The following is a 56,224-nucleotide window of genomic DNA, read 5'->3' as shown; positions in this document are numbered from 1 at the left end:
CTGCGCTTTTGCCCGTAAAAACAGTGCCAGCCTATGCTGGCACTGCTGTTTAAAGGAAAACCGATGAAGAACACTGTTGTATTTATCGCAGCCGCATTAAGCCTGGCAGGTTGCACGGCGACAGCACCCGTTAGCCCAACTAAAACCACGGCCAGTGCCACAGCCATTGAAGCCCATATGCAGTTTCTGGCCGCAGATGCGCTGGCCGGGCGTGACACCGGTAGTAACGAGCATGAAATTGCCTCGTTATACATTGCCACCCAATTACAGGCGCTGGGGCTGAAACCGGCGGGCGACAATGGTAGCTATTTGCAGCGGGTGCCACTGCGAAAAGCCCGTTTGGCGCAAGACAGCGCCAAATTTACCCTGCATGTTGATGGCGTAAGCACTGAGCTGGCTTACCCCAAGGCCTTTTTTACCGGCCCCAGTTTGCAGTTTGCTAACACTGACGTGACGGCGCCATTAGTGTTCGCCGGCTATGGTTTGGTCTCAGAAGAGTTCGGCCTGGACGATTACGCCAATTTAGATGTGGCGGGCAAAATAGTGGTGCTGCTATCTGGCCGCCCCGACAGCTTGCCCAGCGAAGAAGCGGCGCATTTAACCAGCCTGAAAACCCGCCTGGCCGCCGAGCGCGGTGCAGTGGGTATTATTACGCTACACACGCCGAAGCAAGAAAAAGTGCGGCCTTATGCCAGCAGTTTGCTGTATTTAAACACCCCATCAATGGAGTGGCTGCAAAAAGATGGCACGCCAGCTGAAAGCTACCCGAATTTAAAGGCCGGCGCTTATGTGCACCCGGATGCAGCAGCCGCGTTTTTTGCCAAAGCTCCCATGTCGCTTGAAGCTATCTTTGCAGCTTTAGATGCGCCCAAGGGCCCGGCAGGCTTTGAGCTTGGCGTGTCGGCGACACTCAGCCGCAGCAGCCAGCACGAAGATATCAGCAGCCCCAACGTGGTGGCGGTACTGGAAGGCTCAGATCCGAAGCTTAAAGATGAGTATGTGGTGATAACCGCGCACTCAGACCATATTGGTTTTAGCAACGATTTACGCAGCGAAGATAAAATTAACAACGGCGCTATGGATAACGCGGCCGGCGTGGCCATTTTATTGGAAACGGCCCGTCAGTTTGCCCAGCTGTCGGAAAAACCGAAGCGGTCGATTTTATTTTTAGTGGTAACCGGTGAAGAAAAGGGGTTGCTGGGCGCCGACTATTTTGCCAATAACCCAACCCGGCCTATCGATAAACTGGTTGCCAATGTAAACCTGGATATGCCAGTGCTGCTATACCCCTTTGCCGATATGATTGCTTTTGGTGCTAATCACTCGTCGTTAGGTAAAGTGGTTGAGCAAGCTGCTGCCAAAGAGGGCATTGCCTTAAGCGCCGATCCTATGCCGGAGCAGGCCATTTTTACCCGCTCAGATCACTACACCCTGGTGAAAAAGGGCGTACCGGCGGTGTTTTTAATGACCGGCTTTAAATCGCAGGATCCCAAGCAGGACGGCGGCAAGGTATGGGCCAGCTTTTTTGCCAAGCATTACCATAAGCCGTCGGACGATATTCCAAGCCTGATCAAAGACTACGGTGCAATACGCTATGACTTCGGTGCTATTTTTGCCGATATTAATTTTAATATCGCGCTGGATGTGGCCAATACCGAGCAGCGGCCTTACTGGTTAAAAAGCAGCTTTTTCCATGATGTGTTTGGTCAGCCGTATAACCGTGAAGGGGTAAAGTAAGACGGCATAAAGCTCTGCGCTTCGGAGTCGAACCGGATTGCTCACGCTAACACGCCGTAAACCCTTCCCTGGGGGCTCGTCTCAGCCCGTCCAGGGCTTCAACGGTTAGCTTAGAGCAATCCGATTCTCTTCTTGTGGTGCGTCAGAGAATAGAGGTTTACTCCAGATAATTAACCGCCGGCCCATTTGGTTTTAAACCCTTCTGCCTTTAAAAACTGCTCTACCAGCTCGCGCTTATCACCCTGTATTTCAATAACGCCGTCTTTTACTGCGCCACCGCAGGCGCATTTTTTCTTAAGCCTCGCTGCTAACTGCACCAGTTCGTCATGGGGTTTGGCAATGCCGCTAATGGTTAGCACCGCTTTGCCACCGCGGCCCTTGGTTTCGCGCCTAATGCGTACAGCACCATCAGAAAAAGCTTCACCGGTAGGCTTTCTTGCTGTGTTGTCTGAGGTAATGCGGCCACTGTCGGTGCTATAAACCAGATTTGCATCGGTTTGCACTGCAGCTGTTTGCCCTTCAGGCTTCATTTGTGCCTGCCAGTCGGCCAGAGAAATTTTATTTGCTGCCATAAAAAGCTCGTTTTACTTTACAGGGCTGTCAGCTTAAACATCCAGCGCAGTTGCGGCAACATTTTCCCGTCATCGCAGGCTGACGGCTTGGATTTTTGTTGGCTTCTGGTAAAATGCGTCACAATTTTTAGAAATCTGGATGGCTATAATGTCTGATGTTTCTGTTGCTGCAGCCGACTATTTGCAGCGCTCTGGTTTGGCGGCGCAATTTACTGATGCGCAATTTACTGATGTGCAAGGTGCTGATGTTATAAGCAAAGTGCAGCAGCATGTGGAAGCGTTACAGGCCTTTATTCAGACGGCAGCAGCGCCACAGTTGCAATGGCAATATAAAGTACCCGAGCTGGGTGAGGGCGGTGCCTGCTCATTATTTGGCCAGCTGTCAGAGCAGCCTTATGATTTAACCGCCATTTTGGGCGGCCAAACGGCGGCTAACCAGCAGGCGCTTACAGCGTTGAGTAAAATAGCCGCCTTTTACCGGCAACAGTCAGGTTTAGACTGGTTTGGTATTTATCAGGCGCGCCCTAATGTAGCCGGCGAGCCGGTGCTGGTAAAGCTGGCCTATTATGGCGCGGCGTCAAGGGCCGAGTTTCCGCTTAACAGCGACTTTGCCAAAATCAGCAATAACAGCACTGTAGGCTTAAGCGGCACAGCTAAAGTGATTAACGATGTGGCGGCCTATTTAGGTACCGGTGGCGAGTACTACACCTGCGATCCTAAGGTGCAGGCGGAAGCCTGTTTGCCTCTGTTTGACCAATCAGGCAAAATAACCGGCATTGTCGATGCAGAAGATTTTAACAAAAATGTCTTTACCACAGATGCATTAGCACTGCTGGTAGCGGTATGTTTAACGGTGCCGGCCTATTTGCCCTAACCGCCTTTTTAATGCAACTTAACCTCAGGTAGAACAATATGTTTGCTCAGTTACAACCGGTGGCCACCGATCCGATTTTAGGCTTGATGGCAGCTTATAAAGAAGATCCAAACCCAAACAAAGTAGACCTTGGCGTTGGGGTGTATAAAGACGAGCAGGGCCACACGGCGGTACTGAAGTGCGTTAAAGAAGCAGAAGCACTGCGTTTAAAGCAGGAAGACAGCAAAACCTATATCGGCATGGCCGGTGATTTAGGCTTTAACGCCCATATTGAAAAACTGGCCTTTGGTGCCAGCCATAAAGTGCTGCTGGCAAACCGGGTGACTACCGCCCATACTCCAGGCGGTACCGGCGCGCTGCGTGTTGCCGCCGAGTTTATTAAAAAAGCCAACCCTAATGCCACCATTTGGGTTACCAACCCAACCTGGGCTAACCACATTTCACTGTTTCAGGCGGCCGGCCTGAAAGTTAAAGAGTACAGCTATTACGATTACAGCACTAAGGGCTTAAACGAAGAGGCGATGTTTGCCGAGCTGGCCACTGTACCTGCCGGTGATGTGGTGCTGGTACATGCCTGCTGTCATAACCCCAGTGGTATGGACTTAACCTTTGCCCAGTGGCAGCGCTTTACCGATCTTGCCAAAGCGCGTGGTTTTACGCCACTGGTTGATATGGCCTATCAGGGCTTTGGCGAAGGGCTGGATGAAGACGCGCGCGGCCTGCGTTATTTGGCCGAGCAGGTCGAAGAGATGATCCTGTGCAGCTCCTGCTCGAAAAACTTTGGCCTGTACCGTGAGCGTATCGGTGCTGTGTCTGTGGTTGCAGCCGATAGCAAAATAGCTGATGTCGCCAAAGTTAACCTGTTAAGCGTGGTACGCAGCATTTATTCAATGCCGCCGGCGCACGGTGCTATTATCGTGGCGAATATTTTAAACAGCCAGGAGCTGACGGCACTGTGGCATCAAGAGCTGGCTGAAATGCGCAACCGCATTAACAGCTACCGCCAGCTGATTATCGATAAACTGGCGGCTGAGGGGGTAACGCAAGATTTCAGCTTTATTACCCGTCAGCACGGTATGTTTAGCTTTTTGGGTATTAATAAAGCACAAATAGACCGGCTGCGCAGCGAGTTCAGCATTTACATGGTCGGCTCCAGCCGGGTCAGTATCGCCGGTTTAAACCACAGCAATATTGATTATTTCGCTAAAGCTGTGGCCACAGTGCTGAAAGATTAATATTGGTGTAACAGCTAAAAACCGCAGTTCGCTGCGGTTTTTTTATGCTAAGAGAAAACGTTGGATATGCTGTGCCACCACCGCAGCCTGTGTCATATGACAATGATGGCCGCCGGTTACGGTCTCAAGCGTCAGCTTAGGATAATAGGCAGCCCAGTGTTGTACCTTGCTGTAAAAAGCGCCGTCCCGGGCAACAATAGCCAATACCGGGCAACTTACTGCCGCTGCCAGTGCCTGACCTTGCTCTGGGGTTAACCGGTACACCGAGCTGTGCCTAAGGCGCATATCGGCACGCCAGTGAAGCCCGTCAGCCGTGGCGACTGTACCGCGCTCTGCCAGTAACAGCGCTTCTGTCAGGCTAAAGTCACTTTGCTTTTGTCTTGCCGTTGCAGCTTCGGTCAGATTAGCGTAACAGGGCTTACGCGCAGTAGCTTTAAGGCGCGAGTTGATACCATCGCGCAGCTGTTTAGCGGCGTTTGCTGCGCTATCGCAGACAAAGCCCAGACTGTCGATCAGTACCAGCTTTTGCACCAGCTCAGGAAAACTGGCCGCCAGCGCAGTGGCCACCATAGCACCCATCGAATGGCCAATAATGGTCAGTTGCTGCCAGCCCTGCTGCTGGCATAGCTGCACCAGATCTTCGACATGATCAAAGAAATAATAACGCGCATCAGCGCTGCGGTGGCTGCTATGGCCATGGCCAGCGAATTCCAATGCCAACAGTGGTGTGTCGTTAAAATGCTGCGCCAGCGGAATAAAGCTGGCGGCATTATCCAGCCAGCCGTGTAAGCACAGTATGGGTTGCATGCCTGGCTGACGGTTACTGAGCGCCGTCAGTGTTAAACAGCCAACGTTAAAGTGCTGGCTGTTGGGCAGGCTGCTTGGCATGGTGTCATTTCACCAGGGTTTGGGCGGCGTTAAGATAGCTATCGCCGCTTTGTTTGGCGGTGGCTGTGTCCATGCGCTCAGAGGCAATATGCACCTGTTCCAGCGTGTCTTTAAGTTTGCCGGTTTCGCTGTGGATCTTCTCCAGCGCCACTTCTAGTGTGTAAGTCAGCTGATGGATTTCAGCCATGGCTTGCGGTGTCAGCTCGGCGCTGAGCAGCACTTTTAATTTGGCATTGTACTCAGTGAAGTTGGCTACGGCTTGCTCCAGCGTGTCGGCCTGTTTGCCTTTAAAGTGATCCGGTCGGTCGTCGGCTGTAGCGGTAAAAGCTAGCACGCAAGCCGTGATGAATAATGCGCTGAACAACGGTTTCATGGTAATGCCTCTAATATGTAAATGAGAATATTTCGCATGTAATTTAACATAGCTGTACCTGCCTGACCAGTGCTGCTGGAAAATTTGTTGCCAGTTGGCTGATGATGCAAAGTTTACTGCTATATTGATTAGCATAGCTAAGTCAAAATTGCTTCTGCCGATGTTGGTTTTTTATTCAGCTAAATGCTGAAACTGGCGCTTAAGTTGGTGTTTAACTGCATAAATTACTACTTATATTGAATTTAAATTATATTGATCATCGTCTTTGCAACATGGCAAGCTTAGCCAGGCTGAATTTAAAATGAATTTAGACCGCCTAATTCATTAGATAAATTAATGCTTTGGTGGCAATTTATCTCGTTCGTGCCAGGTAGAAATAACCGGCATAATGCGCATAGTTTAAACAGTGGTGACAACCCGAGGTGAATTATGAGCGCAGTACAGACAACCGCAACCAAGCATAGCTTAGCCGCAACCCGTACAAACGGCGTCGCCCGCTCATTGATGCTGCGCAAGCTTAACCGGCTGTTGGCCGCGTTTGGCCGGGCTATGCATAGCAGCCACCTGGTGCGTACCAAGTAAGTTCTTACCGAGTAATTTCTTACCGAGTAAGTTCTTATCAAGTAAGTTCTTAGCCGTTTTTCGAAAGGCCACGCGATCCCAACCCGCGTGGCTTTTCTTTTTTGCTGTCTTGTTGTGCTGTATTGCCTGCAGTAGAGTAACGCGGATGACAGAGCAGGAGACGGATCATGCGCCCGCAAGAGCAGATTAATTATATTGAGTTGCCCGCCGCTGATTTGGCCGCAACAAAACAGTTTTACACTGGGGTATTTGGCTGGGTATTTGCCGATTATGGCCCTGATTACATCGCGTTTGCCAATTCAGGTTTAGATGGCGGTTTTTATCGCTCAACCCTGACATCAAAAGTGGCAGCAGGGGCAGCGTTAGTAGTGCTTTACAGCAAAGATTTAGCCGGCTGTGAAAAGCGTATAGTGCAGGCCGGTGGCAACATTGTAAAGCCGGTGTTTAGCTTTCCCGGTGGGCGCCGGTTTCACTTTACTGATCCGCATGGTAACGAGCTGGCGGTATGGTCTGAGCAATAGCCGCCGCAATGGCGTAGTGTGTCGGCAAGCTGGGCTCAGGCACGGCATTAGCCTGAGCAGCTTGTTGCTGTTTAACATCATTGCAGCCTCTTACTGTTTAGCTGTCTGTTCTTTCACTGCCTTTGCCTGAGGTGCGGCTTGCAGCAGTTGTTGCTGCGCCTGCTCGGTGCCGGAGCTGAAAAATAACTCGGCAGCGGTTTTTTCCAGTGCAGCCTGAGCTTGTTGCTTAATGTTAGCGCTAAGCTCTGCCAGCTGCGTACTGAGCGCTTCGGTCAGGTTTTCTGTCAGGCTATTGGCGTGCGCGGGTAAGGCGAAAGCCAGGGTTAACGTAGTGGCCAGAGTCAGTTTAGTCAGTGTGTTCATTTTGCCTATCCTTTTAAGTGGTTGTGGGTTACTACAGCCTGTGTATTTCAAGTGGCGTGCCAGCCTGATAATTTATTTTAAATTATTGATTTATATCTATATTATTCTTTGTTGTACAAAAGAGTTTGTTTTGGATAGTGAAAATGGCTAATTGCATATAGCGAAAAATACTAAAAAATAGCCAATTTAACATGGTGCGCTGGCCCGGGTATTGGCCGTAAAATGGGCTATGCTTTGCACATCAAGGTGTTGAGATAGCGAGTGTTATGCGTAATTTTTGTTGTTTGTTTTGGTTGTTATGCTGCTTGCCCATCCCGGCACAGCCACAGCTTAGAGTGGTAACAGAGTTATCGCCGCCGCATCAAACCTGGCAGGACGGCAAGGTAGCGGGCTTAAGCACCGAGCTGGTGCTGGCAATACTGGCCGAGGCCGGGTTAACTGCTGAAATAGAGATGTTTCCCTGGGCCAGATCGCTGCATCTGGCGCGCAGCCAACCTAATACCTTAATTTATAACCTGGCGCGCACGCCCGAGCGTGAAAATAGCTTCCACTGGATTGGCACTGTTGCTGCGTATCAGCTGGGGTTTGTGGCGTTAAGCCACCGGCAGGATATCCGTATCACACAACTGGATGATGCCAGGCCCTACAGTATAGCAGTGCAGCGTGACGATATATCGGCCGACTTTCTCAGGCAGCAGGGCTTTACGCCCGGGCAGCAACTGGTATTGGCGGCAGATGTTGGTGAGTCATGGCATTTGTTGTTAAACGGCAAGGTCGATTTAGTGATTGACGACCCGATCGCCTTAGTGGATATGGCGGCGGCAGTGGGCTTACCAGACAGCGCTGTACGGTTTGTTTATGCTATCCCGCAGTTATCGCAGCAAACCTGGCTGGCAGCCAATATTCAGACGCCTGACGCGCTGATCCAGCGTTTACAGCAGGCGCATGCCAAAGTGGCCACCACCGAGCAATATCATAACATTATGACCTCGCAGTACCGGCAACAGGCTAAAGCGGCAACCGACTGACTTAAATGCTCACCACCTCCATCCGTGGTGGGTTCAGACTGACAATAAAAAACGCCCGACAGTGCGGGTGTTTTGCGTTGTGGCCGTTTAAATACGTTTGTATTTAATACGGTGCGGTTGTAAGGCATCGGCACCGTAGGTGGCTTTTAACCAGGCTTCATAGTCGGAGTAGTTACCTTCAAAGAAATTAACCTTGCCTTCGTCGCGGTAATCCAGAATATGGGTGGCGATACGGTCGAGGAACCAACGGTCGTGCGAGATCACCATAGCGCAGCCCGGGAAGTCAAGCAGCGCGTTTTCCAGTGCCCGTAAGGTTTCTACGTCCAGATCGTTGGTTGGTTCGTCCAGCAGTAACATATTGCCGCCGGCTTTTAACAGCGCCGCTAAATGCACGCGGTTACGCTCACCGCCAGACAGCTCGCCGATAAACTTCTGCTGATCGTTACCCTTAAAGTTAAAGCGGCCAACATATGCCCGGCTTGGGATCTGGAAGTTACCGATTTGCAGCATGTCCTGGCCGTTGGAGATCTCCTGCCAGACGGTGTTTTTCGGGTTCATCTTGTCGCGGAACTGATCAACACTGGCTATTTGCACGGTTTCACCGACGCTGATCTCACCGGAGTCGGCCTTTTCAGTACCGCTAATCATTTTGAACAGGGTGGATTTACCGGCACCGTTCGGGCCGATAATACCGACAATGGCGCCTTTGGGAATGCTGAAGCTTAAATCGTCAATCAGTACCCGATCGCCAAAGGTTTTACGCAGGTGGTTAACTTCCAGTACTTTATCACCCAGGCGCGGCCCTGGCGGAATAAACAGCTCGTTGGTTTCGTTACGCTTTTGAAATTCCTGGCTTTGCAGCTCTTCAAAACGGGCCATACGTGCCTTGCTCTTGGCATGGCGGCCTTTAGGGTTAGTGCGTACCCACTCCAATTCTTGCTTAATTGAGCGCTGACGGGCATTTTCGGTTTTCTCTTCCTGCGCCAGCCGCGCTTCTTTTTGCTCCAGCCAGCTGGAGTAGTTGCCCTCCCACGGAATACCTTCGCCGCGGTCCAGCTCTAAAATCCAGCCCGCCACGTTGTCAAGGAAGTAACGGTCGTGGGTAATGGCTACTACCGTGCCCGGATAATCGTGCAGGAAACGCTCTAACCAGGCGACAGATTCGGCATCCAGGTGGTTAGTGGGTTCGTCCAGCAGTAACATGTCCGGCCGCTCTAATACCAGACGGCAAATGGCGACCCGGCGGCGCTCACCACCAGATAAATGTTCAATTTTGGCATCCCACGGCGGCAGGCGCAGTGAATCGGCGGCGCGCTCCAGCGTATTGTCCAGGTTGTGGCCATCTTTGGCCTGAATTAACGCCTCAAGCTCACCTTGTTCGCGGGCTAAGGCATCAAAGTCGGCATTTTCGTCGGCGTAAGCGGCGTACACTTCATCTAAACGGGCAAAAGCCTGCTTTACATCGGCTACCGCTTCTTCCACCACCTGTTTTACCGTTTTGTTCGGGTCGAGCTCTGGCTCTTGTGGCAGGTAACCAATTTTGGTACCGGCCAGGGCGCGGGCTTCCCCTTCAAACTCTTTATCGACACCGGCCATAATACGCAGCAAGGTAGATTTACCCGAGCCGTTTAACCCCAGCACACCAATTTTGGCACCAGGAAAGAAAGAGAGCGAAATGTCTTTTAAAATAGTGCGCTTAGGTGGAACCACCTTAGATACGCGATACATCGAGTAGATATACTGGGCCATAAAATCACGCTTATCGTTGCCATTGTAAGTGGGCGTAATTGTACGTTATTTTGCGCCGGCAGGGAAAGCAGGCAGCGGCGGCGCAAGATAAAACTCGCTTTTGGCCGGCGCTTTCTGGTCTAATAGCAGCTGGTAAATTAGCCTGGTAGGTATAAGTATGAGTCAGTTTGCGCAGGATCCGAGTTTTCAACGTTTTGTGGAAGAAGCCAAAACACACGGTGTGGTGTATGTACTGGCTGACGGTGAAGACTTATTGGTGGTCGAGTCGGTCGAGTTTGAAGACACTGACGTGATGCCATTCTGGTCAGATGAAGCTTCGGCCAAAGCCCATTGTTCAGATGAGTGGGCGGTTTACAAACCGGAAGCCATACCACTGGACGTGTTTTGCGAAGGTTGGTTAAAAGAGATGTACGACGATGGCGTATTAATAGGCACCAACTGGGACGAGAGTTTAAACGGCCCTGAGGTGGAGCCGCGTGAGCTGCTTGAAGCGCTGTCTCTGGTGCAGTAAGGTCCCGCCTGTACACAGCTGCCGTTTAGCGCCGCTGTGGTCGTGATATAAATGGCAAAAAAATGACTTTACCCGTAAACTATCGGCTTTAACGGCACGTATTGTTGGTTACACAGCCGGTTTGGATATAGTTATGTTATCACAAGAAGCAATATTGGTACGCAGTGCACTGGAGGCCCAGGGGCTTGAAACGCCTATGCTGGAAAATGGCCTGTCGCGCGATCAAAAATACAGCAAAATCAGTGCGCTGATGACCGAAGTGGTTAGCACCCTGGGGCTGGATTTACAGGATGACAGCCTAAGCGAAACACCGCACCGCATCGCCAAAATGTATGTCGACGAGATTTTTTGCGGGCTGGATTACAAAAACTTCCCCAAGATTGCCTTAATCGACAATAAGATGCAGGTAAAAGAAATGGTGAAGGTAAAAGACATTAGCTTTACCAGCACCTGTGAGCATCATTTTGTCACTATAGATGGCAGTGCTACTGTGGCTTATATTCCGGAAAAACGCATTATTGGCTTGTCGAAAATAAACCGTATTGTGCGGTTTTTTGCGCAGCGGCCTCAGGTGCAGGAGCGGTTAACCCAGCAAATTTTGGTGGCGCTGCAAACCCTGCTGCAAACCAAAAATGTGGCGGTAACCATGGATGCTGTGCACTACTGCGTAAAATCGCGCGGTGTAATGGATGTAAACTCCAAAACCCAAACCACGGCGCTGGGGGGCATTTTTAAAGATGACGGCCGTACCCGCGCTGAGTTTTTAGCCCGCTACTAAATACAAGTATTAGCAACGATAGAAAGGCGCCAGCGGGCGCCTTTTTGCTTGCTTATTGCCACAAGTTGGCTGTGCTGCGGCCAACATAGAGTTTTTGCCGCTATTGCAGTAGTATCAACGGGTATACCGCAAATACTGCAAGGGTAAAGATGATTCCGGTTGAGTTTATTTTGCTGGCGCTGGCGCCGGTGTTTTTAGGTTTTATTGCCTGGGAGTGGTGGCAAACTGCGCGTGCCGGTCACGCCTGGTACCGCTGGCAGGACACACTGGCTAATGCAGTGCTGGCTTTGTTACATCAGGGCAGCGATATGCTGGCGCTGTTGCTGTTAATGCCGTTTTTTCTCTGGTTGCATCAGTTTCGTCTGCTGGAGATTGAATTTAGCGTTACCACTGTGGCGCTGGCGTTTTTATTACAGGATTTTCTTTATTACTGGTTTCATCGCGCGTCGCATCATATCCGCTGGCTGTGGGCCTCGCATGTGGTGCACCACAGCTCGCGGCAAATGAATTTCAGCACTGCACTTAGACAAAGCCTGATGTATCCGTTATCGGGTATGTGGTTGTTCTGGACGCCAATGATCCTGCTGGGCTTTGCCCCGGCAGTGGTGTTTGCTGTCGTTGCTATTAACCTGGCGTTTCAGTTTTTTGTCCATACCCAATCGGTACGCCGGCTGGGGGCGCTGGAGTGGCTGTTTAACACGCCGTCACATCACCGGGTGCATCATGCCTGTAACCCGGCCTACATCGATAAAAACTTTGCCGGTGTGCTGATTATCTGGGACCGGTTGTTCGGCACTTATGTGCCCGAGCGCGATGATGAACCTTGCCGTTACGGCATTACCGAGGATTTTGCCTCCGATAATCCTCTCACTATTACCTTTTATGAGTGGCGCCGTATGCTACAAGACGCATTGACGGCCCGCTCATTACGCCAGCTGGCAGCGAGCCTGTTTGGCGCGCCAAAACGGGCCGGTAACGACTAAAGCAGGGTTAATTTTGCCGGCCGCCGCAGATTAGGCTGCAACCCGGGCTTTTATACACTACGCTTGAGGTAAGCTAATAACGCCTTGAGGTGTAATATGAAAACTTACATGCTGTTGGTCGTTGTAGTATCTGTTATTGTGCTTGGCTGCAAACCGGCTGAGCCGCCACCACCCGTTACTCCGGCGCAAGCTGCCGCCCCGGCAGAAGTCGCTGCGCCAGCTTGTAATCTGACCATGGGCATTGATGCCTGGGAGCCGTATCAATACATGAGTGTTGGCAATACCGTTACCGGACTGGATGTTGAATTAGTGCAGGCTGTCGCCACAGACATGAGTTGCCAGTTAGAGGTGGTGCAGGGCAGCTGGCTGGAGCTGCTAACCTTACTTAAAGAAGGCAATATTGATTTTGTGCTGGGCGCCTCGAAAACGGCTGACCGGGAAGAGTTTGCCTATTTTTCAGAGCCTTACCGGCAAGAGCGCTTTCAGCTTTATGTGCGCCGTGACGATAGCGCTTTAAGCTACGATAGCCTGCAAGCTTTTGTTGCGGCAGGGCATAAAGTCGGGGTGGTGAACGAGTACTTTTATGGCGATGAAGTGGCGGCACTCTATGAAGATGACAGCCTGCGCGACAAATTTGTTGGCGCCATTATTAGTGAGCTAAATATGGCCCGCTTGCTGGATGAGGAAATCGACGGTCTGCTGGAAGACAGCTTCGTCGGTGCATCCATTTTACGCCGTAAGGGCCTGGATAAATACATAGTGCCGCACACCATCAGCCTGGGTAATTCCGATGTATATGTCATGTTCAGTAAAGCCTCAGTTACCGAGCAGCAGGTACAGCAATTTAATACCGGCCTGGCGCGGTTAAAAGCCGACGGCAGTTACGAGCGGATAGTAGAGAAATACCGCCACTAACCCAGTTGAAACTGCCGTGCTAACAGAGCGGCAGTAAAGCTGGCTTTTAAATAAAAGCCCCGCGGCAAGGTTTTAATCGGCTCGCCCTGAGCACCAATCGCATCGGTTAAGGCTTTGCTGTTGGCGGCCTTGGGGCGCAGCTGCAAAATTTTGCCCTGGCTACCCCTGATGTTATCAATGCCACCTAAGGTAATTTGCTCCATCAACTCTTCCCAATCCTGCTGCAGCGCTTGCTGCTGCGCCGCATCGGGCTGCCACAAAAAAGGCGTTGCGATCATCCGCTCTGCTAAAGGAATAGTGCGCTCGGCCAGGATGGGCACCCACAAGACATGCCGCAATTTTTGACACACCCAGGACTGTTGCCAATGTAGGCCAGCCACTCCGGTTAACGCGGCTACACAGACATAGGTGCTTTCCAGTGGTTTGCCATGGCGGTCTATTGGCAGGGTTTTAAGCTCGACGCCCAGTTGCGGGAAATCTGGCAGTGCTTTAGCGCCGGCACTGGCACCCAAAGCCTGCTCTAATAACTGGCCAACCCAGCCTTTATCCTTTTGCAAATTCGCCGGCACCGGCAGCTGCAATTGCGCTGCCAGCTGGCCTAAGGTTAACCCGGCCAATGCCTGGGCACGCTGTTGTAATTCGGTAACCGAAGTGGGTACTAACACCATAATCAGTATCTTCTGGCTGGGTTGGATTACGCTAGCATTTTTTTTCCCAATTGGCTGCTTAAAAACGAAGCAAACTAACTTACGCACAGTAAAAAAAGCAGATTGCAATCAGCGTATTACGATTAAGGCATTGATGTTAAATGTTTTTATTTTTAATGCTTGCCTTGCTGCGCTGCTGCCTTAACAGTTATACAGTGTTTAACCTGTGCTTATAAACAGTTTTACTCACAGAGTCTGTGAAAAAGTGCACATTAATTGTCGATGTTTAATGTTGATTGTGGATAAGTCTGTACAAGGTGTGCTGAAAATACCGTTTGCCGAAGCTTCTACTTTATGAAAGAATCTTTGTCATTAGTGTTTTAAGATCCGCCAGAGGTTTGTGTGATCGATGCCGAAGGGTTTCGCGCCAATGTCGGCATAGTGATTTGTAACCACCAGGGACAGGTGTTTTGGGCAAAACGATATGGTCAGCATTCCTGGCAATATCCACAGGGTGGCATTGACGATGGTGAAACACCAGAGCAAGCCATGTACCGCGAGTTACACGAAGAGGTTGGCCTGACCGCTGCAGACGTGGAAATTATTGCCACGACTAAGCACTGGTTAAGGTATAAGTTACCTAAACGTTTGATCCGCAAAGACAGCAACCCGGTGTGTATTGGCCAGAAGCAAAAGTGGTTTTTGTTGCGGCTGACCTGTGCTGATGAAGATGTAAACTTATTAAAAACCACTCACCCGGAGTTTGATAGCTGGCGCTGGGTCAGCTACTGGTATCCGGTACGGCAGGTGGTTGCGTTTAAGCGCGAAGTTTACCGGAAAGTCATGAAAGAGTTTGCCCCAGTCGCTTTGCCGTTTATCCGCCGTGAAGGGAAAAAGAAAGTTTAGAACAACAGCTTAGGCAATTAGCTAAACTGATAATGAGGCTCTTATGTTAGGCCAGTTAAGGCGAATTGTTCAGGACGTAGCACAAGAGCCAGTGCTGCATAATGCGTTAGCTGGCTTAGTGAGTAGTGTAAAACAGGCACTGGCAACCGAGTGTTGCTCAGTGTATCTGGCTGACTATTCACAGCAGCATTTTATGCTGATGGCCACCGATGGGCTAAACCCTGAAGCTGTCGGTAAAGTCGCCATTGGTTTCTCTGAAGGCCTGATTGGTTGGGTGGGCCAGCGTGAAGAGCCGATTAACCTGGCCAAAGCCCATCTGCACCCCCGTTTTAAAGTCACCCCTGAAGTCAGTGAGGACCGCTTCTCAGCCTTTTTAGGTTGTCCCATTATTCACCACCGTAAAGTGCTGGGGGTATTAACCATTCAGCAAGCGGCCGATCGGGTGTTTAATGAAGATGAAGAATCGTTTTTAGTGACCCTGGGGGCTCAGTTGGCATCAGTGCTGGCTAACGCCGAGATGCGTCAGGCAGCCAGTGAAAGTAGTCCCAGCCAAAACCAGACTGGTCAGCTGCAGGGCTTACCCGGCGCGCCGGGTATTGCCATTGGTGAAGCCGTGGTGCTTGAACCAGCCAATGATTTTAACGCCATCTCATTAAAACGCGCTGATGATGCAGAAAAAGAGCTGGCGCATTTTTACCGCGCGGTCAAGATCACCAAAGCCGAGTTTAACCGTTTAGCGGAGCGGATGAGCGGGCATTTGCCTGCCGATGCGCTGGCCATTTTCGATGTGTACCACCAATTGCTGGATGCGGCCAGTTTAGGCCGCGAAATTGAGCAGCAGATTGCCGAGGGCTGGTGTGCCAAAAGTGCGTTAAAGCGGGTGGTGGAGAAGTTTGCCCGCCAGTTTGATGATATGGACGATGCTTATTTACGTGAGCGCGGTACCGATATCCGCGATCTGGGCCAGCGGGTATTGAACAACTTGCTGGATACTGAACAGCGTAAAATTAAGCTGCCGGAAAAAGTGGTACTGGTGGCCGATAACGTGACGGCGACCATGCTGGCGGAAGTGCCCCGTGAACAGCTGGTGGCGATAGTGTCGTTAAAAGGCTCGGTTAACTCGCATGCGGCTATTATGGCGCGGGCGCTGGGTATCCCAGCTGTGATGGGCGTCAATGAGTTGCCACTGCTGCACTGGCAGGGCCAGCGCTTAATTGTTGATGGCTATCAGGGCCATATTTTGTTGTCGCCGGTTGAGGCCATCTGTCAGGAATATCAGCGGCTTATAAGTGAAGATGCGGCCCTCAGTGCCCGTTATCAGGCTGAAATTGCCTTGCCATCGCAATCAGCCTGTGGTGCTCACTTCAGCCTGATGGTTAACTCAGGCCTGGCAATAGAGCTGGAAACCACCGATCCGAAATATACCGGCGGTGTCGGCCTGTACCGCACCGAGTTTCCATTTATTATGCGTAGCCGCTTTCCCACCGAGCAGGAGCAAATAAGCCTGTACCGGCGTGTGTTGGAAAGCTATCCGGATAAACCGGTGATTATGCGTACGCTGGATGTCGGCGGTGATAAAGCACTGCCGTATTTTAGCATTGTGGAAGAAAACCCGTTTTTGGGCTGGCGTGGTATCCGTTTAACCTTGGATCATCCGGAGATTTTTCTGGTGCAAATCCGTGCCATGTTAAAAGCCAATCTGGCGCTGGATAATCTGCATATTTTACTGCCGATGATTGCCGATTTGGCGGAAGTCGATGAATCGGTACGGCTGATTAAGCAAGCCTGTTTTGAAGTCAGCGACGAGCTGGCGATAGAGATGCCAAAGCCCAAAGTGGGGGTGATGATTGAAGTGCCATCCATCATGTATCAGTTACCTGAGCTGGCACTGAAGGTGGATTTTTGTTCAATCGGCACTAACGACTTAACCCAGTATTTGCTGGCCGTCGATCGCAACAACCCCAGGGTTGCCGGTTTGTATGACGCTATGCATCCGGCGGTACTCAGAGCACTGCATCAGTTGGCACAGCAGGCGCAGGCTCTGCAGTTTCCCATTAGTGTGTGTGGCGAGCTGGCGGGGGAGCCCTCTGGTGTATTGTTGCTGGCGGCGATGGGCTACAACAGTTTTAGTATGAACAGCAGTAACCTGGCGAAAATAAAATGGTTGCTGCGCCGGGTAGAAATGTCTGAGCTGGCACTATTGTTGCCCGAGGTGTTATCGTGCCAGTCTGCGCGTCAGGTACGGTTAACCACGCAGCGCTTTTTAGAGCAAAAACAACTTCTGAGCCAATTACGTGCATAACGGGCTGTCTGGTTTGCCAGCAGCTGTTATACTGCGTGGCCTGAACCTATAACGAGAACTTTGTGCTTAGCATTATCGCTATAACCCTTATTTTAGGTGCCCTGGTTGGCTTTTTGGCCGGTTTGCTGGGTATTGGTGGCGGCCTGGTGGTTGTGCCGGCGCTGGTGATATTACTGCCGCTGTTTAATATAGTGCCCGCAGAGCAAGCCATCTTAATCGCTATTGCCACCTCGCTGGCCTCTATCATTATTACGGCTACTTCGTCGGTATACGCGCATCATCGTTGGGGTAATGTGCCCTGGTCTATTGCCGGAGCGGTTATGTTAGGTGCAGCTATCGGCGCCTGGTGTGTTGGCTATCTGGCGCACCATATCAGCGGGGCTTTACTTAAAGATATTTTTGGCGCCGCTGTGCTGTTGTTGGCGCTGCGTATGTTGGGCTCACGCAGTGCAGTGGGTAAAAGAAGCTTGCCCAAAGGTCCAATACTGGCAGCAGTATCGGCTTTGCTTGGCGGCCTGGCCAGTTTGCTTGGTATTGGCGGCGGCGCGCTCTTTGTGCCGGTGCTGAACTATTTCTCTGTTGATATGCGCCGGGCTATTGGCTGTGCAGCAGCCAGTGGTATTGCCATAGCGGTGTTTGGCACCTTGGGTTATGTTATCGCCGGCTGGCAGCATTATCAGCTGTCCGATGGCTTTATTGGTTACATTTACCTGCCGGCGCTGCTGGGTATAGTGTCTACGTCGGTATTTACCGCGCCTGTTGGCGCTAAGCTGGCGCAGCGTCTGCCAGTGCTGATGATTAAACGGGTATTTGGTGTCTTCCTGTTGCTGGTGGGTGCCAGAATGATTCTAAGTTAAGGGAAATTATGTCTGCTGCTTATATAACCTTTCCACAAATTGACCCGGTGATTTTCTCGCTGGGGCCGGTCAGTTTGCGCTGGTATGGTCTGATGTATCTGATTGCTTTTGCTCTGGCCTGGTTTTTAGCTAACCGGGCGGCGAAAAAGCCCGGCTCTGGTTGGACAGAGCAGCAAGTCAGCGATCTGTTATTTGTCGGTTTTTTAGGCGTAATTTTAGGCGGGCGCCTTGGTTATGTGCTGTTTTATCAGTTTGAGCTGTTTTTAGCTGAGCCTTTGTATTTAGTTAAAATCTGGACCGGTGGCATGTCATTTCATGGCGGCTTGCTGGGAGTGTTGTTGGCGATGGCCTGGTTTGCCAAACGCAATAACAAGGCCTATCTGGTGCTGGGTGATTTTGTGGCGCCGTTAATCCCCTTGGGTCTGGCTGCCGGGCGGCTGGGTAATTTTATTAATGCTGAGCTGTGGGGCCGGCCAACGGATGTGCCCTGGGCAGTGCTGTTTCCCGGCGCCGGGCCTTTGCCGCGCCACCCGTCACAACTGTATGAGTTTGCCCTGGAGGGCATAGTACTGTTTGCATTAATTATGCTGTACCGCCGCTTTAACCCACCGGCTGGCAGCCTGGGCGGGTTATTTTTAGCCGGTTATGGCAGTGCCCGTTTTTTTGTTGAATTTTATCGTGAACCTGATGCCCATCTGGGCCTGTTATCCGCTGGCATGTCGATGGGACAGTGGTTATCGCTGCCAATGATTATTGCCGGTATCGGCCTGATTATTTATGCCAACCTAACCCGGCAGCAGGCCGCTAAGCAAAACAAACAGAACAAACAGAGAGCCTGAGCATGCAGCAATATCTGGATTTAATGCGTCATGTGCTGGAGCATGGCCACAAAAAAACGGACCGCACCGGCACCGGCACCATCAGCGTCTTTGGTTATCAGATGCGCTTTAACCTGCAGCAGGGCTTTCCGCTGGTGACGACGAAAAAGTGCCATATGCGCTCTATTATTCATGAGCTGCTATGGTTTTTAAAAGGTGACACCAATATTGGTTATTTAAAAGACAACGGCGTGTCGATTTGGGATGAGTGGGCCACCGCAGACGGTGACTTAGGCCCGGTGTATGGCGCCCAATGGCGCAGCTGGCAAGCAGCGGATGGCCGCGTGATAGACCAGATAAGCCAGCTTATCAGCGACATTAAACGCACACCGGACTCGCGCCGCTTAATCGTCAGCGCCTGGAACCCGGCACTGCTGCCTGACACCTCAATGTCACCGCGCGACAACGCGGCTTTAGGCAAACAAGCACTGCCACCTTGTCATACGCTGTTCCAGTTTTATGTCAACGATGGCAAATTATCCTGTCAGCTGTACCAGCGCAGCGCCGACATTTTCTTAGGCGTGCCGTTTAACATTGCCAGCTATGCACTGTTAACCCTGATGGTGGCCCAGGTGTGTGACTTAGCGCCTGGTGACTTTGTGCACACCTTTGGCGATGCGCATTTGTATTTAAACCACCTTGAGCAAGTAAATACTCAGTTGGCACGTACACCTTATCCGCTACCACAAATGCAGTTAAATCCGGCGGTAAAAGATATTTTCAGCTTTACCTATGAAGACTTTACCTTGCTGAATTATCAGGCGCACCCGCATATTAAAGCGCCGGTGGCGATATAGCGTCAAAAGGCCAGCATCTGTTTTGGCCTGTATTTTGCAGCTGATTAGCGTTATTAATAGCTTGCACGCAGAGGTTGCATATGAAAGCCATGCTTTGGTTACTGGTGCTGGGGTTACTCAGCGCCTGTACACATCAGGTAAGGCCGGTGGTACAGCAGGCGCCGACAGCGCTTAGCACCTACTCGTTACACCATTACACCACACAGTTATCTGAGCAGTTGTTTATGCAGCTTGAAGCACAGCGCGGCCGTGCCGAAGGTGTGGCCGTAGCGTCGTTTTTGCCGGTGAACAGCCTAAGCCTTACGCACACTGACAGCACTGAGCGGCAATTGGCTAATCAGCTGGCTGAGAATATGCTGGTGCACGCCAGGCAGCACGGCCTTACCGTATACGATTACCGGCTGCGGAATAACGTGTTGTTGACGGCAGATCACGAGCAGGCACTGTCCAGACAACTGGACGCTATAGATCCTGCTTCTGATGCCGATACCCTGCTTACCGGCACTTACACCCAGATGGATGACGGTTGGCTGGTGAATGTGCGGCTTATCCGGCTGCAGAATAAACAGGTGCTTGCTGCTGCCAGCGGTTATGTGCCCGCCAATGTGTTGTGGCCAAAGCAGCAGGTTGATAAGCGCGGCGATACCTTATACCGGCGCAGTAAGTCAGGAGAAATCGAATGAAAATGATCCCTTTGCTATTGGCTGCACTGTTGCTGACAGCCTGTGTCCAGCATTATGCGCCCACCGGCGCTGTAGTAGCATCTGACGAAAACAGCCGCGCTGGTGTGACAGATGCCTTTGCATTGAAGTCACAGCATGCAGCCAATGAACCCTTGCCGCTGCTGACGATTAATGAGTATTCCCGCGTATTAGTGCACGAGCTGATGTCGAATCACCGCTCGGCGCAGGAAGGCGGCATGGTGGGTGTGACTGATTTTGCTTACGTCGACACGGCGCTGGATCAGGGCACTGTGCTGAGTAATCATTTAAGTGAAGCCATTATGTATGATTTACATAAGTTTGGCGTAGCAGTGCTGGATTACAAAGTAACAGACTATATCCGCGTAACGCCCAGTGGCGATTTTGCGCTAAGCCGGGACTTCACTGAGCTAAGCAGCAGCCAGCCGATCCGCTTTGTAGTAACTGGCACCCTTACTGCCCACAAACAAGGTGTACTGGTTAATGCCCGCTTAATACGTATTGACAGTAAGCAGGTGGTAGCAGCGGCGCGCACTTTTGTGCCTCAGCAGGTTGTAACCGCTGTGCTTAGCAATACCGGACATGACAAATTACAATTAAAACAAGGTTAAACCACGCTTGGCTCAAGAACGATCAGCCGCTGCCGATATGCAGACATAACATGTTAATGGCAGAGGTAACAATGAGAATAGCAGGCGTTTTTTGCTTAGGTTTACTGGTAGCGGGCTGTCAGCTTATTAGCCCTTTTGCTGAGCAACAGGCGCCAGGCCGTGCCGGTCAGCAACAGGCTGAGCCCTTTACTCAGGTGGCAGCGGGCAATTACTTACCGCCAAATACCGCCGTGATGCAACCAACTAAACCACTGAGTGACTACGCCGCCGATTTAGCCCTGCAGCTGCTGCAGTCTATGCAATATCAGGCGCCGTCACAGCCAATTGCGATTAGCTCCTTTGTGCAGTTAGACACGGCGTTGGCACACAGTAATGCACTGGGTAATCAGCTGGCTGAGCATTTATTTGTTCAACTGCATCGTCTTGGTGTTGTGGTGGCAGATATTAAAGTAGCCCGCCATATTCGCGTTACTCCGCAGGGCGATATTGCGCTAAGCCGGGGCGCCTACCTGGATAAACAGCAGCGGGCTGCTTATGTACTCACCGGCACTATGCTACAGGATAATGCCGGCGTAGTGGTTAATGCCCGGGTGGTTAATCTGCAGAGTAAAGCGCTGCTGGCCAGTGCCCAGATCCATATCCCACAGTTTGTACTGGCATCCGCCCAGGCTAACTTGTTAACGCCCTGACCACTCAGGGCGGTAGCGGAATAAACTCCTCCTCATCATCAACCACTTTAGCAAAGCGACCGGCGGCCCAGTCCTGCCGGGCCTGTTCAATACGCTCTTTGCGGCTGGAGATAAAATTCCAGTTAATAAAGCGTGGGCCAACATTATCACCACCAATAATGGCCAGGCGACTGTCGGCATTGGCCCGCACGCTGACATTCGGTGTATCGTTAAATACGGCCATGCAGTGCGGTTTAAGTTCGGTGTCTTTCGCGCTGACACTGCCCGAAAGCAGATATAGGGCGCGCTCTGGCGCCTCAGGCAGCACTAAGGTTTGGCCCGCCCTTAACTGCGCCTCCACATACAAGGTGTTGGCAAAGGTTTTCACCGGTGAGCGCACGCCGTATGCCTCACCAATCAGTACCCGCACGGCCACACCTGATACATTTAGTGCCGGGATCTCACTGGCGGGGTAGTGATAAAACGCCGGCGCTATTTCTTCATCGGCAACGGGCAGGGCTAGCCACAGTTGTAGCCCATCCAACCGATGAGCGGAGTTGGTAACCTCAGGCCGCTCGCGTTCAGAGTGGGTAATGCCAGCGCCTGCAACCATCAGGTTAATATCGCCCGGGCGAATACACTGCTTACTGCCTAACGAGTCACGGTGCAAAATTTCACCGTCAAACAGGTAAGTCACCGTGGCCAGATTAATATGCGGATGCGGCCTGACATTAACACCCTGGCCTGGGCCAAACTGCGCCGGGCCCATATGGTCGAAAAAAATCCACGGGCCAACCATTTTGCGCGCCCGCGTTGGCAGCAAACGCTTAACCTTAAAGTCGCCTAAATCGGTCTCGCGCGGCTGAATAATAAGCTCAATCGCATCACAGCCTTGCTCTACCGCGCAATCAAGTTCAGTGTCGTTGTTTTCAATACTCATCAGCGTCACCTGTTTTACTAATAACAGGTGCCAGCATGGACAGCTATGGCGAAAAATGCAAGTTGGCTGCTAAACAGCAAAGGATAAAACAGTGTGGGAATGGCTGCCCCAACAGGAATCGAACCTGTAACTGCCCCTTAGGAGGGGGCCGTTATATCCATTTAACTATGGGGCAACGGCGCAAAAGTCTACCAGAAGCTCAGCGGCTTGCAAGCTGCTGGCTTAATAACTGCTGATTTTACGCACGCTTACTATATCACCCTGGCGGATCTGTTGGATTAAGCGGGCCTTTGGCTCAGTGGCCCAGGCGTGCTGGCTGCTGATATTGGTGATGCTTACCCTGACGGGATCGCGCAGCAGCTGTTTAACACCCGGTGTGGTCGGGTGGCGCTGTAGCTGATATACCTGCAGCTGGTCGCCCAACTGCAGGCCGTGGTCGGTGCCCAGTTCCAGCATGATCTGGTTGTTATCGGTTTGCTTTATGCTGCTAAGTAGCGGCTGACACTGTAGTTGTTGTTGTACATCTTCGGCGATGGCCTGCAGTAGGCGGTCTATTTTGCTGCCATAGGGCAACAGCCAGAATGCCTGGCTGTGGCTGGCCGGGGTGTTGTTACTTTTGTATGGCCAGCCGGCGCTGGTGCGGTATTCTTGCCGGTATAACAGCCGCTGCTCAAAAATATCGAACAGCTGGACATCGATAGCAAAAAAGCGCTGCTTCTCGGCACTTTGCCAAAAGCGGTTGGTTTGCTCGCCCAGGCTTAAATCGTTAATGGTGGCACTTAGCAGATATTGCTGGCCACTTTGAAATAGCCGTTCGCCATGGGGGTAGGCCAGTGCGCTGTCATCTATCGTGTGGCCGGCAGGGGTTACCAGCGCAGCCGGGCTGTAATCTCGCAGGTGGCGCTCCAGCTGTGTGGTTGCATCGCTGCCCAGCTGAAATAATTGCCCATAAATGGCATCTTGTCTGGCTTGCAGGCGAATTTCACTTAGTAGCAGTGGTTTACGGTATAAGTTACCTTCGCAAGCGCTTTGCTGAGGCTCTATATTTACTCTAACCGTTACTGTAAGCACTTTGCCGTTTAATTGCTCAGACATTAACTGCAACTGTTTTATTTCTCCTGCACTGGCGATAGCCAGCTGCTCGTTCTGCAACACGCCGTTTATCAGTTGCTGGTTGCTGCTAATGCGCGCGCCGGCCGCCAGTGCTGCGCGTTTAATCGCATCATCGATAGCACTTTGCCGGGCGCCAGTGGTGTCGCCGCGCTCTACCAAGGCCTGGCCGGTGGCTTCAAACCAATCGGCGGCGGCAGTAAAACAAAGGCCACACATCAAAGTGACGATTACTGAGCGTTTCATAACAACCTTATTAAGCAATAAGCCAGATAAGTATGAAGTTAGCAAAATACATGCCTGAATGCTGGCGCAGTTTTTGCTCAGTACTAACAGATGACAGACGATAGATGACGGATAACGGAGACCAAGATGATGCCACGTATAACCGCCTGGTTGCTGGCCGGCAGTTTAGCACTGACCGGCTGTAGCACACTGTTTGACCGTGAAATAGAGTATGAGCCGGTAAAGCCAGAGCGTTTTGTTAAGCTTAATGCAGTAGGTTATGCCTCTATTAGTGCTCAGCAGGGCAGCGATCAGCAGCAAAAGATGTTACAGGCGATGAAAGCGTCGAAACTGGACGCTTACCGTGAACTTACCGAAATGGTCTATGGCCAAAAAATTGACGCCTCTGAGCAGCTGCGGGACAGGGTATTGTCTGATGATAAGTTGTCTGCGTCGGTAAAAGGGCTGATTACCGGAGCGCGGGTGGTGAAAACTTACGCGCTGGATGATGTCTATGTTACCGAGTTAGAGCTGGATTTTGAGCAGGTGTATTATTTGTATCAAAACAGCCAACCGCGGCAAACCGTGAAGAGCGTCCGTTACTATTAATAACTAAGCGTTTTACCGGCAATTGGCTTAGGCCTTGATGCCTTTGCCTTTATTGTCGATGGCCGGTTTGCCTTTACTGGTGTAAGTTAAACCGGCTTTGCCACGACTGGATAATAATTCGGTTTTAAAACGGGCCAGCGTTAGCTGGCTTTGTTCCAGCGTTTGCTGATTAATATCGTTATGGCGTTTGCATTGCGCCAGCAGTTCGTCAAGCTGGGCAACCTGCTGTTTAAACCAATCTTGTTGTTTGCACTGTGCCAGCGCCGGCTGTGCGGCCAGTTGATTGTCAGTGTCATGCAGCTGGGTAAGGAGCGCTGTTTTTTCGCCGGTAATACGGTTCAGGCTTTCAATGTCGCGGCTGGCAAGGGCGGCAAGTTCTTGCCGCAATAGCGACAACAGCACATCCAGGTGCTGTTGCTGCTGGTTTAACAGGGTGAGGATGGCATGGTCAGCGGTCATTTTTTACCGAACAGTTCGCTCTCAAACTGCACTATGCGCCGGGCCAATTGCTCAACATTAATTTTGTACTTACCTTCGGCAATTGCCTGCTTAATTTTATCGACCTTTTCCTGGTCAATGCCGCTGCTGTTGCCGGCCTTTTCCGTTAATTTAGCAAACTGCTGGGCTTGCGGTGTAATAGACACCGAGTCCTGCTTTTGATTAGCCGCCTGGCTGGCATTTTGTTGCACAGCCGCTTGCTGGCGCTGAGCATTTTGCTCAACCTTATCAGTTTTTACTTGCGTCGGATTTTGCAAGTTGTTGATATTAATAGCCATGCTAGAACCTCATCACCTTAATACATTCCTTATGTTCAGGTTAACGGCATTGAACAGTAAAACTTTAGCGAAATTTTAAAAAATTACGCTGACCCGATCGACACCTGTTACCTGTACCTGAATTGTGCGCCGGGACTGCTGATTCTGCACGCTGATGGTATCGCCCAAGCTGCCGTCAGACAGTGCTGTACCAGTTGCTGCGACATTTAAACCCTTGTCAGCAACTGATATTGTAACAACATCTCCTTTACAGACAAGACAAAGATCCTGCAAGGTTAAAAGTTGTCCCATTGCCAGCGCTTTTTTGGCTTTTGCCCCTATTACCTGCGTTGGCTCGGTAACCGGTGTACCGCGGACAAAACGGCGCTGGCGCTCTGCCAGTTGTACCATATCGGCAGTAAGCCGGCTGCCTGTAGCAATATTTTGACTGAGCACCACAGCGGTGAGTATTTCATCAATCCGCACCGGCACATAAAGTTGCCAGCTGTTGTTGTCGCTACAGCGAATTTGAATGGTATTTTGCCGCTGCGTCAGCGGCTGCGACAGGCTAAAAGCAAGCGGTGTTGCGCAGCTTTTGCGGCCAATGCGGCTATCCAGCGGCGTAATGGCGACATCCAGTGCTGTTTCATCTGGCAGTTGTTGGGTCAGCCAGCTATGGGCCGCCTCCGTCAGCTCCGTAGTGCTGTACTGCTGGCTTTGTGCCGACAGTTGGCTGGCCCACAGCAGGCTTAGGATGGTAAGTGCCTGTTTAGCTAAATTTTCGTACTTTTTCATAAGGTTTCGGCTATGCTTTACGGGTTAGGGGTTATAACATACGACATAAGTTTGACGCTGCCATACCCAAGCCAGTCAGGTAACAGGTGCAAGCAAGAATTGATCCGATAAGCCACAGAGGAGCTGCAGATGGCCGGTATTTTAGACTCAGTAAACCAGCGTACGCAGTTAGTAGGCCAAAACCGGCTGGAGTTACTGTTGTTTAAACTGGTGGGGCGTCAGCGTTATGGCATTAATGTATTTAAAGTGCGCGAAGTGCTGCAGTGCCCGCCGTTAACGGCTATACCCAAACGCAATAAATATGTGCGCGGAATCGCCCATATTCGTGGCCAGACCATATCGGTTATAGATTTAAGTTTGGCTACCGGCGGTAAAGCGATAGAAAACACCAAAGACAGCTTTATTATCATTGCCGAGTACAACCGTTCGGTGCAGGGCTTTTTGGTTAATTCCGTTGAACGTATTATCAATATTAACTGGGAAGCCATTTTACCCCCGCCCAAAGGCACCAGTGGTAAGCAAAGTTACCTGACCGCGGTGACGGAAATTGATAAAGAACTGGTCGAAATTCTGGATGTTGAAAAGATCCTGGAAGAAATTTCGCCCTCTCCCACAGTTATTACCAAAGAGTTAGATACACAAAGTATTAATACCGATTTAGGCGACCGCTTAATTCTGATTGCTGATGACTCTGCCGTGGCGCGTAATCAGGTGAAACGGGCACTGGAGAGTTTGGGTGTAAAAATGCATCTGGTAAACAATGGCCGCGAAGCGCTAACCTATCTGCAGGATATGGCGAAAAGCTGCAGCGAGTCGGTAACAGAAAAAGTCGGCCTGTTGATTTCAGACATTGAAATGCCCGAGATGGACGGTTACACCTTAACTGCTGAAATTAAATTAGATCCGCGGCTGAAAAAACTGCATGTCATCTTGCACACTTCGCTAAGCGGGGTGTTTAACCAGCAAATGGTGCAAAAAGTGGGTGCTGATGATTTTATCGCCAAGTTTAACCCGGACGAGTTGGCACAGTCGGTACAAAAGTGGCTGCATGCTGATTAAGCGTTAAGGATAACCTGTGCCGAACAAAGATTTGCAAGATAAAGAATACGTGTTGTTCCGTGATTTTCTGGAGCAGCAGTGCGGCATTGTATTGGGTGAAAACAAACAATATCTGGTAAAAAGCCGCTTGGCGCCATTAATGCAGCGCTTTGGCGTGGCGTCGTTATCAGAGCTGGTAAATAAGACGCTAAGCCCGTTTGAGCGTCAGCTGCGCTCCGCGGTGATAGATGCGATGACTACTAACGAAACCCTGTGGTTTCGAGACACTTATCCTTACGAACTGCTGAAGAAGCAAATATTTCCTGAGCTGGAAAAAGATTGCCGCACGGTGAAAATATGGTCTGCCGCCAGTTCTAGCGGGCAGGAGCCGTATTCAATAGCGATGACGGCGCTGGAGTATCAGCAAAGCCGTCCCGGGGCTTTTAGCTTGGGGGTGCATGTTTTGGGCACTGACATTTCCAATACTATGCTGGAGCATTGTCAGCGCGCAGAATATGACGGTCTGGCGTTGTCACGTGGGCTATCGCCAGAGCGGCGCAGTAAGTTTTTTGAAGACAGTGGCAAAGGCATGATGCGGGTAAAAGACAACGTACGCAAAAACGTCAATTTCCGCCACCTTAACCTGCTGGACAGCTATACCTTACTTGGCAAGTTTGACATTATTTTTTGTCGCAATGTGCTTATCTACTTTTCTGCCGACGTAAAGGCAAAAATTATCCGCCAGTTTGCCCAATCACTGAACCCCAAGGGCTATTTGTTCCTCGGTGCGTCTGAGTCGCTATCCAGTTTAAACAATGATTTTGACATGCTGCGTTGTAATCCCGGCATTATTTACCGCAAAAAAACTTAATTAGCCAAACTTGCTTAATTGTTGGCCTGCGTTTTGCAGGTGGATTGCCATCAGGTAACAACAGGTGGCAAAAAAATGGCAATCAGCTTCGACAAAGCCTTTGGACTTCATCCGGACGCCATGCTGATCCGTGATCGGCGTGCGCAGGTGTTAGCAGAAAACATTGCTAACGCCGATACACCCGGTTACAAAGCCAAAGATATCGATTTTCATCAGGCGTTACAGCAGGCCAGGGCAAGGCAAGGCGGCAATATTGCCCGCACCGATGAGAAACATTTCAATATCTCTATCGCATCACGCCAGGAAACCCAGTTCCGCAATCCGGACCAGCCCGATACGGGTGATGGTAATAGTGTCGATATCCACCGCGAACGTAATGCTTTTATGCAAAACAGCCTGGAATATCAGGCCAGTATGACCTTTCTCAATTCCCGCATTAGTGGCTTGAAAAAAGCCATTACCGGTGGAGGACAATAATCATGAGTGCTTATAACATTTTTGACATTACCGGTAGCGGCATGACGGCACAGTCGGTGCGGATGAATACCACCGCCAGTAATATTGCCAATGCCAACAGCGTCAGTAGCAGCGTTGAGCAAACCTACCGTGGACGTCATCCGGTGTTTGCCGCTGAATTATCTGAAGCCCGCCGCCAGCAGGGCGACGCCAGTGTTGGCGTGAAGGTGCTGGGGATTGTTGAGTCTGATGCGCCATTAAATGTTGAGTACGCACCCAATCATCCGTTGGCTGACGAGAACGGCTACATCTATAAGCCCAATATCAACATTATGGAAGAGATGGCGAACATGATTTCTGCGTCACGCTCTTATGAAACCAATGTGCAAACGGCGGACGCGGCCAAACAAATGATCATGCGTACGCTGCGTTTGGGCCAGCAATCATAAAGGACTGAGAGATGACCTCTAATGTAAATAACAATTCTGCCCTTGATGGCATGTATTGGAACCCGGAAACAAAGACGCCGGATAAAAACAATGGTGCCTTAACGCAGTCTGATTTCTTTGCGCTGTTAACCCAACAGTTGGCTTATCAGGACCCGACCAAGCCGGTTGAAAATGATCAAATGATTGCGCAAATGACCAATTTCACCATGGCCGATGGTATAGGCTCGTTAAACGAGAGTTTCAAAGGCTTTGCCGAGAGCATGACATCAAACCAGGCATTACAGGCGTCGTCCTTGGTAGGACGCAGTGTATTAACCCAGTCAGAAGATATCGTCTTTACCGGTGATACCCTATCGCGCGGCAATATTGAGCTGGATAAGCCTGCCACCATGATGAAAGTGCGTATCGAAAACGAAAAAGGTGAGCTGGTACGCAGTTTTAGTGTAGAGAACCCCAAAACCGGCAAAAACGATTTTGTTTGGGATGGCACTGACGCCAACGATGAAGCCGTGGTGGCCGGAGTATATAAAATTAAAGTGGACGTTAGCTACACCGACGGCAAAACGGCCACCTTGCCGGTGAATGTTTATACCCCGGTTGGCAGTGTCAGTATGAATGGCACTGGCGGCGGCATTATGCTTAACCTGTTGGGGTTAGGTGCCGTGAAATTAAGTGATGTATTAGAAGTTTCATATAGTTAAGCGAGCTGAGGTGAATTATGAGTTTTACTATTGCATTAAGCGGTTTAGCCGCAGCACAGAAAGATTTAGATGTAACCGCGAATAACATCGCTAACGTCAACACCACTGGTTTTAAAGAGTCCCGGGCCGAGTTTGCCGATGTGTACGCCACCTCGATTTTTGCCTCTGGCCGCACTAAAGTGGGTGACGGTGTAACTACCTCAACAGTGGCGCAGCAATTTAGCCAGGGTGCGCTGAAGTTTACCAATAACTCGCTGGATTTAGCCATTACCGGTGAAGGTTTCTTTGCCTTAACACCAGACAGACAATCGCAGGACTTAACCTATACCCGTGCCGGTGCTTTTAAACTGAACAAAGACAACTTTATTGTCGATAACAACGGCAATTATTTGCAGGGTTTTGCCGTTGACCCGGTAACCGGTGAAAACCAGTCGGTGAGTTTAAGCACGACTCAGCCTATCGCCATACCCACCTCGGCCGGTGCGCCACGTGCTACCACCAACATATTCTTAAGTGCTAACCTGGACTCTCGTGAATTGGCAACGGATGCTATTGCCTTTGATGCTACAGACCGGGCTACCTATAACCACTCTACGTCTGTCACGGTTTACGACAGCTTGGGTGAGTCCCACACTGTTACCACCTATTTCCGTAAAACGACAACGGTACCACCAGCTAATGCAGAGTGGGAAACCTGGGTAGTGTGGGATGATGTAACCGGGTTACCTATTCAGGGTGATAATTTGGTGTTTGACTCCAGTGGTAATTTTGTACCTGCCGCACCACCACAAACGGTAACATTACCGGCTGCAGCATTAAATGATCCGCTAAACGGCTATCTCACCAACGGTGCGCAGTTTGCGACTGATGTGGTGGTAAATTTCCGTGATGCGTCCGGTGTGCGTGAACCTACCCAATATGCCTCTACCTTCGATGTTACCAACTTAAGCCAGGACGGTACTACTGTTGGTTTCTTAACCGGGGTAGATATTGATGCTTTTGGCCGGGTACTGGCCAGCTACAGTAACGGCGATTCGGCTTATTTATCACAGGTCGCTATGGTGCGCTTTGCCAATGTGCAGGGCTTAAAGCAAGTGGGGAACACTTCCTGGAAGCAAAGTATTACTTCAGGCGAGCCTATCGGTGGCCAGGCCAATACAGGTACTTTCGGTGCGGTTAATGCCTCATCGCTGGAGCAGTCAAACGTTAACCTGACCACTGAGCTGGTTGACCTGATTAGCGCGCAACGTAACTTCCAGGCCAACTCGCGGGCGCTAGAGGTAAATAGCACCTTACAGCAAACGGTACTACAGATCCGCTAACTGCTCAGCGGCTAAACGTACACAACACCACCTTCGGGTGGTGTTTTTTTATCCCTATTTTGGCGCTTATCTGGCATTAAACTTGCTGTGTATTAGCAGAGACGAGTAACGGAGCATGTTATGGACCATCTGTTATATATCGCCATGAGTGGCGCTAAAGAAAACATGAATGGTATTGCGGTCAGAGCTAACAACCTGGCGAACACCGGCACGGTTGGCTTTAAAGCTGATTTTGAGCAAGCCCGTGCTATGCAGGCATTTGGTGCCGGTTTACCCACCCGGGTGTTTTCGTTAACCGAGCAGCCCGGTCAAAACTTTGACGCCGGCTCTATTATCATGACTGAGCGCGAGCTGGATGTGGCTATTCAGGGTGACGGTTGGCTTGCCGTGCAAGCGCCGGATGGCAATGAAGCCTATACCCGCGGCGGCAATTTACAAATTTCGGCGCAAGGCATGCTGGAAACATCTAGCGGCCTGCCAGTGATGGGCGATGATGGCCCTATTCAGCTACCGGTGCCGCTGGCCAAAGTAGAAATTGCGCAGGATGGCACGATTAGCGTGTTGCCCCAGGGCGCACCCGCTGACGCCATAGTGCCTGCGGGCCGCATTAAGCTAGTGCGGCCGGATAACCGCGATATGGAAAAAGGCAATGACGGCTTGTTCCGGCGCAAAGATGGCCAGATAGCGGAAGCCGATATCAACGTTAGCCTGCTAAAAGGCGCGATAGAAAGCAGCAATGTCAACGCAGTGGGCGAAATGACTTATATGATCAGCCTGCAGCGCCAGTTTGAACTGCAGGTAAAAATGATGAAAAGCGCTGAAGAGATGGATCGCCAGCAAAATCAGTTACTTCGGATAATGGGCTAAACGCCTGAATCGTTAATGGGCCAAGGCCCGGGAGGCACCTATGCATCCAGCTTTATGGATCAGTAAAACCGGTTTAGACGCGAAACAGCGTGATATTTCGGTTATCTCGAACAACCTGGCCAATGCCAGCACCGTTGGCTTTAAGAAAAGCCGCGCTATTTTTGAAGATTTACTGTATCAGAATGTTAACCAGCCGGGCGGGGCCTCATCGCAAAACTCCGAGCTGCCTAATGGTCTGATGATAGGCGCCGGTACTAAGGTGGTAGCGACACAGAAAAACTTCACCCAGGGCAATATGATCACGACTGACAATAGTCTGGATATGATGATCCAGGGCCATGGTTTTTTTGAAATTTTAATGCCGGACGGCACCATCTCATACAGCCGTAATGGCCAGTTCACGGTGGATGATGAAGGTAATCTGGTGACCTCAGGCGCCGGTTACCAGGTACAGCCGAACATAGTGGTGCCGCCAGATGCGCAAAGCATTACCGTATCGCAAGATGGCCAGGTGTCGGTGCAGTTACCCGGGCAGGGGGAGCCGGCCGTACTGGGGCAGCTTACCGTGACTAACTTTATCAATCCGGCCGGTTTAGAGCCCATTGGCCAGAATCTGTTTCGTGAAACCGGTGCCAGTGGCGACCCGGTGCAGGGCATTCCGGGGCTGGAAGGGCTGGGCATTATTGTGCAGGGCGCGCTGGAAACGTCAAACGTAAATGTGACCGAAGAGCTGGTAAGCTTAATTGAAAGCCAGCGCGTGTATGAGATGAATTCCAAAGTGATCTCATCGGTCGATCAGATGCTGGGCTTTGCCATTCAGCAGCTGTAACAGGAGGCTTTATGTTACGTATTTTTACTGTTGTTGCCTGTGGGCTGCTGTTTGGCGGCTGCGCGGCCGTGCAGGAGCCGATGGCGGACGATCCTTATTTTGCGCCGCTGCAGCCTGAACCGCCGGCGCGGCCTTTGTCGCAGTCGGGTTCGTTGTTTGCCGCAAACCACTCTAATAGCCTGTATTCGGACAATAAAGCCCGGCACGAGGGTGACATTATCACTGTGGTGTTAAAAGAGCGCACCCAGGCCAGTAAGAATGCGAAAACCGAAATGCAAAAAGACAGCTCTACCTCGTTTGAGCCGATGATAGGCCTTGGCGGCCGCAATGTCTCTGTGGCCGGCAATGTGTTGCAGTTTGGCGCCGATTCGACATCAGACTATAAAGGCGATTCAAAAGCCGATCAGAGCAACAGCCTGGTCGGCAATATTTCGGTGAATGTGTTGCAGGTACTGAATAACGGTAACCTGGTGATCCGCGGTGAAAAATGGCTGACACTGAACACCGGTAAAGAGTATATCCGCCTGACCGGCGTTATCCGCTCGCAGGATGTGGATGTGAACAACACGGTAGAATCAACCAAGATTGCCAATGCCCGCATCGAATACAGCGGTACTGGTGCGCATCATCATGGCCAGTCACCTGGTTGGTTAAGCCGGTTCTTTAATGGCCCCCTGTGGCCGTTCTAATAGTGGCCATTGTTATTATGGTTTAGTCCGGAGAATACTCATGAAACAAGTATGGCTTATATTTACCTTGTTGCTGGTGCTGCCAGCCGAGGCGGCGCGCATTAAAGATGTGGCCGATGTTGAAGGCGTGCGGGCTAACCAACTGGTAGGTTATGGTTTAGTGGTCGGTCTGCCAGGCACTGGCGAACAAAGCCCGTTTACCGAGCAAAGTTTTCGTACCATGTTAAGTAACTTTGGCATTAGCTTGCCGGCGGGTATGAAAGCGCAAATTAAAAACGTCGCGGCGGTGGCGGTGCACGCTGAACTCCCCGCTTTTGCCAAACCCGGCCAGACAGTGGATATCACCGTATCGTCGGTGGGCAGTGCGAAAAGCCTGCGTGGCGGCACCCTGATGCAAACCTTTTTAACCGGCTTAGACGGCAATGTGTACGCAGTAGCTCAAGGCAGCCTGATTGTCAGTGGCCTGGGCGCTGAAGGCTTAGATGGGTCGCGTATCCTGGTGAATACGCCAACGGTAGGCCGGATCCCTAATGGTGCTATCGTTGAGCGCGAGGTAATTACACCGTTTTCGCAAAATGAATTTATTACTTTTAACCTGAAACGCTCTGACTTTACGACGTCGAAACGGTTGGCCGAGGCGATAAACAGCTTTATGGGACCAGATACCGCCTATTCGTTAGATGCCACCTCGGTAAAGGTTAGGGCACCGCGTGATATCAGCCAGCGGGTGTCTTATCTATCAACGCTGGAAAACTTAAGCTTTGAGCCAGGCGACCACTCAGCAAAAATTATTATCAATTCGCGCACCGGTACTATCGTGATTGGTAAAGAAGTGCGGTTGTTTCCGGCGGCGGTAACGCACGGTGGTTTAACGGTAACTATTGCGGAGAACCCACGCGTGGTGCAGCCCAATGTGCTGGCCGAGGGCCAAACGGCGATCGAAGAAAACACTATTATTGATGTAAGCCCTGAGCAGTCACGCATGTTTAAATTTGACCCAGGTGTAACGCTGGATGACTTAGTGCGCACCGTTAATGCGGTGGGCGCAGCACCGGGCGATTTAATGGCAATACTGGAAGCGCTCAAAGAAGCCGGTGCTATTCATGGCGAGTTGGTGGTGATCTGATATGAGCCTGACGCCGAACAACGTGTCTTATCATGACTTAACCAGCCTGCAGCAAATTCGCAGCAGTGCCGGCAAAGATGAAAAAGCCGCCTTGCGTCAGGCGGCAGAGCAATTCGAGTCGATTTTTTTCAGTATGCTGCTAAGCAGTATGCGCAAAGCCAATGCCGGCTTTGAAGTGGATGGCATGATGAATAGCCAGACCACTAAGTTCTATCGCGACATGCACGACAGCCAGCTGGCAACCGATTTAGCGCAAAAAGGCGCCCTAGGCTTGGCCGATTTATTAGTGCAGCAATTAAGCCCGGCGCTGGGGGGCAGTAGCCCAGCCAATGGCCATAGCCTGGTTGAGCATAAGCTGGCAGGACAAAGTGAGAGAGCTCTGGCTATGCCTAAAGTGATCTTGCCGGCACTGAAAGCTGTGCGCGCAGCTTCAGCAGATAGCGCCTTGCCCGCTCTCTCTGCACAGATAAGTGCGACGCCAGCCACTACAGCAGAACAGTTAACAGAGACTGCGCTGGCGCAGTGGCAGGTACAAAGCCCGGCCGACTTTGTCAAAAGTTTACTGCCAGCAGCGCGGCAAACTGCCAAAGCACTGGGGCTGGACCCACTGGCCCTGGTAGCGCAAGCCGCACTGGAAACAGGCTGGGGTCAGCGCATGATAAAAACAGCCAAAGGCGCTAACAGTTTTAACCTGTTTGGCATTAAAGCCAATCATGGCTGGCGCGGTGACACCGCAGTGGTGGATACGCTGGAGTACCGTGGCGGCGTAGCGAAAAAGGAGCAAGCCAGGTTTCGCGCTTACCAAAGCCCACAGCAAAGCCTTGAGGATTATGTTGCCTTTATTCAGCAAAACCCGCGTTATCAGGATGCGATAAAAGCCAGTGGCGACACCAAAGCCTATTTTGAGCAGTTGCAGGCCGCCGGTTATGCCACTGATCCGGCTTATGCGCAAAAAATTATGGCCGTGTATCAAAGCCCTGTGCTGCAAAACGCGCGGCAACGCAGTGGCGATACTCAAGATTTCGCGCAAACGGCCGATTAACCACTTAACTAACGCAGCAAAGCAGCGTAGGCGGAGAGAGCAATGTCAGACAATTTACTGCGAATAGGCACGTCGGCCGTGTTGGCCAACACCACTTTGCTCAATACCACCAGTAATAACATTGCCAATATTAATACCGAAGGCTATACCCGCCAGCGCACTGAATTTGAGTCGCAAGTGTTGGGGTTGGGGGTGGGCAAAGGCACTACCGAGCGTTTGGTCAGCGAGTTTACCCAGCGCCAGCTAAGACGTGACTTGTCCAATTTTAGTTTTGCCGAGCAATATGTTACCGAAGCCAACCGGGTTGATGCGCTATTCTCTAACCCGGCTAACAGTATTGCCACCGGCATTAATGATTTGTTTAAACAATTTCAGATAGCCAATAACGAGCCTGCCACTTTGGCCAATCGTCAGCTGATTATTGGCAGCTCGCAGGCGCTGTTGGACAAATTTAATACCCTGTCGAGCCTGGTGCTGGATCAGGAAAACTTTGTCAATCAGCAGCTGGATATTTATACCAGTGAAACCAACGGCTATATAAAGCAAATTGCTAATTTAAACCTGGAGATCGCCTCTTTTGGCACCGGTGCCAGCCGGCCGATACCATTGGATTTATTAGATAAACGTGACCTGGCTATTCAGAAGCTGTCCGAAATGGTTGAAATACGCACCCTGGATGCAGACAACGGTGAAAAGCTGGTGTTTCTGGCGACCGGACAGTCGCTGGTGGTAGAGCGTGGCGATTTTAATCTGGTGTCGCTGCGGGGCGATCCGGATCCGTCCGAGCGCGACCTGAAACTGCAGTTATCCAACCGTATCAGCGTAGAGCGGGATATCGATATTGACAAAGTGGGCGGCAAAATAGGCGGTTTGCTGGCATTTCGCGAAGAGATCCTGGTACCCACGCAAAACCGCTTAGGCCAGTTGGCGCTGTCGATGACCGATGCAATGAATACGCAAAACCGGCTGGGTATGAATTTAAACGGCGAAATTGGCGGCGATTTATTTAAGCTGCCAATAACCAGTGGGTTTGATTTTGCCTCTAATGCTGGCACCGGCGCGGTTAACCTGACGATTGAACCCGGTAAAGGTAACAGTTTGCCACCGAATGATTTTTTACTGACTATCGAAGCTGGCGCAGTGCGGATCCAGGCGCTTGATAGCAAGGGGGAGGTGATCACTGGCTCAGATAAAGTGGTGCCGGTGGCGGCCTATCCGGTAACCATTAACTCCGCCGATGCCGCCGGAGATTTGTATGGCCTGGAAATTACCATAACCGGTGCGCCTGCTGTGGGTGATCAGTTTGAATTAAAACCCTTAAGTACCGCTTCGCGCACCTTACAACTAGCTACCACCCGGCCGGAAGATATCGCGCTGGCCGCCCCGGTCAGAACAGAGTTTACTGTGGCAAACCTGGGCAATGCCCAAATTGAAGGGCTAACAGTCACTGACACTACGCCGGCCACCCTGCCAGATTATGGTTTTGATACACCAGCGGGTTTAATTAACGGCCCCTGGACTATGACTTATGTCGGTGGTGATACCTTTGAGATCGTCGATAATCTGGGCAATCCGGTAGCAACGGCGGCTTTTGGTTCAAACCAGTACCAGAATCTGTTTGCCCAGGCTGGCGTTGATGTCGGCTTTGACTTCTCCGTCACTGGCGTGCCCAGTATTGGCGATACCTTTAGTATCAGCTTTAATGACGGTGGTTTTAACGATAATCGGAATGGTTTGGCGCTGTCAGCTTTGCAAACCGCACAAACCACCCGGCTAAATCCGTTATCAGCGCCCAATAGCGCCAATGCGGTAAACTTTAACCAGACTTATGCCGATATGGTCAGCCTGATTGGTGAGCGCACTAATCAGGCGCGTAATAATGAAGCAGCCAGTAAAGCCTTGTTAGACCAAACCACGGCCTGGTATGAGTCATTATCTGGCGTCAGCCTGGATGAAGAGGCCAGTAATTTAGTGCGTTTTCAGCAGACATACGCCGCGGCAGCGCGAATTATTTCTACATCGCAAACGGTGTTTGACACCCTGTTAGCGGCAGCGAGGTAAGCATGCGTTTATCATTTAATATGAAGTTTAATGCCGGCTTGGATGGCATTTTAACCACCCAGCAAAAAATGAACCGGGCGCAGGACCAGTTAACCAAGCAGACGCGTATTTTAACGCCGGCTGATGATCCGGCTGCGTCAGCCAAAGTGCTGGGGCTTGATCAAAACCTGGAGCAGGTAGCGCAGTTTCAAAATAACAGTGTGTTATTAAAAAACAACCTGGCACTGGAAGAAACCGTACTGACTAATATGCGCACCTCCATCGACCGGGCGCGGGTGCTGGCGATCGCCTCGGGCAATGGTGCTTATACCGAAGCAGATAAAAAGGCGGTGGCTCAGGAGCTGAAGAACATTCAGGTAGAGCTGTTGGATCTGATGAACAGCCGCAATGCCGAAGGCGGTTATATTTTTTCGGGTTTCCAGGACAAAAAGCAAACCTACAGCCTGAATAATGCCACCGGCATTTACGAGTTTCAGGGCGATGACGGTCAAAAAGCGCTGCAGATATCGCCAACCATTGCCCTGGCGGGCAACGACAGTGGCAAATTTGTCTTTGAAGATGTCAACGCCCGCTTTAAAACAACGCCGGCCGTAATAAGCGCTGGTGGCGCGACAGCGGCAGAAGTATCGGTTACCGACCAAAGTCAGTTTGATGCCTATTACAAGCAAAACTATGATGCGTTAACACCGGCCAACAATGATTTTAGTGTTGTGCTCACTGCGCCTTCAACCTATGAAATTCAGCGTAATGGCGCTTCACTGGTGCCGCCGGTAACCGGCACTTTTACGCCAGACGCACCGATTGCCTTTAATGGTTTAACCATTAATATCAGTGGGGCAGCCGCAGTACCCGGGCAAGTGGATTTCTCGCTGCAGGCGCCAGAGAAAAAAAATATTCTTACTACTATTGGCGAGTTTATTACAGCACTGGAAAACCCGGCACTGTCGGCTTTTGAATTTAACGAGGCGATAAGCGATACACTGACACAAACGACCGCTGCAGCCACCAACATTGATAGTTTTCTATCGTCAATTGGTGGCAGGGTTAATGTACTGGACAGCGTGTTTGGCACCAATGAAGATTTAACCGTCAATAACAAAGCCTATCGTGCTGACTTATCCGAAGTGGATTACGCCGCAGCACTAACCGAAATTACCAAACAGGAAATTGCACTGCAGGCGATATCCAATACTTTTGTTAAGGTGTCTGGCGTTAGCTTATTCGACTATATCCGCTAAAGCAGGTGCTGGCAGTAAGCCAGCACCGCTATTTGCTAGATTTTTAAAAAAAATGCTCAAGTTTTAGCAGAAAGCTCCGATAAATAAGTATCAGATGACAAACACGGCAAATTACTAAGCCGCTGTTTTAGATACGATTAAATAGCAGGAGCACGACCATGGCTTTATATGTAAACACCAATACTTCATCGCTGAATGCCCAGCGTCAGTTGTTTAACTCTGGCAATGCTCTGGACACTGCATTTAAGCGTTTATCGTCAGGTTTTCGTATTAACAGTGCCGCTGACGATGCGGCTGGTTTACAGATCTCTAACCGTTTAACCAGCCAGATCAATGGCCTGGATCAGGCAGCCCGTAATGCCAACGATGGTATCTCACTGGCGCAGGTTGCTGAAGGTGCAATGGATGAAATTACCAATTCACTGCAGCGCATTCGCACCCTGGCGATTCAGTCGCAAAACGGTATTAACAGCTCAGCTGACCGCGCAGCGCTGCAAAAAGAAGTGACACAGCTGAAACTGGAAATTAGCCGGGTGGCTTCAACCACACAGTTTGGTACGCAGAACTTATTGGCTGGCGGTTTTTCTGCCACTTTCCTGGTCGGTGCCAATGCGGGGCAAAATATTGATATTCGTTTGTCTCGTACAGGCGGTTATGGTGCTACCTCGCTAGGCTTAGCGGCGTTAAGTGTCGATACGGTGGGGAATGCCTCAGCTGCGTTAGCCCTTATCGATGATGCTATCGGTGTTATTGATGGTACCCGGGCTGATTTAGGTGCAATCCAAAACCGCTTTCAGGCCACTATCCGTAACCTGACGAACATCTCAGAAAACGTGGCAGGTGCCCGTAGCCGTATTCGCGATACCGATTTTGCCAAAGAAACAGCCGAACTTACCCGTACACAGATCCTGCAACAAACCAGCACCACCGTGCTGGCGCAGGCTAACCAGCGGCCACAGGCAGCATTGAGCTTGCTGCAAGGCTAGTGAAAACATCCGGATAAAAGGCCGCTTTATTGCGGCTTTTTTTATTTTAGAGGTGAAATTAATAATTAAGCACTATTTTTATAAATTAACTAAAGTATTCTCTTTTTTTTCCGATACATAAGTAACACAAAAGTATAGCAACATCGTCAATTATGGCGGCTGCTGCTAGTGTTTAATTAGGTAGCAGGAGAGTTAAGATGGCTTTATATGTCAATACCAATACTTCATCACTGAATGCTCAGCGTCAGCTGTTCAATTCTGGTAACGCGCTGGACACAGCGTTTAAACGTTTATCATCAGGTTTTCGGATTAACAGCGCGGCCGATGATGCCGCAGGCTTACAAATCTCTAACCGCTTAACCAGCCAGATCAATGGTCTGGATCAGGCCGCACGTAATGCCAACGATGGTATTTCATTGGCCCAGGTTGCTGAAGGCGCGATGGAAGAAATTACCAACTCGCTGCAGCGCATTCGTACACTGGCTATCCAGTCACAAAACGGTATTAATAGCTCAGCTGACCGTACAGCGCTGCAAAAAGAAGTTACCCAATTAAAGCTGGAGATGAGCCGGGTAGCGTCTACCACTCAGTTTGGTGTACAGAACCTGCTGGCTGGCGGCTTTTCGGCCAGCTTCCTGGTTGGTGCGAACGCCGGGCAAAATATCGATATTCGACTGTCTCGTGCTGGCGGATATGGCACTACTGCATTGGGTTTGGAAACTTTAAGTGTTGAAACAGTTGCTCAAGCCTCTGCAGCGTTGGCACTTATTGACGATGCTATTGGTATTATCGATGGTACCCGTGCTGATTTGGGTGCGATTCAAAACCGCTTCCAGGCTACCATCCGTAACCTGACCAATATCTCTGAAAACGTGTCAGGTGCCCGCAGCCGCATTCGTGATACCGATTTTGCCAAAGAAACCGCAGAGTTAACCCGCACACAGATCCTGCAGCAAACCAGTACCACAGTGCTGGCTCAGGCTAACCAGCGGCCGCAAGCCGCTCTGAGTTTACTGCAGTAACTGGGGTAGAGTGATGAGCCGCTAAAACGCGGCTCATCACTCTCTGACCGAGAAGGAATTGCAGCATGGCGTTAGTGGTAAATACTAATCAATCATCGCTCGCTTCACAGCGTTTACTTAGCAATGCGACCTCGGGGTTAAGCACCAGCTTTGAACGGCTAACGTCAGGTTTTCGTATTAACCGTGCAGCTGACGATGCTGCGGGTTTGGTGATCAGTAATGTGTTGACCAGTCAGGTCAATGGGTTAGATCAGGCGGTGCGCAATGCTAACGATGCCATTTCACTGGTACAGGTAACGGAAGGGGCTTTGGATGAGATTGGCGTCAGTTTGCAGCGCATGCGGGTATTAACCATACAGTCAGAGAATGGTATTAATACGCCAGCCGAAATTGCGGCCATCCAGCAGGAATATGATGAGCTGGCGGCTTCTATCCAAAATATTGCCGATAATACTGAATTTGGTGGCCTGAAATTGCTTGATGGCAGTGGTCAAACTGCAGTGTTTCAAATAGGTGCCAATGCCGGGCAGAAAATTGCAATTGATTTGTCCAATAGTTACGGTAGCGGTGTGACAGGGCTGAACGTTGCAGCGGTGCAGTTAGGCGCAGATGATGCCGCCAGCTCGCTTGATACGCTTGATGCTGCGATATTAAGTATCGACAGTGCCCGTACTGAGCTTGGTGCATGGCAAAATGTGTTAGGTACAACGATACGTAATCTGACCAATATCAGTGAAAATGTGTCGGCGTCGCGCAGCAGGATCCGCGATACGGATTACGCCCGTGAAACCACAGAGTTAACGCGGACGCAAATTATTCAGCAAAGTAGTACCTCAGTGTTAGCGCAGGCCAACCAAAGGCCTCAAGCTGCCTTAAGTGTGTTGAATAACTAAATTAAAGCCACCTTAGGGTGGTTTTATCATTTTGAAATATATAGCTTTTTATTTTTCTCGCCAAAAAAGCAAAAAAATGAGTTTTTTTTCTAAAGTTTTTAATACCGCAGCCGAAAACCTAGTTAAGCCAAGTTGCAGCTTGGCTCAGTTAACGGGATACCCGTATTTTAAACATCAGTTGGAAGTGGCACTGCTACCGACAACTAAGGAGTGACTCATGGCTTTATATGTAAACACCAACACCTCGTCGCTGAATGCACAGCGTCAGTTGTTTAACTCAGGTAATAACCTGGATACGGCGTTCAAGCGTTTGTCTTCAGGTTTTCGTATTAACAGTGCTGCTGATGATGCGGCAGGCCTGCAGATTTCAAACCGTTTAACCAGCCAGGTAAATGGTCTGGACCAGGCGGCACGTAATGCCAACGATGGTATTTCAGTTGCTCAGGTTGCTGAAGGCGCCATGGAAGAGATTACTAACTCTTTACAGCGTATCCGTACACTGGCCATTCAGTCGCAAAACGGTATCAACAGCTCGTCTGATCGCGCTGCGCTGCAAAAAGAAGTAACCGCGCTGAAAGCTGAAATGAGCCGCGTAGCATCTGTAACACAGTTCGGTACGCAAAACCTGTTAAACGGTACTTACTCTGCATCATTCCTGGTGGGTGCTAATGCGGGGCAAAATATTTCTATATCATTAACTGCAAGTGGTGGTTATGGTACAACTGCATTGGGCTTAGCCTCACTAAGTGTTGAAACAGTAGATGCTGCTGCGTCTGCACTGGCACTTATCGATACTGCGATTGGAACGATAGATGGTGCTCGCGCGGATCTGGGTGCGTTGCAAAACCGTTTCCAATCTACCATCCGTAACTTAACCAATATCTCTGAAAACGTGTCTGGCGCCCGCAGCCGGATCCGCGATACAGACTTTGCCCGTGAAACCGCCGAGCTGACCCGTCAGCAGATCCTGCAGCAAACCAGTACAACTGTGTTGGCGCAGGCGAATCAGCGGCCACAGGCAGCTTTATCGTTATTGGGTTAAACTAATACGCGTAGTGGTGAGAAGTTTTGATAAAGTTCTCACCCTACGCGCCGATAAGGAGTCTGAAGATGAGTAGCATTAATGCCAACAGTGCGTCAGGTTTCAGTTACACGGCCACTGCTGATAAAGTCGCTAAAACGGTCGTTGCCGAGCCTAAGGCTGCGGATGAAGCGCAACCGGGCAAATTGGCAGTAGCCGGCGCGCAGCAAATAAGCAAAGTGGAATTGCAGCAAGCGGTTGATGTGGTAAACCAGGCCGTTGCATTAGATCAGCGCTCTTTAAGCTTTTCCATTGATGATGTATCAGGCCGTTCTGTGATTAAAGTGGTAGACTTTGAAACTGACGAGCTGATTAAACAGATCCCCTCTGAGGAGCTGTTAAAAGTAGCACGGGATATTAAACGGTTACAGGAAGAGATGGGGCAGTCAATTGGCCTGTTAATCGACAATAAAGTGTAGAGGTGGTTTATGTCGGGTATTAATTTTTTGGGTTCGGCGTCTGGCTTACCATTGGAAGAGTTAGTCTCTACCCTGGTAAAAGTAGAGCGTGACAGTAAACTGAGCCGGATTAATACCACAAAAAAAACCTTAGACACGTCTTTGTCCGGTGTTGGGCAGTTGAAATCGGCATTATCGGCGTTTCAGGATGCGGTAAAAAAGCTGGGTGGAAATACTTTAAATGCCCGAATTGCAACCGTTACTCAGCCGACCGAAAATAAAACCTACCTGGAAGCCTCAGCGTCCAGCACAGCCGCGGCAGCCAGCTTTGATATTAAAGTGAACCAGCTGGCATCCGGCAGCCGCCTGGAAAGTGCTGATGCAGCCTTCTCGTCTGCTAACGATGTAATTTCTACCACTAATGGCACTTTAACCTTTGCTGCCAACGGTAAAAGCTTTGATGTCGAAGTTACGGCAGGCATGACGCTGAATGAATTACGGCAAAAAATTAATGCAAAGAGTGATAATTTTGGCGTAAATGCCAACATTATTAATGCCGGCGGTGCTACCGGCACCAAGCTGGTATTGACCTCTGATGAGACAGGCGCGGGTAACGATTTGGTTATCACTAATAATAACGCTGAGCTTGATAACGTCTCAACCGTGCCAACAGGCGCTACAGCAGGCCTGAGTGTCAGCCAGGCAGCACAGGATGCCATTATTGAAATTGATGGTATTACTGCTACTAATGCCAGCAATACCTTTAGTAATGTTATTCAGGATGTCACCCTTACCGTTAAAGCTGTGACGCCTGAAGGTAACAATGCCAGTGTGAATATTGCTACTGACAATGCCAGTGCTGAAGAGAATATTCAGAACTTTATTAACAACTACAACGTGCTAGTTGATCAAATAGCCGGTTTGACCAAAAAGCGTACCTTAGGTGCAGACGGCAAAACCGTCACAGCAGAGGGCGGCGCTTTAGCCACGGACCAACTACCGAAGAACATCATGTCTCAGCTGCGAGGCTTGTTAGGTAATGTGGTTGAAGGCGCTGATGAATCATTGTCAACGCTATATTCGCTGGGTATTACGTTTCGTGAGGATGGAAAGTTAGAGATATCCAGCAGCGCTGAATTTGGTGCAGATTCTGGCCGAACCCGTTTTAATAAAGCGTTAAATGAAAACTATGATGGGGTGGCAGCCTTCTTTGGTGGTGATCAAGGTTTAAGTGCAACTCTGGATAGCTTCCTGAAAGAATTTACCCAAGCTGGCGGTATTATTGCCAGCAAAGAAAACTCGCTTAAGACACAAATTGATAAAAATACTAAAGATTTAGAGGCAGCTAACCGATATATAGCTAGTTTCGAGCAAACTTTGCGTAGCCGCTACACCGCATTAGATGCGCTGTTGGGCTCTATGCAAAATATGGCGTCCACGGTAACAGCACAGCTGTCAAGTTTGCCCGGATTTGGCACCAATAAATCGAATTAGTGGAGAGCACCATGAGTTATGGAATTAAAGCCTATAAAGCCGTTGGTATTAAAGATGACCTGGCCGTTGCCGATCCACACCGTGTTATTCAGTTGTTAATGCAAGGTGCTTTGGAAAACATGGCCAAAGCCAAAGGCTGTATTGAACGTAAAGATTATGCCGGCAAATCCGGCGCTATCAGCAAAGCGATTTCTATCATCTCGTCGCTGCAGGGCTCGTTAGATATGAGTGCGGGCGAGATTTCAGATAACCTGTTCTCACTTTATGACTTTATGCTTAATCACCTGATTCAGGCCAGCCGCGAAAAAAGTATCGCCAAGCTGGATGAAGTAATGGAAATTCTGCTGACCATAAAAGGGGCCTGGGATCAAATACCGGTGTCTGAGCGTGAGAAAGGCTATCAGCTGCAGGCACAAAAGACTCAGCAGCAAGCTGTGGGGGCTTGATGCGCCTGGGCGAAAAAGCACAGCAATGCCAATTACTGCAAGAACAGATTGAGCAGCTTTTTCAAACCGAGTTTTACTCGGTAGAGGAAGCTGCGGCGTTAGTGGCTAAACTGAATACCTTGCTGGTTACCCCTATAGATCCCTCAGATACACCGGTCGAGTCTGCCGAATTTTTACAACAAAACCTTGACTGGTTACAGAAAACAATGGCAAAACTGTCGGCACAACGAGATGCTGTGGCAGAGAGTATGCTGACGATTCAAAAAGGCAGGCGTGCCCGCCACAGCTACGGCCAACATAACTAAACCTTACTATCAGGCCCTGTATGCTGAAATACATTAACTACCAGCTGGACACTGACGATACCAGGCAAGCCAAGCTGGAGCGTGATATCTCTGCTCAAATCAATCAGCGTTTTAAAGCGAATATGTCCGCTTTCGCTCAGCACATCCCAAGTGTAGTGCCGATGATAGAGCAGCATGCTATTCAGCAGTATTCGGTATTTTGTACCCGCCAGGGCGAGTTAAATATTGTTGATTTTGCTACCGGCAGGGTGTGGTACAGCGAAACCCCCTTTGCCGAAGTGGCGGATGAAGTTCAAAGCTTCTGTGCGCAGGCTCCCTACATTGATTTAAGTGCAGACAAAGCTGCCGGCAGTAACAGTTGGCCAACCGAGCCGCTACCGGCACAAGTTGATGTTGTGTTGATGTTTGGTCTGGGGCTGGGGTATCAGTTAAACGAGCTATTACAAAATGCGCGTGTCAAATACCTGGTGGTGTACGAACCGAATCTGGATACCTTGCTGTGTACGGTTCAGGCGAATGACTGGGTACAATTATTCGATACCGCAGCAGCGCTTGGGACACAAATATTTCTGCAATTAGGTAACGACGCCTCCAGGCTCGCAGAAGATTTAACGGAATTATCTGCAGCAGCTCCTATTAACCGTGTGTATGTGTATCGACATTGTTTTCACCCTGTTATGGACAGCGTTTTGCAGCATGTATTTGAACACAGTGGAGATAAAACGAATTTAACTGATAGCAGACAGCACTTTGACGGCTATCAACATTTTTATGACTATGTTGCCGAACGTAATGGTAATGTGTTGGGGAATCAGCAGTTGCAAAGCATGGCTAAGGACGTGGCAAAGTATGAACGTAATATGGCGGCTTTAAAGCAGTTTTACCCACAAGTGTACAAGGTCATTAGTCAACACCAGCCAAAACACTGGCAGCTGTGTCAGGATAGTAATCATAAGATAAATCTGTTTCATTCTAAACGCAATGCCTTGTTTTATCAGGATATTGAGCTTGAATCGGCAGGATTGGTGGATTATTTTGTTAATCATCCATACCAGGACGACGTGATATTGGGCCAAAAGTTCAGCTATAAGCTGCGGCACTATTTGCATTTCTCGCAAATGCTTAAAATACAACCTATTTTAACGCGAGCGTTAAAAAAGCGTAGCAGATTGCCTGACACGATTGAATCTTTAATTATCTTCGGGATTGCCTCCGGCCGGCATATAGAACTACTGCTACAACAACATCAGGTAATCAATTTATATATTTGTGAGCCAAACCTGGATTTTTTCTTCGCCAGTTTGTATGTGATTGACTGGGCCAGTATTTTTACACAGGCAGAGGAAGGGAATAAGCGCATTTATTTGAACTTGGGTGGTGATGGCAGCCAGTATTTTTATGATTTGATGGCACAGTTCTATAAAGTGGGTGCCTACTCTATTGCTAACACTTACCTGCTAAGTGCCTATTTTAATGGCACTATGCAAAAAACGATAAATGATCTGCGCTCAGAGTTGAAGGTTGTGCTGGCAATAGGTGAGTACTATGATCACGCCCGCTTTGGTATTGCACACACCTATCACAGCTTAAAGCAGCAACACAAGTATTTAAAACATGATGCCCCGAAGATGAATTTGGCTGTGCGGCAACTGCCGGTATTTATAGTTGGCAACGGACCTAGTTTGGATCAGGTTTATGACTACCTCAAGCAATATCAGCACAACGTGATCATCATCAGCTGCGGTACTGCACTTAAAGCTTTACATAGCCACGGCATTAAGCCGGATTTTCATGCCGAGGTAGAGCAGAATCGTGCGACCTTCGATTGGGTATCTCAAGTTAATGATCCAGAATACCTTGCTGATATTAGTTTGCTGAGTGTCAATGGTATTCATCCGGATACAGCGTCGTTGTTTAAGCAAACGTTATTATGTTTCAAAGAGGGCGAGGCTTCTACCTATGTTTTTCAGCCTTCTTTAGATAAGCTCGGTTATCACACTGCCGCTTTAGCTTATGCGTATCCTACAGTGACGAACCTGGTTGTAAATTTTATGCTGAAATTGGGCCAGCCCTTGTTATACCTGTTCGGCGTTGATCTGGGCTATGTTGATGTTAATTATCACCACTCACGTAGCTCGGCGTACTACAAACAGGATGGCAAGCAAATTTATAACTATCAGGATGTGCATGGTGGTGGCGTTGTAGCTACGGGAAATTTTAGGCCGGCGGTGTTTACCAAGCCAGAGTTTGACGTATCACGAAAGCTGCTTGAGCAAGCAATTAAAGAGCACGGCACTCAATGTGAAGTTTATAACTGTAGCGACGGTGTAAAGATTGCCGGGGCGACTGCGTTGCAACCTGATAATATTTTATTACCCACCTCTTTACCGGATAAGGCGACTGTATTGTCACAGCTGTTTGATGCTGCTTTTCATCCGGATCTGTCTGAACAAGCAGATAAAATTTTTTCAAAGTTAGATATGGGCAAATTTGCTGAGAGTTTAACACGCTGGCAGTTAATGGTAGAAGCTGAGGTAGATACTCCAGAACAAGTGATGCAGCTTATTGCTGAGCAATGGGCATTTGTCCGAAGCATAGCGACGTCTGAAGGTAACCCTGCTTATTTATTGTTTCATGGCTCGACAAATTATATCTCAGCGGTATTAACCAAGTTGGCAGTAAGTGCCGGTGCAGATGTAGAAAATTATATGGCCGACATTACCAAGGTACTGGAAAACTGGCGCGAATATATAAAACTGGGAGCTGAGGCCTATTTGGCACAGCCACTGGCAACTGACCAGGTATATGTGCATTATCTTTACGGCAAGCGTGCAGATGGTAAGCCGCTGATTACCGAGTAGGGGCGTCGGTGTCGGCGGATAAACAGTATTATGTTGCACCGGCAAACCCTGCTGGACGTAACTTGTTGTTGAAACTGCAAAGCTCTGGCACTGAAGTCCTTGGTATTATTGATAACTTAAAATCAGGTCCAGAGATCACATCACTTCATTTACCATTAGGCCTACAACATAGAGTGGTTGTTGCCGCAGGCGCTTTCCAAGCCGGTGTTGTGTCTGGGCTGGTACAACGGGGCGTACCTGTCGGTGCGATTTTTTTGCAAACCGAAGCTGATAGCCTGACATTTCGGCCTTGCCGGCACTTAGGCGTAATGAAGTTCCTGCTCAAAAATTCTCTGCAGCAGCTGGTCGCCAAAACCTGTAGTAAGCTGCTTGCCAAGAGCTTTTTCATTTACTACGCCGAAGATTTTGTCGATACCAACTTACTTTTGCAATTTCGTTATCATCAGCGTCAGGAACCGGGGCAGGCGCTACTGCTTTGCCGCAATATTAGCAGGCAGCCTGACTTGCCGCATTGGGGCAAGGTCATTTTGGTAACATCAGACTGGCAACTATGTTGGTATTTGGCGCGAGCAAAAGTGGTGGTGCTGGATCACGAATATCCCGGTGGCTGGTTGGCGCAGTTCAGGCCTTATTTGAAAATAGTCCAGCTTTGGCATGGTTTACCTTATAAATATATTTCTGGTAACCGGCACTTATTACCTCAACCTGATGCCTGTTTTGTATCCAGTTCACTGTGGTATAACCAGCAGGTGTTTCCGGCATTATTTAATGCGCAGCATTATCTGGCACTGGGCTACAGTCGCAATGATGTATTCGTCACTGATGCACAGGACATAGATTGGTGTAATACGGTTCCGCAGGCGGTATTAGATGAGATACAAGCCAGCACCGGTCCGCTGTGGCTGTATATGCCAACCTATAGAGATAACGAGAGTGAGCTGCAGCTCGAGCTTTGCCGCATCGAAACGCTCTGCGCACAATATCAGCGCTCTTTCGTATTAAAACTGCACCCATTTATTTCGCGCAGGCTCGCCAGGCAGTTTGCCGTAGAAGATGAAATGCACGCGGTAATACCTTTGCCGGGCTTTGCACATATTTATCTGTATCCCAGTGGTATGAATATCTACCCCTGGCTGGCGCACAGTGAAGCATTAATTACAGATTACTCTTCGGTTGTCAGCGATTACTTACTGCATACAGGAGCTATATTTTTATACCAGTACGACAGGGCTACGTACAAGGATGCCCGTGGGGCCTTTTTGGTCGCCGACGAGTATTTTACTGCCGGACCGGTAGCCTCAGATACCACAGAATTATGCCTGTTGCTGGCTGAATTTGCAGAGCACGGCGATCGCTGGCAGCCAATCCGCCAGGCGCTTCGCAAGCAACTACAATTGACAGACACACCAGCTGCGCCGGCTATACTTGACCATATCAGGCAACTGGGCAGCAACTAACTCAAAGCCCGGCAATATAATCGACCAGGTTGGCAGCCCATCCACGCTCAATACAGTGTTGTCGTAGATGTAAATAGCTATCGCGCGAGCAGATCACTAGCCCCTCCGTGGGTTTTAGCTGAACATTCTGCGCTGGGCTACACACATAACCTAAATAATGTTCATCAGGTTGAGCTTGACTGTCAATAATACCTGCCACGGCAATATTGCTGGTGTGCAAAAGATGCAGCCAATATCGGCACCAAACACCTTTACCCCATAGCCATACCGCAGTTTTTTGCTGGAGCAAGTGTAGCGCTTGCGCCAGCACCGGTGCATCGAACTGCTGGCTGGCAAACGGTGTGGTGTCGCATCGAAATGCATAGGCAGGTGTTGTGAGCTCAGTCGAAAGGGTCATTGTCGGACACAGTGTCGCAAGCAATTGCCACCAACGAGCTTCGTCATCGCTACAGGCGGTGCTTAAGCGTTGGCTAATAGTCAGTCCTAACCTCTGAGCCCGCAAAGAGACCGGCGATAATAGAAAGGCACTGACCATAGTATGAAACTGGCTATAGCACTCTTCATACCTATCTGATTGCATAGCCAACTCTGCCAGGCTGTGTATCACCGTTACTTTCAGCGCTTCAGTTAAGGTGTTTTGTGCAACCAATGTTGTGAGGTGGTGCAGCAAAATACGGATATAGGCGGTAAAATGATGTTGCATATTAGTCGAGCGACCTTGAGGCTGCTTGTGGTAAATAACAGCAATATCATGCAGGGTGACAGCCTTGATGTCCGCTAATGCCAGCTTCCAGTGAAAGTCGTAGTCTTCAAGGGCTGCCAGGCTTTTGGTACTGGTATCAAAGCCGCCCACCTTGCGCACTATTTCAGTGTGGTAAAGGCCTGCATGCAGTGGGGCTACGTTACCCATAATAATGCCCTGCAGCAGGCTGTCGAACTTGGGCACGCCTTCGGTGTAATGTTGGCCTTTTTGCAGGCGATAACCGCAGAAACACAAGTGATTGGGTAAATTGTTCAGTATGTTAACTTGCTGCGATATGCAATTTGGTAATAGCTCATCGTCTGCATCTAGAAACTTTATAAAGCGGCCTGTTGCTTTAGCTATGCCAAGATTGCGTGCTGATGCCACGCCAGCATTGCTTTGTCGTACTATGCTAACCCGGCTATCAACGGGCCCCAGATCTTGAGGATAGTAAATCGGTTGCGCTGAGCCGTCATCAACGACGATAATTTCTAACGCCTGATGGGTTTGCCGCAGGCAGCTTTTCAATGCCCGACTGAGCAGCACCTGTTGATTAAAACAGGGAATAATTATGGACACATGCAGTGAATTATCAACATTTGTCATAACGGGCCTCTGTTAGCAGGGAAGTAATGCTGCAAAAACAACTCCATGTTAACTAACATCCAAATCAACATCGCCTGTTTTGTCGACGCTGATGTATGATTGTTTTGCAACAGCGTAAGCAACCCTGCCCGGCTAATTATATCTGCTGACACCATTACACCATCTGGCAGGATCTCAAGTGCAAGTTTATGCATGGGTTTATGTAGCTGGCCGGCCAGAGGCACCGGAAAGCCCACTTTTTTACGATACAGAATACTGTGTGGTAGATCGTGCTCAAAGGCTTGTTTGAGTACGGCTTTGGGCATATCAAATTGCTCTGAAACAACATCGCCTGTGAGCTCAGTGGCGGCCAACTGTGCTTGCGCTGATTGCCAGGCCATTTTGATATTCATTGGAAGCGAGAATGCATATTCAACCAGGCGATGATCAACAAAGGGAACCCGGGCTTCAACGCCGCTTGCCATGGTTGTCGCGTCTACCCGCTGCAACAAGCCGGGTAAATGTAAGTGCTCGAAACAATACATCATTTTACTGGCGTAGTCGGCTTGCGGGCACTCGTCAAAAAGACGCTCGAATTGTTGGCGCTGTTGCAGCAGCATGTCATGCCGTTGCAGTCTGTCTGTAAACAGCGACGGATGCTCTGTTAAATCCTGATAACGGTACAGATATAAAAAGTGATCCAACTCCGTATCAAAATGTCGTTTTGCATAGCGTTGTATCAGGTTTTTACCCAGTGTAGACTGCGGTGAAAGCACACCCCGGTATAACTTTTTAAGCTTAGTGTAATCATCACTACTACGAAACAGCCGACCATAACCGGCAAAAATTTCATCGGCACCTTCACCTGACAGCACCACAGTGACATGTTTCTTAAGTTGCTCGGACATCAATAGTAGTGGTACTTCATTTGGCACGCCTAATGGCGCATCTTTAAGCTTAATGAGCCGCTGCATATTGTTAAGGTAGTCGGTGTTACTCAGTAAAATTTCATAGTGCTCGGTCTGGTAGCGTTCTGCAACCTGGCGTGCGTAAGAGAATTCATTATAACCGTCATCACTAAAGCCAATGGTGAAGGTTTTGACAGTTGAACGACTTGCCCTGGCCATGGCGGCAACGATGGCGCTTGAGTCAACGCCGCCGGATAAATAAGCACCAACCGGCACATCAGCAATCATTCTGAGCTCCGTAGCCGATTGCACTAAGGCTCGTACCTGTTCACCGGCTTTTGCCATGCTGATTTGTTCAGCTTGACATGGGATATGCTGCGACAGGTTGTAATAACGTTGCCGCCTTGTCTGGCCATCAGCAGAGCGATACAGTAGGTGCCCCGGCGGCAGCGGTACGATTTCGTTGAAAAAGCTATTATTAATCAGTGGGTAACGAAAGCTAAAATAGGCGCTGACGGCAGCATCATCCAGTGATGGTTGGTTTGGCATCAGGGCGAGAAGTGATTTTACCTCTGAGGCAAAACCAAAATAATTGTTGTGCTGATAAACAAACAGCGGTTTAATACCAAATCTGTCGCGGGCCAAAACCAGTTCGCCGCTACGGTGACAGTATATTGCAAACGCAAACATACCGATAAAGTGCTGTAAAGCGTCGCTACCCCAGTAGTCCCAGGCATTAATCAGAACTTCAGTATCACCTTCAGTTTGAAAGCGATACCCTGCCTCCGTCAGTTGTTGCCGTAGTTGCTGATAATTATATATTTCACCATTAAATACCGCGGTGAGCCGGCCTTGTGCCGCCGTCATTGGCTGTTTAGCGTGTGGATTGAGATCGATGATGCTTAGACGTCGATGCCCAAGATGCAGATTATGTCCAACGCGTTGATAACCCCAATCATCAGGGCCACGATGACGCTGCAGATTGAGTGCGTCGAGAAAAGTTTGCTCAGAAAGGTGTTCAAACCAACCTAAAATTCCGCACATTACTAGCAGCCTTTAAAATGAATCGTTTCTGAGCTTTAACAACACATCGTTAATTAAGCTGGATGAGGTGCCTTTGGTGTAAGGAAAATACACTATCCTTACGCCAACCTCGTTGAACTGTTGCTCCAATTCCTGCCATTTGTCACTTTGGTACCAATCGTCACCTACAAACATGAGGTCAAATTTAAGTTTTTTCCAGGCTTCGAATTTATCCATATGCTCTTGTGGTACAACAGCATCGACATATTCGATGGCCCTGACAATCTCCATGCGTTCATCAAAGTTAATAACGGCTTTTTTGTTTTTATACGCCACCAAGTCATCGCTTGTTACGCCGACAATAAGCTTGTCGCACATACCTTTGGCATTGCGCAATAAATTTAAATGCCCAATATGAAAGAGATCGAATACGCCTGTGGTGTAGCCAATAATCATCTTGTTTACCCGTTAACATACTAACCATGTTTATCGGTAGCTTAACGGCATTCTTGAGCAGGTACCATTATTAAGTTAAGTTAATCTGATAAAAGTAAATTTCAAGATGAGTTGGCCGATAAACTGCCATTAAGTCGATTGTTTAAAGGATGCGCCAATATGCAGGCAGAGACGTTTGACGTGCCATTTATTTCGCTGGTCATTCCTACCCGCAACCGTCCGGATTTAGTTGAATATTGCCTGGCCTGCATTGCCAGACAAACCTTTACCCGGTTTGAAGTGATTTTATCTGATAACGGTACAAATAAGCTGTGTGATGAACAGTTTCAGCCGTATCGCACTGATCCCCGCTTCCGTTATGTCAGGCCTGAGACACCTTTCAACATGTGTCGGCATTGGCAGTTTGCGGTATCGTTTGCCCGCGGAGACTATATCACTGTACTAAGTGAAAAATTTATGTTGCGTCCGGATGCGCTGTTGATACTTTTTAACCTGACTCAAAGAAAACCAGCCGATCTTTATAGCTGGCAATTTGAACGCTATGAGGTAAGCGATAATGATTTACTAAACGGGCATTATCACCCACTGATGAAACCTGTTGCTGTGTCTGAATATTCTACGCGCGGCGAGTTACAACGACGTTTAGACTTTGCAACACCAACCTTTTACCGCCCATTACGGCACAAGACAAGCTACGGTAAGCTTTATTCTGGTTGTGTGAAGCGCATAGTGTTAGAGCAAGCGATGCAGCACTTTGGCAATATTTTTCAACCCTACAGTCCTGATTATACCTCTATGGTTGCCTTACTTAACGAAAGTGAAACTGCGGTTGATGTGGGACAGAGTTTAATGCTGGTCGTGTTTGCTTCGGGCATTTCAACCGGTGAGGCAACAAAAGTGTCGTTGAATGTGACGAAAAATTATTGTTTGGAATATGCAGATGACATTCCTGATTTTACTCAGAGAACCCTGTTTCCCGGTGCTTGGGTTGGTCACAACAGCTTTATTGCATATGATTACTATGTAATGCAGCAAAAAGCCCGGTATGGGCCTATTCGCGATTTGACTATTAACCGGGCCAACTTACTGAGCTGGTTGATAACTGATTTGGCAGAAGTAACCGACTGGGCTGAGTATGATGAACAGGGCTTTAAAGTTGCGATTAGCAGATATCTTGCACAGTATTCAGCACAGCAGCAAACAGAAATTTTGCAACGTGCGGACGCGCTTAGCCAGGTAGCCCCCTGTCTCCGGGAGATTTACCACAGTGGTTTAGTTAAGCTTGATACTATGCCATGGCCTATGCCTGCGAAATTACTGGCACAAACACACTGGCAGCATGGTAAAGCACCAGCCCGTAAAAACGTTTTGGCAAAAGACGGCGGAATTCTGGCGGCAGTTGACTATTGTTATCACTACAATCAGCTAAGTTGTAAGCTGCTTGGCATTACACCGCAAAGTGATACCAATGACTAAGTTGATTGCCTGTACCGCTGAATTAGCTGCCTGGAAGAGCGGACAATCCAAGATCAAGTTGGGATTTTTGTTAATGCCCTCTGCTGTGGCAAGTCAGTTAACGGATTTGGTAGCAGAGTGTGTCGCCGCCGACAGCAAAAAACTCAGCTATTGTCTGGTGTATAGTGGTTATGACGCCGTGACAGTAGAGAACATGGTACAAGGCTTGTCGGTCACCTTATGTCCGTTGTCCGTGTTAGAGCAGTATTGCCAGCAGTATCCTGCTCCTTTGGATGCTATGTTTATTCAGGAGAGTTATTTTGCACCTGAGTTAATACTGCCTGTTGAATTGATAAGAATTGGCTTGCCACACGGTACGGATATCCCATTAAAAAAAACGCTGACGACATATGGCGGACTGCTTGAGTTTGATTACGTATTGGCTATTAAACCCTTTTCTCCTATGGCGACAACGGCGTTTTTGCATGCTTACCCTGCGATGTTACGACAGCACCAGCGACCATACTGTGCTGTGATCCCGTTTGGCATGCCTAAATTTGACCGTTTTGTCCGTAAATGCCAGCAAGTGGGAAAACCAGACAGCATAATTTTGCACTTATCTAACCTGCAGCTGGAAAAAACCGACGTCTTACTGCTCGCCAGGCAATGGCTGCCGCTTTTGCTCAGCAGATTTCCACAATATAACGTTATTTTCCGGCCATTTCCGGCAGACTACGACCGACCTCAAATCATTGAGCTGGTTAGGCTTGGGCAGCAATTTGGCAATTTTGTATTCAGTGACGGTCCATCTTACATTGATGATTATGCCAGAGGCGCGGTAATGCTATGTTTTCGTGATTATAGCGACCATTTGTTTGCCCTGGCTAGTTCAAGGCCTGTTATCAGGCTGGATGAAAATTTTGAGCCGAAGTTGCAACAGATAGCCGGTGTCTTATTCGCTGAAAATGCATACAATTCAGCGGCAACGGTGTTTAACCCTGGCAAGTCAGCGGCTTATTTGCTGAGCCAGTTTGACTACATTCTTGATGATAAAGTACATCCGGACTGGTGTTATTTTTCGCTGGATATGTCAGATAGCGTCGAAGCAGTGTCCGCTGTTATTCAGCGGCATCTCGACGGGACGGCGCCGTTTCATAAGCTGGCGTTGGCAGCACAGCGGCATTTTCCGCGTGAGTTTAACTATGTGATGGCGTGTGTGGTTTCGTTAAGTCGTACCGCAGTACAGCAAAATCAGCAGTTAGTTGAGGTTTTCTGGCACAAGGCGGTCAGTTTGCTGTCGGATTGGCTCGAGCAACAACCTGTAACGCAGTATCAGTTGGAGCAACTGGCTCGTCACTTGTTATTGGCGCCAGCGCCCTGCAGAGCATATATGCTGGAAAGCGTTGTCGACAGTCAAGGTTACCGAGAATTTGTGTTACGGCTCAAGACTGCCATGCACGAGGTATTGCCCTTTAGCCCGGCACAGTTGCGGTTTCGTCACGCGGAAAAGGAT

58 protein-coding genes and 1 tRNA gene (1 of these 59 running past the window's edge) are annotated in these 56,224 nt (G+C 49.6%); 44 read left to right on the top strand and 15 right to left on the bottom strand.

What is annotated here, in order from left to right; all coding sequences use genetic code 11:
- The first annotated feature begins 63 nt into the window (after positions 1-63).
- Complete coding sequence (locus RNAN_RS07075) at positions 64-1,737, top strand: M28 family metallopeptidase (RefSeq protein WP_040551852.1); 1,674 nt, start codon at positions 64-66, stop codon at positions 1,735-1,737.
- 170 nt (positions 1,738-1,907) lie between these two features.
- On the opposite strand, the gene RNAN_RS07070 is transcribed toward RNAN_RS07075, so the two are convergent.
- Complete coding sequence (locus RNAN_RS07070; RefSeq protein ID WP_008220228.1) at positions 1,908-2,309, bottom strand: SUI1 family translation initiation factor; 402 nt, start codon at positions 2,307-2,309, stop codon at positions 1,908-1,910.
- 148 nt (positions 2,310-2,457) lie between these two features.
- On the opposite strand from RNAN_RS07070, the gene RNAN_RS07065 reads away from it, so the two are divergent.
- Positions 2,458-3,183 (top strand): GAF domain-containing protein, encoded by a 726-nt coding sequence (locus RNAN_RS07065; protein WP_008220227.1) that lies wholly within the window; start codon positions 2,458-2,460, stop codon positions 3,181-3,183.
- 38 nt (positions 3,184-3,221) lie between these two features.
- Positions 3,222-4,418, top strand: coding sequence for an amino acid aminotransferase (locus tag RNAN_RS07060; RefSeq protein WP_008220225.1), 1,197 nt, complete (start codon positions 3,222-3,224; stop codon positions 4,416-4,418).
- A gap of 42 nt (positions 4,419-4,460) precedes the next feature.
- Here RNAN_RS07060 and RNAN_RS07055 read toward each other — a convergent pair whose 3' ends face one another.
- Positions 4,461-5,306 (bottom strand): alpha/beta fold hydrolase, encoded by an 846-nt coding sequence (locus RNAN_RS07055; protein WP_008220224.1) that lies wholly within the window; start codon positions 5,304-5,306, stop codon positions 4,461-4,463.
- 4 nt (positions 5,307-5,310) lie between these two features.
- Positions 5,311-5,679 carry a DUF6746 family protein gene (locus tag RNAN_RS07050; protein WP_040551850.1) on the bottom strand — a complete coding sequence of 123 codons (369 nt, stop codon included), beginning with the start codon at positions 5,677-5,679 and terminating at the stop codon, positions 5,311-5,313.
- Positions 5,680-6,108: 429 nt separating this feature from the next.
- Here RNAN_RS07050 and RNAN_RS19225 point away from each other — a divergent pair, with 429 nt between their 5' ends.
- Both RNAN_RS19225 and RNAN_RS07045 read left to right on the top strand, forming a co-directional pair.
- Positions 6,109-6,261 carry a hypothetical protein gene (locus tag RNAN_RS19225; RefSeq protein ID WP_008220221.1) on the top strand — a complete coding sequence of 51 codons (153 nt, stop codon included), beginning with the start codon at positions 6,109-6,111 and terminating at the stop codon, positions 6,259-6,261.
- Between the two features lie 167 nt (positions 6,262-6,428).
- Positions 6,429-6,782 (top strand): VOC family protein, encoded by a 354-nt coding sequence (locus RNAN_RS07045; RefSeq protein WP_008220219.1) that lies wholly within the window; start codon positions 6,429-6,431, stop codon positions 6,780-6,782.
- 90 nt (positions 6,783-6,872) lie between these two features.
- Here the strand turns inward: RNAN_RS07045 and RNAN_RS07040 are convergent, their stop codons facing one another.
- On the bottom strand, positions 6,873-7,145 hold the full coding sequence (locus tag RNAN_RS07040) for a hypothetical protein (protein ID WP_008220217.1): 273 nt from the start codon (positions 7,143-7,145) through the stop codon (positions 6,873-6,875).
- A gap of 266 nt (positions 7,146-7,411) precedes the next feature.
- Here RNAN_RS07040 and RNAN_RS07035 point away from each other — a divergent pair, with 266 nt between their 5' ends.
- A complete protein-coding gene (locus RNAN_RS07035; RefSeq protein WP_008220215.1) occupies positions 7,412-8,173 on the top strand; it encodes a substrate-binding periplasmic protein in 762 nt (253 codons plus the stop codon).
- An 87-nt stretch (positions 8,174-8,260) separates the two neighbouring features.
- Here the strand turns inward: RNAN_RS07035 and ettA are convergent, their stop codons facing one another.
- Positions 8,261-9,922 carry an energy-dependent translational throttle protein EttA gene (gene ettA / locus RNAN_RS07030; RefSeq protein ID WP_008220213.1) on the bottom strand — a complete coding sequence of 554 codons (1,662 nt, stop codon included), beginning with the start codon at positions 9,920-9,922 and terminating at the stop codon, positions 8,261-8,263.
- 157 nt (positions 9,923-10,079) lie between these two features.
- On the opposite strand from ettA, the gene RNAN_RS07025 reads away from it, so the two are divergent.
- From RNAN_RS07025 to RNAN_RS07010, 4 genes are all read left to right on the top strand, one after another.
- Entirely contained in the window at positions 10,080-10,433 is a 354-nt protein-coding gene (locus tag RNAN_RS07025) for a DUF2750 domain-containing protein (RefSeq protein ID WP_008220211.1), read from the top strand.
- A gap of 133 nt (positions 10,434-10,566) precedes the next feature.
- Positions 10,567-11,211, top strand: a complete 645-nt coding sequence (gene folE, locus RNAN_RS07020) for a GTP cyclohydrolase I FolE (RefSeq protein WP_008220207.1) — start codon at positions 10,567-10,569, stop codon at positions 11,209-11,211.
- 149 nt (positions 11,212-11,360) lie between these two features.
- Positions 11,361-12,194, top strand: a complete 834-nt coding sequence (locus RNAN_RS07015) for a sterol desaturase family protein (RefSeq protein ID WP_008220205.1) — start codon at positions 11,361-11,363, stop codon at positions 12,192-12,194.
- Between the two features lie 96 nt (positions 12,195-12,290).
- Positions 12,291-13,109, top strand: coding sequence for a substrate-binding periplasmic protein (locus RNAN_RS07010; RefSeq protein WP_008220203.1), 819 nt, complete (start codon positions 12,291-12,293; stop codon positions 13,107-13,109).
- On the opposite strand, the gene mutH is transcribed toward RNAN_RS07010, so the two are convergent.
- Entirely contained in the window at positions 13,106-13,777 is a 672-nt protein-coding gene (gene mutH / locus RNAN_RS07005) for a DNA mismatch repair endonuclease MutH (protein WP_008220202.1), read from the bottom strand. The two genes, RNAN_RS07010 and mutH, sit on opposite strands and share 4 nt — an antisense overlap.
- Positions 13,778-14,158: 381 nt before the next feature.
- On the opposite strand from mutH, the gene rppH reads away from it, so the two are divergent.
- The 8 genes from rppH (at position 14,159) to RNAN_RS06960 (ending at position 21,497) form a co-directional block, all read left to right on the top strand.
- Positions 14,159-14,662: an RNA pyrophosphohydrolase gene (rppH, locus tag RNAN_RS06995; RefSeq protein ID WP_008220200.1), complete on the top strand. Its 504-nt coding sequence runs from the start codon at positions 14,159-14,161 to the stop codon at positions 14,660-14,662.
- A 43-nt stretch (positions 14,663-14,705) separates the two neighbouring features.
- A complete protein-coding gene (gene ptsP / locus RNAN_RS06990; protein WP_008220198.1) occupies positions 14,706-16,964 on the top strand; it encodes a phosphoenolpyruvate--protein phosphotransferase in 2,259 nt (752 codons plus the stop codon).
- 62 nt (positions 16,965-17,026) lie between these two features.
- Positions 17,027-17,821 (top strand): sulfite exporter TauE/SafE family protein, encoded by a 795-nt coding sequence (locus tag RNAN_RS06985; RefSeq protein ID WP_008220196.1) that lies wholly within the window; start codon positions 17,027-17,029, stop codon positions 17,819-17,821.
- An 8-nt stretch (positions 17,822-17,829) separates the two neighbouring features.
- Positions 17,830-18,660 carry a prolipoprotein diacylglyceryl transferase gene (gene lgt / locus RNAN_RS06980; protein ID WP_008220194.1) on the top strand — a complete coding sequence of 277 codons (831 nt, stop codon included), beginning with the start codon at positions 17,830-17,832 and terminating at the stop codon, positions 18,658-18,660.
- Between the two features lie 2 nt (positions 18,661-18,662).
- The gene (locus RNAN_RS06975) at positions 18,663-19,496 is read left to right on the top strand and encodes a thymidylate synthase (protein WP_008220192.1); all 834 of its coding nucleotides are present in this window, start codon (positions 18,663-18,665) and stop codon (positions 19,494-19,496) included.
- Between the two features lie 80 nt (positions 19,497-19,576).
- On the top strand, positions 19,577-20,179 hold the full coding sequence (locus tag RNAN_RS06970; RefSeq protein WP_008220189.1) for a FlgO family outer membrane protein: 603 nt from the start codon (positions 19,577-19,579) through the stop codon (positions 20,177-20,179).
- The gene (locus RNAN_RS06965) at positions 20,176-20,808 is read left to right on the top strand and encodes a FlgO family outer membrane protein (RefSeq protein WP_008220188.1); all 633 of its coding nucleotides are present in this window, start codon (positions 20,176-20,178) and stop codon (positions 20,806-20,808) included. The genes RNAN_RS06970 and RNAN_RS06965 overlap by 4 nt, the downstream gene beginning before the upstream one ends.
- Positions 20,809-20,879: 71 nt before the next feature.
- The gene (locus RNAN_RS06960) at positions 20,880-21,497 is read left to right on the top strand and encodes a FlgO family outer membrane protein (protein WP_148275673.1); all 618 of its coding nucleotides are present in this window, start codon (positions 20,880-20,882) and stop codon (positions 21,495-21,497) included.
- Positions 21,498-21,501: 4 nt separating this feature from the next.
- Here RNAN_RS06960 and RNAN_RS06955 read toward each other — a convergent pair whose 3' ends face one another.
- From RNAN_RS06955 to RNAN_RS06945, 3 genes are all read right to left on the bottom strand, one after another.
- Complete coding sequence (locus RNAN_RS06955; RefSeq protein WP_008220184.1) at positions 21,502-22,416, bottom strand: pirin family protein; 915 nt, start codon at positions 22,414-22,416, stop codon at positions 21,502-21,504.
- Between the two features lie 100 nt (positions 22,417-22,516).
- Positions 22,517-22,591 (bottom strand) — tRNA-Arg (locus RNAN_RS06950).
- Positions 22,592-22,638: 47 nt separating this feature from the next.
- Entirely contained in the window at positions 22,639-23,772 is a 1,134-nt protein-coding gene (locus tag RNAN_RS06945; protein WP_008220182.1) for a flagellar assembly protein T N-terminal domain-containing protein, read from the bottom strand.
- A 126-nt stretch (positions 23,773-23,898) separates the two neighbouring features.
- On the opposite strand from RNAN_RS06945, the gene RNAN_RS06940 reads away from it, so the two are divergent.
- Complete coding sequence (locus tag RNAN_RS06940) at positions 23,899-24,360, top strand: LPP20 family lipoprotein (RefSeq protein ID WP_008220180.1); 462 nt, start codon at positions 23,899-23,901, stop codon at positions 24,358-24,360.
- Between the two features lie 27 nt (positions 24,361-24,387).
- On the opposite strand, the gene RNAN_RS06935 is transcribed toward RNAN_RS06940, so the two are convergent.
- From RNAN_RS06935 to flgA, 3 genes are all read right to left on the bottom strand, one after another.
- Positions 24,388-24,819, bottom strand: coding sequence for a flagellar protein FlgN (locus RNAN_RS06935; RefSeq protein ID WP_008220179.1), 432 nt, complete (start codon positions 24,817-24,819; stop codon positions 24,388-24,390).
- The gene (flgM, locus tag RNAN_RS06930) at positions 24,816-25,136 is read right to left on the bottom strand and encodes a flagellar biosynthesis anti-sigma factor FlgM (RefSeq protein WP_008220177.1); all 321 of its coding nucleotides are present in this window, start codon (positions 25,134-25,136) and stop codon (positions 24,816-24,818) included. The genes RNAN_RS06935 and flgM overlap by 4 nt, the downstream gene beginning before the upstream one ends.
- A 75-nt stretch (positions 25,137-25,211) precedes the next feature.
- On the bottom strand, positions 25,212-25,910 hold the full coding sequence (gene flgA / locus RNAN_RS06925) for a flagellar basal body P-ring formation chaperone FlgA (protein ID WP_008220175.1): 699 nt from the start codon (positions 25,908-25,910) through the stop codon (positions 25,212-25,214).
- Between the two features lie 129 nt (positions 25,911-26,039).
- On the opposite strand from flgA, the gene RNAN_RS06920 reads away from it, so the two are divergent.
- The 23 genes from RNAN_RS06920 (at position 26,040) to RNAN_RS06810 (ending at position 49,542) form a co-directional block, all read left to right on the top strand.
- Positions 26,040-26,969, top strand: coding sequence for a chemotaxis protein CheV (locus RNAN_RS06920; protein ID WP_008220173.1), 930 nt, complete (start codon positions 26,040-26,042; stop codon positions 26,967-26,969).
- Between the two features lie 16 nt (positions 26,970-26,985).
- The gene (locus RNAN_RS06915; protein ID WP_008220171.1) at positions 26,986-27,819 is read left to right on the top strand and encodes a CheR family methyltransferase; all 834 of its coding nucleotides are present in this window, start codon (positions 26,986-26,988) and stop codon (positions 27,817-27,819) included.
- Between the two features lie 75 nt (positions 27,820-27,894).
- On the top strand, positions 27,895-28,296 hold the full coding sequence (gene flgB / locus RNAN_RS06910) for a flagellar basal body rod protein FlgB (protein ID WP_008220170.1): 402 nt from the start codon (positions 27,895-27,897) through the stop codon (positions 28,294-28,296).
- A 2-nt stretch (positions 28,297-28,298) separates the two neighbouring features.
- Positions 28,299-28,724 (top strand): flagellar basal body rod protein FlgC, encoded by a 426-nt coding sequence (flgC, locus tag RNAN_RS06905; protein WP_008220168.1) that lies wholly within the window; start codon positions 28,299-28,301, stop codon positions 28,722-28,724.
- An 11-nt stretch (positions 28,725-28,735) separates the two neighbouring features.
- Positions 28,736-29,425, top strand: coding sequence for a flagellar hook assembly protein FlgD (locus RNAN_RS06900; protein ID WP_008220167.1), 690 nt, complete (start codon positions 28,736-28,738; stop codon positions 29,423-29,425).
- Positions 29,426-29,442: 17 nt separating this feature from the next.
- The gene (gene flgE, locus RNAN_RS06895; protein WP_008220166.1) at positions 29,443-30,747 is read left to right on the top strand and encodes a flagellar hook protein FlgE; all 1,305 of its coding nucleotides are present in this window, start codon (positions 29,443-29,445) and stop codon (positions 30,745-30,747) included.
- A gap of 120 nt (positions 30,748-30,867) precedes the next feature.
- Positions 30,868-31,614, top strand: a complete 747-nt coding sequence (gene flgF / locus RNAN_RS06890) for a flagellar basal-body rod protein FlgF (protein WP_008220165.1) — start codon at positions 30,868-30,870, stop codon at positions 31,612-31,614.
- A 40-nt stretch (positions 31,615-31,654) separates the two neighbouring features.
- Positions 31,655-32,443, top strand: a complete 789-nt coding sequence (flgG, locus tag RNAN_RS06885) for a flagellar basal-body rod protein FlgG (protein WP_008220164.1) — start codon at positions 31,655-31,657, stop codon at positions 32,441-32,443.
- A gap of 11 nt (positions 32,444-32,454) precedes the next feature.
- The gene (gene flgH / locus RNAN_RS06880; RefSeq protein ID WP_008220163.1) at positions 32,455-33,132 is read left to right on the top strand and encodes a flagellar basal body L-ring protein FlgH; all 678 of its coding nucleotides are present in this window, start codon (positions 32,455-32,457) and stop codon (positions 33,130-33,132) included.
- Between the two features lie 40 nt (positions 33,133-33,172).
- A complete protein-coding gene (locus RNAN_RS06875; protein WP_008220162.1) occupies positions 33,173-34,258 on the top strand; it encodes a flagellar basal body P-ring protein FlgI in 1,086 nt (361 codons plus the stop codon).
- Position 34,259: 1 nt separating this feature from the next.
- Positions 34,260-35,300: a flagellar assembly peptidoglycan hydrolase FlgJ gene (flgJ, locus tag RNAN_RS06870; RefSeq protein WP_008220161.1), complete on the top strand. Its 1,041-nt coding sequence runs from the start codon at positions 34,260-34,262 to the stop codon at positions 35,298-35,300.
- Positions 35,301-35,342: 42 nt separating this feature from the next.
- Positions 35,343-37,361, top strand: a complete 2,019-nt coding sequence (gene flgK / locus RNAN_RS06865; protein WP_008220160.1) for a flagellar hook-associated protein FlgK — start codon at positions 35,343-35,345, stop codon at positions 37,359-37,361.
- A 2-nt stretch (positions 37,362-37,363) separates the two neighbouring features.
- Positions 37,364-38,599 (top strand): flagellar hook-associated protein FlgL, encoded by a 1,236-nt coding sequence (flgL, locus tag RNAN_RS06860; protein ID WP_008220159.1) that lies wholly within the window; start codon positions 37,364-37,366, stop codon positions 38,597-38,599.
- A 158-nt stretch (positions 38,600-38,757) separates the two neighbouring features.
- Positions 38,758-39,585 carry a flagellin N-terminal helical domain-containing protein gene (locus RNAN_RS06855; protein WP_008220158.1) on the top strand — a complete coding sequence of 276 codons (828 nt, stop codon included), beginning with the start codon at positions 38,758-38,760 and terminating at the stop codon, positions 39,583-39,585.
- 197 nt (positions 39,586-39,782) lie between these two features.
- Entirely contained in the window at positions 39,783-40,607 is an 825-nt protein-coding gene (locus tag RNAN_RS06850) for a flagellin N-terminal helical domain-containing protein (protein WP_008220157.1), read from the top strand.
- Between the two features lie 65 nt (positions 40,608-40,672).
- A complete protein-coding gene (locus RNAN_RS06845; RefSeq protein ID WP_008220155.1) occupies positions 40,673-41,500 on the top strand; it encodes a flagellin N-terminal helical domain-containing protein in 828 nt (275 codons plus the stop codon).
- A gap of 217 nt (positions 41,501-41,717) precedes the next feature.
- On the top strand, positions 41,718-42,542 hold the full coding sequence (locus RNAN_RS06840; RefSeq protein WP_008220151.1) for a flagellin N-terminal helical domain-containing protein: 825 nt from the start codon (positions 41,718-41,720) through the stop codon (positions 42,540-42,542).
- Between the two features lie 68 nt (positions 42,543-42,610).
- Positions 42,611-43,000, top strand: a complete 390-nt coding sequence (locus RNAN_RS06835; protein ID WP_008220149.1) for a flagellar protein FlaG — start codon at positions 42,611-42,613, stop codon at positions 42,998-43,000.
- Positions 43,001-43,009: 9 nt separating this feature from the next.
- Entirely contained in the window at positions 43,010-44,473 is a 1,464-nt protein-coding gene (fliD, locus tag RNAN_RS06830) for a flagellar filament capping protein FliD (protein WP_008220147.1), read from the top strand.
- 11 nt (positions 44,474-44,484) lie between these two features.
- Entirely contained in the window at positions 44,485-44,919 is a 435-nt protein-coding gene (gene fliS, locus RNAN_RS06825; RefSeq protein ID WP_008220145.1) for a flagellar export chaperone FliS, read from the top strand.
- Complete coding sequence (locus RNAN_RS06820) at positions 44,919-45,224, top strand: hypothetical protein (RefSeq protein WP_008220144.1); 306 nt, start codon at positions 44,919-44,921, stop codon at positions 45,222-45,224. Before fliS ends, RNAN_RS06820 begins: the two co-directional genes overlap by 1 nt.
- A gap of 20 nt (positions 45,225-45,244) precedes the next feature.
- Complete coding sequence (locus tag RNAN_RS06815; RefSeq protein ID WP_008220141.1) at positions 45,245-48,085, top strand: 6-hydroxymethylpterin diphosphokinase MptE-like protein; 2,841 nt, start codon at positions 45,245-45,247, stop codon at positions 48,083-48,085.
- A 209-nt stretch (positions 48,086-48,294) separates the two neighbouring features.
- Positions 48,295-49,542, top strand: coding sequence for a CDP-glycerol glycerophosphotransferase family protein (locus RNAN_RS06810; RefSeq protein ID WP_148275672.1), 1,248 nt, complete (start codon positions 48,295-48,297; stop codon positions 49,540-49,542).
- A 1-nt stretch (position 49,543) separates the two neighbouring features.
- On the opposite strand, the gene RNAN_RS18655 is transcribed toward RNAN_RS06810, so the two are convergent.
- The 3 genes from RNAN_RS18655 to RNAN_RS06795 are packed head-to-tail and all read right to left on the bottom strand — an operon-like array spanning position 49,544 to position 53,256.
- Positions 49,544-50,890, bottom strand: a complete 1,347-nt coding sequence (locus RNAN_RS18655; protein ID WP_008220138.1) for a glycosyltransferase family 2 protein — start codon at positions 50,888-50,890, stop codon at positions 49,544-49,546.
- Complete coding sequence (gene asnB / locus RNAN_RS06800; RefSeq protein ID WP_081502274.1) at positions 50,887-52,821, bottom strand: asparagine synthase (glutamine-hydrolyzing); 1,935 nt, start codon at positions 52,819-52,821, stop codon at positions 50,887-50,889. The genes RNAN_RS18655 and asnB overlap by 4 nt, the downstream gene beginning before the upstream one ends.
- 12 nt (positions 52,822-52,833) lie before the next feature.
- Positions 52,834-53,256: an FAD synthase family protein gene (locus RNAN_RS06795; protein WP_008220133.1), complete on the bottom strand. Its 423-nt coding sequence runs from the start codon at positions 53,254-53,256 to the stop codon at positions 52,834-52,836.
- A 159-nt stretch (positions 53,257-53,415) separates the two neighbouring features.
- Here RNAN_RS06795 and RNAN_RS06790 point away from each other — a divergent pair, with 159 nt between their 5' ends.
- Together RNAN_RS06790 and RNAN_RS06785 are read left to right on the top strand one after the other, a co-directional pair.
- On the top strand, positions 53,416-54,732 hold the full coding sequence (locus tag RNAN_RS06790) for a glycosyltransferase family 2 protein (RefSeq protein ID WP_008220132.1): 1,317 nt from the start codon (positions 53,416-53,418) through the stop codon (positions 54,730-54,732).
- On the top strand, positions 54,725-56,224 hold the 5' portion of the coding sequence (locus RNAN_RS06785) for a hypothetical protein (protein ID WP_040551829.1). The gene runs 285 nt beyond the window's last position; the window shows 1,500 of its 1,785 coding nt (coding positions 1-1,500); its start codon is at positions 54,725-54,727; its stop codon lies beyond the right edge, outside the window. The genes RNAN_RS06790 and RNAN_RS06785 overlap by 8 nt, the downstream gene beginning before the upstream one ends.

Source organism: Rheinheimera nanhaiensis E407-8, from assembly GCF_000296695.1.
In the GTDB taxonomy this organism is placed as follows: Bacteria; Pseudomonadota; Gammaproteobacteria; order Enterobacterales; family Alteromonadaceae; genus Alishewanella; species Alishewanella nanhaiensis.
Note: the sequence above shows the minus strand (reverse complement) of the source record. Positions and strands in the feature narration are given on the sequence as shown.

Excerpts from the sequence above, each read along its gene's own strand:
- RNAN_RS07075 (WP_040551852.1), top strand. The coding sequence starts at position 64 with ATGAAGAACACTGTTGTATTTATCGCAGCCGCATTAAGCCTGGCAGGT.
- RNAN_RS07070 (WP_008220228.1), bottom strand. The coding sequence starts at position 2,309 with ATGGCAGCAAATAAAATTTCTCTGGCCGACTGGCAGGCACAAATGAAG.
- RNAN_RS07065 (WP_008220227.1), top strand. The coding sequence starts at position 2,458 with ATGTCTGATGTTTCTGTTGCTGCAGCCGACTATTTGCAGCGCTCTGGT.
- RNAN_RS07060 (WP_008220225.1), top strand. The coding sequence starts at position 3,222 with ATGTTTGCTCAGTTACAACCGGTGGCCACCGATCCGATTTTAGGCTTG.
- RNAN_RS07055 (WP_008220224.1), bottom strand. The coding sequence starts at position 5,306 with ATGCCAAGCAGCCTGCCCAACAGCCAGCACTTTAACGTTGGCTGTTTA.
- RNAN_RS07050 (WP_040551850.1), bottom strand. The coding sequence starts at position 5,679 with ATGAAACCGTTGTTCAGCGCATTATTCATCACGGCTTGCGTGCTAGCT.
- RNAN_RS19225 (WP_008220221.1), top strand. The coding sequence starts at position 6,109 with ATGAGCGCAGTACAGACAACCGCAACCAAGCATAGCTTAGCCGCAACC.
- RNAN_RS07045 (WP_008220219.1), top strand. The coding sequence starts at position 6,429 with ATGCGCCCGCAAGAGCAGATTAATTATATTGAGTTGCCCGCCGCTGAT.
- RNAN_RS07040 (WP_008220217.1), bottom strand. The coding sequence starts at position 7,145 with ATGAACACACTGACTAAACTGACTCTGGCCACTACGTTAACCCTGGCT.
- RNAN_RS07035 (WP_008220215.1), top strand. The coding sequence starts at position 7,412 with ATGCGTAATTTTTGTTGTTTGTTTTGGTTGTTATGCTGCTTGCCCATC.
- ettA (WP_008220213.1), bottom strand. The coding sequence starts at position 9,922 with ATGGCCCAGTATATCTACTCGATGTATCGCGTATCTAAGGTGGTTCCA.
- RNAN_RS07025 (WP_008220211.1), top strand. The coding sequence starts at position 10,080 with ATGAGTCAGTTTGCGCAGGATCCGAGTTTTCAACGTTTTGTGGAAGAA.
- folE (WP_008220207.1), top strand. The coding sequence starts at position 10,567 with ATGTTATCACAAGAAGCAATATTGGTACGCAGTGCACTGGAGGCCCAG.
- RNAN_RS07015 (WP_008220205.1), top strand. The coding sequence starts at position 11,361 with ATGATTCCGGTTGAGTTTATTTTGCTGGCGCTGGCGCCGGTGTTTTTA.
- RNAN_RS07010 (WP_008220203.1), top strand. The coding sequence starts at position 12,291 with ATGAAAACTTACATGCTGTTGGTCGTTGTAGTATCTGTTATTGTGCTT.
- mutH (WP_008220202.1), bottom strand. The coding sequence starts at position 13,777 with ATGGTGTTAGTACCCACTTCGGTTACCGAATTACAACAGCGTGCCCAG.
- ptsP (WP_008220198.1), top strand. The coding sequence starts at position 14,706 with ATGTTAGGCCAGTTAAGGCGAATTGTTCAGGACGTAGCACAAGAGCCA.
- lgt (WP_008220194.1), top strand. The coding sequence starts at position 17,830 with ATGTCTGCTGCTTATATAACCTTTCCACAAATTGACCCGGTGATTTTC.
- RNAN_RS06975 (WP_008220192.1), top strand. The coding sequence starts at position 18,663 with ATGCAGCAATATCTGGATTTAATGCGTCATGTGCTGGAGCATGGCCAC.
- RNAN_RS06970 (WP_008220189.1), top strand. The coding sequence starts at position 19,577 with ATGAAAGCCATGCTTTGGTTACTGGTGCTGGGGTTACTCAGCGCCTGT.
- RNAN_RS06965 (WP_008220188.1), top strand. The coding sequence starts at position 20,176 with ATGAAAATGATCCCTTTGCTATTGGCTGCACTGTTGCTGACAGCCTGT.
- RNAN_RS06960 (WP_148275673.1), top strand. The coding sequence starts at position 20,880 with ATGAGAATAGCAGGCGTTTTTTGCTTAGGTTTACTGGTAGCGGGCTGT.
- RNAN_RS06955 (WP_008220184.1), bottom strand. The coding sequence starts at position 22,416 with ATGAGTATTGAAAACAACGACACTGAACTTGATTGCGCGGTAGAGCAA.
- RNAN_RS06945 (WP_008220182.1), bottom strand. The coding sequence starts at position 23,772 with ATGAAACGCTCAGTAATCGTCACTTTGATGTGTGGCCTTTGTTTTACT.
- RNAN_RS06940 (WP_008220180.1), top strand. The coding sequence starts at position 23,899 with ATGATGCCACGTATAACCGCCTGGTTGCTGGCCGGCAGTTTAGCACTG.
- RNAN_RS06935 (WP_008220179.1), bottom strand. The coding sequence starts at position 24,819 with ATGACCGCTGACCATGCCATCCTCACCCTGTTAAACCAGCAGCAACAG.
- flgM (WP_008220177.1), bottom strand. The coding sequence starts at position 25,136 with ATGGCTATTAATATCAACAACTTGCAAAATCCGACGCAAGTAAAAACT.
- flgA (WP_008220175.1), bottom strand. The coding sequence starts at position 25,910 with ATGAAAAAGTACGAAAATTTAGCTAAACAGGCACTTACCATCCTAAGC.
- RNAN_RS06920 (WP_008220173.1), top strand. The coding sequence starts at position 26,040 with ATGGCCGGTATTTTAGACTCAGTAAACCAGCGTACGCAGTTAGTAGGC.
- flgB (WP_008220170.1), top strand. The coding sequence starts at position 27,895 with ATGGCAATCAGCTTCGACAAAGCCTTTGGACTTCATCCGGACGCCATG.
- flgC (WP_008220168.1), top strand. The coding sequence starts at position 28,299 with ATGAGTGCTTATAACATTTTTGACATTACCGGTAGCGGCATGACGGCA.
- RNAN_RS06900 (WP_008220167.1), top strand. The coding sequence starts at position 28,736 with ATGACCTCTAATGTAAATAACAATTCTGCCCTTGATGGCATGTATTGG.
- flgE (WP_008220166.1), top strand. The coding sequence starts at position 29,443 with ATGAGTTTTACTATTGCATTAAGCGGTTTAGCCGCAGCACAGAAAGAT.
- flgF (WP_008220165.1), top strand. The coding sequence starts at position 30,868 with ATGGACCATCTGTTATATATCGCCATGAGTGGCGCTAAAGAAAACATG.
- flgG (WP_008220164.1), top strand. The coding sequence starts at position 31,655 with ATGCATCCAGCTTTATGGATCAGTAAAACCGGTTTAGACGCGAAACAG.
- flgH (WP_008220163.1), top strand. The coding sequence starts at position 32,455 with ATGTTACGTATTTTTACTGTTGTTGCCTGTGGGCTGCTGTTTGGCGGC.
- RNAN_RS06875 (WP_008220162.1), top strand. The coding sequence starts at position 33,173 with ATGAAACAAGTATGGCTTATATTTACCTTGTTGCTGGTGCTGCCAGCC.
- flgJ (WP_008220161.1), top strand. The coding sequence starts at position 34,260 with ATGAGCCTGACGCCGAACAACGTGTCTTATCATGACTTAACCAGCCTG.
- flgK (WP_008220160.1), top strand. The coding sequence starts at position 35,343 with ATGTCAGACAATTTACTGCGAATAGGCACGTCGGCCGTGTTGGCCAAC.
- flgL (WP_008220159.1), top strand. The coding sequence starts at position 37,364 with ATGCGTTTATCATTTAATATGAAGTTTAATGCCGGCTTGGATGGCATT.
- RNAN_RS06855 (WP_008220158.1), top strand. The coding sequence starts at position 38,758 with ATGGCTTTATATGTAAACACCAATACTTCATCGCTGAATGCCCAGCGT.
- RNAN_RS06850 (WP_008220157.1), top strand. The coding sequence starts at position 39,783 with ATGGCTTTATATGTCAATACCAATACTTCATCACTGAATGCTCAGCGT.
- RNAN_RS06845 (WP_008220155.1), top strand. The coding sequence starts at position 40,673 with ATGGCGTTAGTGGTAAATACTAATCAATCATCGCTCGCTTCACAGCGT.
- RNAN_RS06840 (WP_008220151.1), top strand. The coding sequence starts at position 41,718 with ATGGCTTTATATGTAAACACCAACACCTCGTCGCTGAATGCACAGCGT.
- RNAN_RS06835 (WP_008220149.1), top strand. The coding sequence starts at position 42,611 with ATGAGTAGCATTAATGCCAACAGTGCGTCAGGTTTCAGTTACACGGCC.
- fliD (WP_008220147.1), top strand. The coding sequence starts at position 43,010 with ATGTCGGGTATTAATTTTTTGGGTTCGGCGTCTGGCTTACCATTGGAA.
- fliS (WP_008220145.1), top strand. The coding sequence starts at position 44,485 with ATGAGTTATGGAATTAAAGCCTATAAAGCCGTTGGTATTAAAGATGAC.
- RNAN_RS06820 (WP_008220144.1), top strand. The coding sequence starts at position 44,919 with ATGCGCCTGGGCGAAAAAGCACAGCAATGCCAATTACTGCAAGAACAG.
- RNAN_RS06815 (WP_008220141.1), top strand. The coding sequence starts at position 45,245 with ATGCTGAAATACATTAACTACCAGCTGGACACTGACGATACCAGGCAA.
- RNAN_RS18655 (WP_008220138.1), bottom strand. The coding sequence starts at position 50,890 with ATGACAAATGTTGATAATTCACTGCATGTGTCCATAATTATTCCCTGT.
- asnB (WP_081502274.1), bottom strand. The coding sequence starts at position 52,821 with ATGTGCGGAATTTTAGGTTGGTTTGAACACCTTTCTGAGCAAACTTTT.
- RNAN_RS06795 (WP_008220133.1), bottom strand. The coding sequence starts at position 53,256 with ATGATTATTGGCTACACCACAGGCGTATTCGATCTCTTTCATATTGGG.
- RNAN_RS06790 (WP_008220132.1), top strand. The coding sequence starts at position 53,416 with ATGCAGGCAGAGACGTTTGACGTGCCATTTATTTCGCTGGTCATTCCT.